At 71.6% G+C, this 57,671-nt stretch carries 47 protein-coding genes, 2 tRNA genes and 1 other RNA gene (1 of these 50 running past the window's edge); 39 read left to right on the top strand and 11 right to left on the bottom strand.

Annotation, left to right across the window (positions count from 1 at the left end; translation table 11 throughout):
• Window positions 1-72: 72 nt before the first annotated feature.
• The 6 genes from DEI92_RS11150 to DEI92_RS11125 all read left to right on the top strand — a co-directional run bounded on the left by DEI92_RS11150 (window position 73) and on the right by DEI92_RS11125 (window position 6,455).
• Window positions 73-819 carry a sugar phosphate isomerase/epimerase gene (locus DEI92_RS11150; RefSeq protein WP_111013530.1) on the top strand — a complete coding sequence of 249 codons (747 nt, stop codon included), beginning with the start codon at window positions 73-75 and terminating at the stop codon, window positions 817-819.
• Window positions 816-1,931, top strand: a complete 1,116-nt coding sequence (locus DEI92_RS11145) for a Gfo/Idh/MocA family protein (RefSeq protein ID WP_111009448.1) — start codon at window positions 816-818, stop codon at window positions 1,929-1,931. The genes DEI92_RS11150 and DEI92_RS11145 overlap by 4 nt, the downstream gene beginning before the upstream one ends.
• Before the next feature lie 111 nt (window positions 1,932-2,042).
• Window positions 2,043-3,359 carry an ABC transporter substrate-binding protein gene (locus DEI92_RS11140; protein ID WP_111009449.1) on the top strand — a complete coding sequence of 439 codons (1,317 nt, stop codon included), beginning with the start codon at window positions 2,043-2,045 and terminating at the stop codon, window positions 3,357-3,359.
• An 82-nt stretch (window positions 3,360-3,441) separates the two neighbouring features.
• Window positions 3,442-4,437, top strand: coding sequence for a carbohydrate ABC transporter permease (locus tag DEI92_RS11135; RefSeq protein WP_111009450.1), 996 nt, complete (start codon window positions 3,442-3,444; stop codon window positions 4,435-4,437).
• Entirely contained in the window at window positions 4,430-5,269 is an 840-nt protein-coding gene (locus DEI92_RS11130; RefSeq protein ID WP_111013529.1) for a carbohydrate ABC transporter permease, read from the top strand. Before DEI92_RS11135 ends, DEI92_RS11130 begins: the two co-directional genes overlap by 8 nt.
• A 172-nt stretch (window positions 5,270-5,441) precedes the next feature.
• On the top strand, window positions 5,442-6,455 hold the full coding sequence (locus tag DEI92_RS11125) for a biopolymer transporter Tol (RefSeq protein WP_111013595.1): 1,014 nt from the start codon (window positions 5,442-5,444) through the stop codon (window positions 6,453-6,455).
• Window positions 6,456-6,546: 91 nt separating this feature from the next.
• Here the strand turns inward: DEI92_RS11125 and DEI92_RS11120 are convergent, their stop codons facing one another.
• The 3 genes from DEI92_RS11120 to DEI92_RS11110 all read right to left on the bottom strand — a co-directional run bounded on the left by DEI92_RS11120 (window position 6,547) and on the right by DEI92_RS11110 (window position 10,603).
• Window positions 6,547-7,221: an ABC transporter ATP-binding protein gene (locus DEI92_RS11120; protein ID WP_111013594.1), complete on the bottom strand. Its 675-nt coding sequence runs from the start codon at window positions 7,219-7,221 to the stop codon at window positions 6,547-6,549.
• A 131-nt stretch (window positions 7,222-7,352) separates the two neighbouring features.
• Window positions 7,353-8,912, bottom strand: a complete 1,560-nt coding sequence (locus DEI92_RS11115) for an ABC transporter permease (RefSeq protein ID WP_111013528.1) — start codon at window positions 8,910-8,912, stop codon at window positions 7,353-7,355.
• 143 nt (window positions 8,913-9,055) lie between these two features.
• Window positions 9,056-10,603, bottom strand: coding sequence for a bifunctional PIG-L family deacetylase/class I SAM-dependent methyltransferase (locus DEI92_RS11110; protein WP_181434847.1), 1,548 nt, complete (start codon window positions 10,601-10,603; stop codon window positions 9,056-9,058).
• 199 nt (window positions 10,604-10,802) lie between these two features.
• On the opposite strand from DEI92_RS11110, the gene DEI92_RS11105 reads away from it, so the two are divergent.
• The 10 genes from DEI92_RS11105 (at window position 10,803) to DEI92_RS11055 (ending at window position 23,559) form a co-directional block, all read left to right on the top strand.
• Window positions 10,803-11,543: a response regulator transcription factor gene (locus DEI92_RS11105; RefSeq protein ID WP_111009454.1), complete on the top strand. Its 741-nt coding sequence runs from the start codon at window positions 10,803-10,805 to the stop codon at window positions 11,541-11,543.
• 48 nt (window positions 11,544-11,591) lie between these two features.
• Window positions 11,592-13,067, top strand: coding sequence for a cell wall metabolism sensor histidine kinase WalK (locus tag DEI92_RS11100; RefSeq protein ID WP_111013526.1), 1,476 nt, complete (start codon window positions 11,592-11,594; stop codon window positions 13,065-13,067).
• Window positions 13,068-13,322: 255 nt separating this feature from the next.
• Entirely contained in the window at window positions 13,323-13,838 is a 516-nt protein-coding gene (gene rplJ, locus DEI92_RS11095) for a 50S ribosomal protein L10 (RefSeq protein WP_111009456.1), read from the top strand.
• 45 nt (window positions 13,839-13,883) lie between these two features.
• A complete protein-coding gene (gene rplL, locus DEI92_RS11090; protein WP_111009457.1) occupies window positions 13,884-14,270 on the top strand; it encodes a 50S ribosomal protein L7/L12 in 387 nt (128 codons plus the stop codon).
• 193 nt (window positions 14,271-14,463) lie between these two features.
• Window positions 14,464-16,374 carry an ABC transporter ATP-binding protein gene (locus DEI92_RS11085; protein WP_181434864.1) on the top strand — a complete coding sequence of 637 codons (1,911 nt, stop codon included), beginning with the start codon at window positions 14,464-14,466 and terminating at the stop codon, window positions 16,372-16,374.
• A gap of 115 nt (window positions 16,375-16,489) precedes the next feature.
• Window positions 16,490-17,854: a cystathionine beta-synthase gene (locus tag DEI92_RS11080; protein ID WP_111013593.1), complete on the top strand. Its 1,365-nt coding sequence runs from the start codon at window positions 16,490-16,492 to the stop codon at window positions 17,852-17,854.
• 79 nt (window positions 17,855-17,933) lie between these two features.
• Window positions 17,934-19,085, top strand: a complete 1,152-nt coding sequence (locus DEI92_RS11075; RefSeq protein WP_111013525.1) for a cystathionine gamma-synthase — start codon at window positions 17,934-17,936, stop codon at window positions 19,083-19,085.
• Window positions 19,082-20,473 carry an MFS transporter gene (locus DEI92_RS11070; RefSeq protein ID WP_111013524.1) on the top strand — a complete coding sequence of 464 codons (1,392 nt, stop codon included), beginning with the start codon at window positions 19,082-19,084 and terminating at the stop codon, window positions 20,471-20,473. The genes DEI92_RS11075 and DEI92_RS11070 overlap by 4 nt, the downstream gene beginning before the upstream one ends.
• Before the next feature lie 75 nt (window positions 20,474-20,548).
• Window positions 20,549-21,190 carry a hypothetical protein gene (locus DEI92_RS11065; RefSeq protein WP_181434846.1) on the top strand — a complete coding sequence of 214 codons (642 nt, stop codon included), beginning with the start codon at window positions 20,549-20,551 and terminating at the stop codon, window positions 21,188-21,190.
• Between the two features lie 377 nt (window positions 21,191-21,567).
• Window positions 21,568-23,559, top strand: coding sequence for a protease pro-enzyme activation domain-containing protein (locus tag DEI92_RS11055; protein ID WP_258370172.1), 1,992 nt, complete (start codon window positions 21,568-21,570; stop codon window positions 23,557-23,559).
• A gap of 125 nt (window positions 23,560-23,684) precedes the next feature.
• On the opposite strand, the gene DEI92_RS11050 is transcribed toward DEI92_RS11055, so the two are convergent.
• Window positions 23,685-24,254 carry a TetR/AcrR family transcriptional regulator gene (locus DEI92_RS11050; protein ID WP_111009461.1) on the bottom strand — a complete coding sequence of 190 codons (570 nt, stop codon included), beginning with the start codon at window positions 24,252-24,254 and terminating at the stop codon, window positions 23,685-23,687.
• Between the two features lie 188 nt (window positions 24,255-24,442).
• Here DEI92_RS11050 and DEI92_RS11045 point away from each other — a divergent pair, with 188 nt between their 5' ends.
• Complete coding sequence (locus DEI92_RS11045; protein ID WP_111009462.1) at window positions 24,443-25,693, top strand: multidrug effflux MFS transporter; 1,251 nt, start codon at window positions 24,443-24,445, stop codon at window positions 25,691-25,693.
• A gap of 36 nt (window positions 25,694-25,729) precedes the next feature.
• Here the strand turns inward: DEI92_RS11045 and DEI92_RS11040 are convergent, their stop codons facing one another.
• Together DEI92_RS11040 and DEI92_RS11035 are read right to left on the bottom strand one after the other, a co-directional pair.
• Window positions 25,730-26,368, bottom strand: coding sequence for a hypothetical protein (locus tag DEI92_RS11040; RefSeq protein ID WP_111013522.1), 639 nt, complete (start codon window positions 26,366-26,368; stop codon window positions 25,730-25,732).
• A 295-nt stretch (window positions 26,369-26,663) separates the two neighbouring features.
• Window positions 26,664-26,751, bottom strand: a tRNA-Ser gene (locus DEI92_RS11035).
• A gap of 110 nt (window positions 26,752-26,861) precedes the next feature.
• On the opposite strand from DEI92_RS11035, the gene pta reads away from it, so the two are divergent.
• Both pta and DEI92_RS11025 read left to right on the top strand, forming a co-directional pair.
• Window positions 26,862-28,982 carry a phosphate acetyltransferase gene (gene pta, locus DEI92_RS11030; RefSeq protein WP_111013521.1) on the top strand — a complete coding sequence of 707 codons (2,121 nt, stop codon included), beginning with the start codon at window positions 26,862-26,864 and terminating at the stop codon, window positions 28,980-28,982.
• Window positions 28,979-30,178: an acetate/propionate family kinase gene (locus DEI92_RS11025; protein WP_111013520.1), complete on the top strand. Its 1,200-nt coding sequence runs from the start codon at window positions 28,979-28,981 to the stop codon at window positions 30,176-30,178. The genes pta and DEI92_RS11025 overlap by 4 nt, the downstream gene beginning before the upstream one ends.
• Window positions 30,179-30,330: 152 nt before the next feature.
• Here the strand turns inward: DEI92_RS11025 and DEI92_RS11020 are convergent, their stop codons facing one another.
• Window positions 30,331-31,002 carry an SDR family oxidoreductase gene (locus DEI92_RS11020; protein WP_111013519.1) on the bottom strand — a complete coding sequence of 224 codons (672 nt, stop codon included), beginning with the start codon at window positions 31,000-31,002 and terminating at the stop codon, window positions 30,331-30,333.
• A 66-nt stretch (window positions 31,003-31,068) separates the two neighbouring features.
• On the opposite strand from DEI92_RS11020, the gene ffs reads away from it, so the two are divergent.
• From ffs to DEI92_RS10960, 12 genes are all read left to right on the top strand, one after another.
• An RNA gene (gene ffs / locus DEI92_RS11015) (signal recognition particle sRNA small type) lies at window positions 31,069-31,165 on the top strand.
• A gap of 643 nt (window positions 31,166-31,808) precedes the next feature.
• Window positions 31,809-34,487: a DNA polymerase III subunit gamma and tau gene (locus DEI92_RS11010; protein WP_111013518.1), complete on the top strand. Its 2,679-nt coding sequence runs from the start codon at window positions 31,809-31,811 to the stop codon at window positions 34,485-34,487.
• 2 nt (window positions 34,488-34,489) lie between these two features.
• Window positions 34,490-35,089, top strand: a complete 600-nt coding sequence (gene recR, locus DEI92_RS11005; RefSeq protein WP_111013517.1) for a recombination mediator RecR — start codon at window positions 34,490-34,492, stop codon at window positions 35,087-35,089.
• A gap of 135 nt (window positions 35,090-35,224) precedes the next feature.
• Window positions 35,225-36,490 carry an aspartate kinase gene (locus DEI92_RS11000; protein WP_111013516.1) on the top strand — a complete coding sequence of 422 codons (1,266 nt, stop codon included), beginning with the start codon at window positions 35,225-35,227 and terminating at the stop codon, window positions 36,488-36,490.
• Window positions 36,491-36,502: 12 nt separating this feature from the next.
• Window positions 36,503-37,555: an aspartate-semialdehyde dehydrogenase gene (locus tag DEI92_RS10995; protein WP_111009470.1), complete on the top strand. Its 1,053-nt coding sequence runs from the start codon at window positions 36,503-36,505 to the stop codon at window positions 37,553-37,555.
• Between the two features lie 63 nt (window positions 37,556-37,618).
• A complete protein-coding gene (locus tag DEI92_RS10990) occupies window positions 37,619-39,103 on the top strand; it encodes a malate:quinone oxidoreductase (protein WP_111013515.1) in 1,485 nt (494 codons plus the stop codon).
• A gap of 45 nt (window positions 39,104-39,148) precedes the next feature.
• On the top strand, window positions 39,149-40,369 hold the full coding sequence (locus tag DEI92_RS10985) for an Rv2578c family radical SAM protein (protein WP_111013514.1): 1,221 nt from the start codon (window positions 39,149-39,151) through the stop codon (window positions 40,367-40,369).
• A gap of 226 nt (window positions 40,370-40,595) precedes the next feature.
• Window positions 40,596-41,885, top strand: coding sequence for a sensor histidine kinase (locus DEI92_RS10980; RefSeq protein ID WP_111013513.1), 1,290 nt, complete (start codon window positions 40,596-40,598; stop codon window positions 41,883-41,885).
• Window positions 41,882-43,027: a hypothetical protein gene (locus DEI92_RS10975; RefSeq protein WP_111013512.1), complete on the top strand. Its 1,146-nt coding sequence runs from the start codon at window positions 41,882-41,884 to the stop codon at window positions 43,025-43,027. Before DEI92_RS10980 ends, DEI92_RS10975 begins: the two co-directional genes overlap by 4 nt.
• A complete protein-coding gene (locus DEI92_RS10970) occupies window positions 43,014-43,808 on the top strand; it encodes a response regulator (RefSeq protein ID WP_258370171.1) in 795 nt (264 codons plus the stop codon). The genes DEI92_RS10975 and DEI92_RS10970 overlap by 14 nt, the downstream gene beginning before the upstream one ends.
• Complete coding sequence (locus tag DEI92_RS10965; RefSeq protein ID WP_111009475.1) at window positions 43,808-44,434, top strand: thymidine kinase; 627 nt, start codon at window positions 43,808-43,810, stop codon at window positions 44,432-44,434. Before DEI92_RS10970 ends, DEI92_RS10965 begins: the two co-directional genes overlap by 1 nt.
• Before the next feature lie 189 nt (window positions 44,435-44,623).
• The gene (locus DEI92_RS10960) at window positions 44,624-45,673 is read left to right on the top strand and encodes an LLM class flavin-dependent oxidoreductase (protein ID WP_111013511.1); all 1,050 of its coding nucleotides are present in this window, start codon (window positions 44,624-44,626) and stop codon (window positions 45,671-45,673) included.
• 123 nt (window positions 45,674-45,796) lie between these two features.
• On the opposite strand, the gene DEI92_RS10955 is transcribed toward DEI92_RS10960, so the two are convergent.
• The 3 genes from DEI92_RS10955 to DEI92_RS10945 all read right to left on the bottom strand — a co-directional run bounded on the left by DEI92_RS10955 (window position 45,797) and on the right by DEI92_RS10945 (window position 49,460).
• A tRNA-Pro gene (locus DEI92_RS10955) sits at window positions 45,797-45,873 on the bottom strand.
• Window positions 45,874-45,951: 78 nt separating this feature from the next.
• Window positions 45,952-46,914 carry a metallophosphoesterase gene (locus DEI92_RS10950; protein ID WP_111013510.1) on the bottom strand — a complete coding sequence of 321 codons (963 nt, stop codon included), beginning with the start codon at window positions 46,912-46,914 and terminating at the stop codon, window positions 45,952-45,954.
• On the bottom strand, window positions 46,911-49,460 hold the full coding sequence (locus tag DEI92_RS10945) for a transglycosylase domain-containing protein (protein ID WP_111013509.1): 2,550 nt from the start codon (window positions 49,458-49,460) through the stop codon (window positions 46,911-46,913). Before DEI92_RS10945 ends, DEI92_RS10950 begins: the two co-directional genes overlap by 4 nt.
• 50 nt (window positions 49,461-49,510) lie before the next feature.
• Between DEI92_RS10945 and DEI92_RS16880 the strand changes: the two genes are divergently transcribed.
• Both DEI92_RS16880 and DEI92_RS16875 read left to right on the top strand, forming a co-directional pair.
• Entirely contained in the window at window positions 49,511-49,669 is a 159-nt protein-coding gene (locus DEI92_RS16880) for a DUF4177 domain-containing protein (protein ID WP_258370170.1), read from the top strand.
• Window positions 49,666-50,127, top strand: coding sequence for a RidA family protein (locus DEI92_RS16875; RefSeq protein ID WP_258370169.1), 462 nt, complete (start codon window positions 49,666-49,668; stop codon window positions 50,125-50,127). Before DEI92_RS16880 ends, DEI92_RS16875 begins: the two co-directional genes overlap by 4 nt.
• A gap of 236 nt (window positions 50,128-50,363) precedes the next feature.
• On the opposite strand, the gene acs is transcribed toward DEI92_RS16875, so the two are convergent.
• Window positions 50,364-52,310 (bottom strand): acetate--CoA ligase, encoded by a 1,947-nt coding sequence (gene acs / locus DEI92_RS10935; RefSeq protein ID WP_111013508.1) that lies wholly within the window; start codon window positions 52,308-52,310, stop codon window positions 50,364-50,366.
• 629 nt (window positions 52,311-52,939) lie between these two features.
• Between acs and DEI92_RS10930 the strand changes: the two genes are divergently transcribed.
• The 6 genes from DEI92_RS10930 to topA all read left to right on the top strand — a co-directional run.
• Complete coding sequence (locus DEI92_RS10930; protein ID WP_111013507.1) at window positions 52,940-54,001, top strand: CpaF family protein; 1,062 nt, start codon at window positions 52,940-52,942, stop codon at window positions 53,999-54,001.
• The gene (locus DEI92_RS10925; protein WP_111013506.1) at window positions 53,998-54,957 is read left to right on the top strand and encodes a type II secretion system F family protein; all 960 of its coding nucleotides are present in this window, start codon (window positions 53,998-54,000) and stop codon (window positions 54,955-54,957) included. Before DEI92_RS10930 ends, DEI92_RS10925 begins: the two co-directional genes overlap by 4 nt.
• Before the next feature lie 156 nt (window positions 54,958-55,113).
• Complete coding sequence (locus DEI92_RS10920; RefSeq protein WP_111013505.1) at window positions 55,114-55,350, top strand: DUF4244 domain-containing protein; 237 nt, start codon at window positions 55,114-55,116, stop codon at window positions 55,348-55,350.
• Window positions 55,347-55,688 (top strand): TadE family type IV pilus minor pilin, encoded by a 342-nt coding sequence (locus DEI92_RS10915; protein ID WP_111013504.1) that lies wholly within the window; start codon window positions 55,347-55,349, stop codon window positions 55,686-55,688. Before DEI92_RS10920 ends, DEI92_RS10915 begins: the two co-directional genes overlap by 4 nt.
• Before the next feature lie 56 nt (window positions 55,689-55,744).
• On the top strand, window positions 55,745-56,260 hold the full coding sequence (locus DEI92_RS10910) for a hypothetical protein (protein ID WP_146249145.1): 516 nt from the start codon (window positions 55,745-55,747) through the stop codon (window positions 56,258-56,260).
• A protein-coding gene (gene topA, locus DEI92_RS10905; RefSeq protein ID WP_111013502.1) for a type I DNA topoisomerase crosses the window boundary here: on the top strand, window positions 56,236-57,671 show its 5' portion. Its footprint extends 1,318 nt past the window's final position; the window shows 1,436 of its 2,754 coding nt (coding positions 1-1,436); it begins with the start codon at window positions 56,236-56,238; the stop codon falls past the right edge of the window. The genes DEI92_RS10910 and topA overlap by 25 nt, the downstream gene beginning before the upstream one ends.

Genomic DNA, 57,671 nt, shown 5'->3' with positions numbered 1-57,671 from the left:
GCCAGCGCCGGCGCCCCTCGCGGAGGAGGACCGACACCGGCCGGTACCGCACCACTCGACGAGGAGAACCAGGTGACCCCACCGCTTTCGGTCCAGCTCTACACCGTCCGGGACGCCATCGCGACCGATCTACCCGGAACCCTGCGGCGCATCGCCGACATCGGGTTCACGAACGTCGAGCTCGCCGGCTACGTCGACCGCGCGGACGAGTACGCCGAGGCGCTGCAGGCCACGGGCCTCACCGCGCCGAGCGGTCACGCTCGCCTCCTCGGCGACGCCGGCCTCGACCTCGATCGCATCCTCAGCGCGAGCGTCACCGTCGGCCTCACCACGCTCATCGACCCGCACATCCACGAGGCGCGCTGGACCACCCGCGAGGACGTCGAGGCGATCGCCCGCGAGCTCGGAGCCGTCGCCGCACGGGCAGCGGACCACGGGATGGCCCTCGGGTACCACAACCACGCGTTCGAGTTCGAGCACCGCATCGACGGCGTCTCCGCCTACGAGGTGTTCGCGAACGCCCTGCACGACGACGTCGTGCTCGAGCTCGACACGTACTGGTGCCAGGTCGGGGGTGACTCCGCGGTCGAGATCCTCGGCAAGCTCGGTGACAAGGTCCGGTTCCTGCACGTCAAGGACGGTGACGGGACGAAGAACGACAAGGCCCAGGTCGCGGTCGGCAACGGCATCATGCCCGTCCGCGAGATCATCGCCGCGGCGCCGCAGGCCCAGCAGGTCATCGAACTCGACGACCACGAGGGCGACGTGTTCCAGGCCGTCGCCGACAGCCACGCCTTCCTCACGGGGGTCCAGGCATGAGCGCCGCACGCACCGGCCGAGTCGGCGTCGGCGTCATCGGCGCCGGCGTGATCAGCGACCAGTACCTCTCCAACCTCACCGTCTTCCCCGACCTCGAGGTCCTGTTCATCGCGGACATCGACCTGCCGCGTGCGGCGGCACAGGCCGAGAAGTGGAACGTCCCCGGCTCCGGCACGGTCGATGAACTCCTCGCCATCGACGACATCGAGATCGTCGTGAACCTGACCATCCCCGCCGCCCACGTCGAGGTCGCCACCAAGGCACTCGAGGCCGGCAAGCACGTCTGGGGCGAGAAGCCGTACGCCCTCGACCGCGAGAGCGGCCGCGCCCTCGTCGAGGCGGCCCACGCCGCGGGCAAGCGCGTGTGCGTCGCGCCGGACACGTTCCTCGGCGCCGGGCTCCAGACGTCCCTCCGCACCATCGCCGGTGGCGCGATCGGCACGCCCCTCAACGCGTTGACGATCATGCAGAGCCCTGGCCCCGAGTCCTGGCACCCGAGCCCCGAGTTCCTGTTCGCGTTCGGCGGTGGCCCGCTGTTCGACATCGGCCCGTACTACCTCACGACGCTCGTCCAGGTGTTCGGCCCGGTCGCGCAGGTGAGCGCAACCGCGTCGAAGGCCCGCGCCACCCGTGTGATCGGGTCCGGGCCGAAGGCCGGCACGGAGTTCCCGGTCGAGGTCCCGACGCACTACTCGGCGCTCATCGAGTTCGAGAACGGTGGCAGCGCGCAGAGCATCTTCAGCTTCGAGTCGGCCCAGCCGCGTGCCGGGTTCGTCGAGGTCTCGGGCGAGACGGGCACCGTGGTGTTCCCCGACCCGAACATGTTCGACGGGGACACGAAGCTCTGGACCGCCGGCTCCGAGGAGCCCGAGGTCATCCCGGCCACGGGGTCGACCTACACGCGGGGGACCGGCGTCGTCGAGCTCGCTCGCGCGATCCGCGCCGACGTGCCGGAACGCGTCCCCGGTGCGCTGGCGTTCCACGTGCTCGACGTCATGGTCTCGATCGCCGAGGCCGCCGAGCAGCACGGCCCCGTCCGCGTCGAGAGCACGGTGTCCTCGAGTCCCGTCCTCCCCGAGGACTTCGACCCGGCGGCGTCGACGCTCGCCTGACCCCGACCCGCGCGGCCGACACCGACGGCCGCGCGGGTCCCCGAACTTCCGTTTCCCTTCTTTTCCCTTCCCGAAAGCACCTCCCACTCAACGACGAGAAAGCAGAGAGTCATGCGCACCACATTCCGCGCACTGGCCGTCGCCGCCGCAGGCGCACTGATGGTCACGGGCCTCGCGGCCTGTTCCTCCTCCGGTTCATCCGGATCCTCCAGCAGCGACGGCAAGACGCTCACCTACTGGGCGAGCAACCAGGGCACGAGCCTCCAGAACGACAAGGAGGTGCTCACGCCGGAGCTGGCCAAGTTCACCAAGCAGACCGGGATCAAGGTGAACCTCCAGGTCATCGGGTGGAACGACCTGCAGAACAAGATCCAGACCGCGGTCACGAGTGGCCAGGGCCCGGACGTGGTCAACATCGGCAACACCTGGGCGACCTCGCTCCAGGCCACCGGCGCGTTCATGCCGTTCGACAGCTCGGCGATGAAGGCGATCGGCGGCTCGGACAAGTTCGGCAAGGTGCCGCTGTCCACCGGTGGTGCCCCCGGCAAGACCGTGACGAGCGTCCCGCTCTACGGCCTCGCCTACGGCCTCTTCTACAACAAGGCCATGTTCGCCGCCGCCGGTCTCAAGCCGCCGACGACGTGGGAGGAACTGACGAGCGACGCGCAGAAGCTCACCGACCCGGCCAAGGGTCAGTACGGGTTCTCCCTCGCCGCGGGTTCCTACACCGAGAACGCGCACTTCGCGTTCATCAACTCGGCGCAGAACGGTGGCCAGTGGTTCAACAGCAAGGGTGACCCGACGTTCACCTCGACCGCGAACGTCAACGGCATCAAGCGGTACCTCGACCTGATGCAGACCCAGAAGGCCGTGAACACCTCGAACGCCCAGTACGACAACGCGACGCAGTCGACGTCGGACTTCGCCAAGGGCAAGGCGGCGATGATCCTCAACCAGAACAACGCCGACGCCACCATCCAGTCGAACGGCATGTCCGCCGACAAGTACGGTGTGGTGCCCTTCCCGGCGCCGACGGGTGCGAAGCAGATCGCGAGCTTCCCGGCCGGTATCAACCTGTCCATCTTCAAGAACACGAAGAACAAGGACGGCGCGCTCAAGTTCGTCAAGTTCATGACGAGCGAGAGCACCCAGGCGACCCTCGACAAGCCGTACGCGGCCCTGCCGGTGCTCAAGAGCGCCGCGAACGCGACGGACCTGTCCGCCGAGACGAAGACGTTCCTCAACATCTACAACACGATGGCGAAGCCGCTGCCGCTGGTGCCGGCCGAGGACCAGTTCGAGTCCACCGTGGGCAAGTCGATGAACGACATGTTCGCCAAGATCGCCACCGGCAGCACGGTGTCGACGAGCCAGATCAAGTCGGCGCTGCAGACCGCGCAGGACCAGGTGTCCCAGGCCAACGGCTGATCCCGACGGCGCCCCGGGCGATGGTGCCATCGCCCGGGGCGCCGCCCCTTCCCATCCCTGCACCCGCCGGAAGGTGATCCACATGTCAACGACGGTCCTCCCCGAGTCGTCCCGAGCTGCGGAGCTGACGACCGACTCACGGTCCACGCTCGCGAACAAGCCGCCCAAGCGGCGCCGTCACGGGCAGTGGCTGCCGTACGTGCTCCTGGCTCCCGCGATCCTGTTCGAGCTGCTCATCCACATCGTCCCGATGCTCACGGGCATCTGGATCAGCCTCGTCCAGCTCACCAAGTACTTCATCGCCAACTGGTCGAGCGCACCGTGGGCGGGCCTGCACAACTACAGCGTCGCGCTCGACTTCAACCAGGCGATCGGCAAGAGCCTGCTCAACTCGTTCCTGGTCACGTGCGGGTTCACCGTCCTGGTGGTCGGGTTCGCGTGGGTCCTCGGCATGGCCGCGGCGGTCGCCCTGCAGCGCGAGTTCCGCGGACGCTCCCTGTTCCGCACGCTGTTCCTGGTGCCCTACGCGCTGCCCCTCTACGCCGGCATCATCGCCTGGAAGTTCATGTTCCAGCGCGACACCGGCGCGATCAACCACATCCTCGTCGACCAGCTGCACCTCATGGCGCACGGTCCGTTCTGGCTCATCGGCAACAACGCGTTCGTCGCGATCGTGATCGTCGCCATCTGGCGGCTGTGGCCGTTCGCGTTCCTCATGCTCATGGCAGGCCTGCAGTCGATCCCGCAGGACGTCTACGAGGCGAGCTCGGTGGACGGCGCCAAGCCGTTCCGGCAGTGGCGCAGCATCACCCTGCCGATGGTGCGGTCGGTCAACGTCACCCTGGTCCTCGTGATGTTCCTCTGGACGTTCAACGACTTCAACACGCCCTACGTGCTGTTCGGCTCGACCGCGCAGCCGCCGGCCGCGGACCTCATCTCGTTCCACATCTACAACGCCTCGTTCATCACGTGGAACTTCGGCTCCGGTGCCGCGATGAGCGTGCTGCTGTTGCTGTTCCTGCTCATCGTCACGAGCGCCTACCTGCTCTTCACCAACCGGAGGTCCCAGCGTGCGTGAGACAACTGGCTCCAAGACGTTCCGCGTCATCGTCATCGTCCTGCTGTCGATCTTCACGATCGTGCCCCTGTACGTCATGATCACCTCGGCCCTCAAGCCGCTCGGTGACGTGCAGGGCGCGTTCACGTGGATCCCGACACACCTCACCTTCCAGCCGTTCATCGACATCTGGACCACGGTGCCGCTGGCGACCTACTTCGTGAACAGCCTGGTCGTCTGCTCGATCGCGACGCTGTTCTCGCTCGCCATCGCGATCTTCGCCGCCTACGCGGTGTCGCGGTGGACGTTCCGCGGTCGCAGCACGTTCACCACCTCGATCCTGGCGACCCAGATGTTCCCCGGCGTGCTGTTCCTGCTGCCGCTGTACCTCATCTTCGTCAACCTGGACCAGCTGCTCGGCATCCAGCTCGTCGGCACCCAGCTCGGCCTGATCATCACCTACCTGACGTTCGTGCTGCCGTTCTCGATCTGGATGCTCGCCGGCTACTTCGAGACCATCCCGCGCGATCTCGACGAGGCCGCCATGGTGGACGGGTCGGGTCCGCTCGGGGCGTTGTTCCGGGTGATCCTGCCGGCCGCGCGACCGGGCATCGTGGCCGTCGCGATCTACTCGTTCATGACGAGCTGGGGTGAGGTGCTGTTCGCGTCCGTCCTGACGAACGGGAACTCGCAGACCCTCGCCGTGGGCCTGCAGCAGTACTCGACCCAGACGAACGTGTACTGGAACCAGATCATGGCCGCCTCGCTCGTGGTCAGCATCCCGGTCGTCGTCGCGTTCCTCATCGTCCAGCGGCAGTTCGTCGCCGGTCTGACCGCAGGCGCCGTCAAGTAGGGACGAGCCACTCGCGGAGGGACGGTGCGGGTCGGACCCGCACCGTCCCTCCCGGCACGGTCGCCCCGTCGCTGGCGCGACGGTCCGGAGCCGGCGGGACAGGCCGACCTGTCTCCGCACGGCGCGTCCGAGCGACCGGCGGACGGCGGCGGACCAGGAGAGGATGGAGACCATGAGCGACGACAGCACGAGTGAGCCGCGCGGGCGGCAGCTGCGGCCCGGACAGACGAGCCGGGTGCACGTGGTCGACGTGACGACCGGCGAGGACCGCGTCGTGTTCGTGAGTGACCGCGTGCTCGTCGAGGCGCCGAACGTGTGGATCGACCGGGCGGGGACCTCGGACGAACGGCTCGTGCTCAACGGCGACGGCGACCTCTTCACGCTCCCCGTGCCGCGGACCGGCGTGGTCCTCGACGAGAACGACCTGGCGCGGGTCCCGATGGACGGTGTCCCGGAGATCAACAACGACCACGTGCTCGATCCGTCCGGCACCTCGATCGTGGTCTCCGCCCGCGACGGCGACCTCTACCGCGTCGCACTGCCCGAGGGCACCGCGGCCGAGCCTGCCGAGCGCATCACCGACGCCGCCGCCGCGCCGGTCCGCCGCAAGTTCTACCTGCACGGCATCGCGCCCGACGGGTCCTCGCTCGCGGCGATCGTCGGCGAGCTGTCGGACGACGGCGTGTGGTCGACGGACGTCGCGCTCGTGGACCCGGCGACCGGCGAGCCGACGTTCGTGACGCGCGACGAGCACGCCGACGACGGCGTGGTGTTCGCCCCGGACGGGTCCGCCCTGCTCTGGAACTCCGAACGATGGGAGCCCGAGCCCGGGCACGCGCAGCTGACACGGTTGCGACTCGACGGGGTGCCGGACAGCACCGCGGAGCACCCCGCGCTGACGGAACGAGCGGAGCAACTGACGCACGACGAGCGCGTGAACTGGTTCCCCCACCCGTCCCCGGACGGCCGGCACCTGCTGTACCTGGCGTACCCGACGGGTACCCAGGGGCACCCGGCCGACCGCGACGTCGAACTCCGGATGCTCCCCGGTGACGCCGTGCTCGGGACCACGACCGAGGCTCCGCGGACCGTCGCGGTGATGCAGGGTGGCCAGGGAACGGTGAACGTGCCGCCGTGGGCGCCGAGCTCGACGTGGTTCGCCTACTGCGACTACCCAGTCGACTGACCCGCGTCGAGATCGCACGACACGCCGCCTCCCGTCATGGGGAAGCGGCGTGTCGTGCGATTTCGACGCAGATGCCGTGCGTGCGGGACGGTCAGATGTCGCGCACCTGGCCGTTCTTGATGTGCAGACGGCGCTCGGCGCGGCGGGCGACCCACGAGTCGTGCGTCACGATGACGACGGTCAGGCCGCGGTCCTTCCACTGACCCTCGATGATCGACATGATCTCGTCACGGGTGCCCTCGTCGAGTGCCCCCGTCGGTTCGTCCGCCAGGAGCACCTTCGGGTTCTTGACCAGCGCCCGGGCGATCGCGACACGCTGCTGCTGGCCGCCGGACAGCTCGGCGGGCAGGTGCTCGAGGCGCTCGCCCAGTCCGACCGACTCGAGCGCCGCGGTCGCGCTCCGGGTGATCTCGTCACGTGACGACCGGGCGAGCGACCCCGCGAACGCCGTCTCGACGTTCTCGCGAGCGGTCAGCGTCGGGATGAGGTTGAAGGACTGGAACACGAACCCGATCTCGGATGCCCGGATCTCGGTGAGGGCGCCGTCGCCGAGCTTGGCGATGTCCCGGTCGCCGAGCACGACGGACCCGGACGTGGGTCGGTCGAGCGCGCCGAGCATCTGCAGCAGCGTCGACTTGCCGCCGCCGGTCGGACCCTGGATCGCGACGAGCTGGCCGGTCGGGATCTCGAGGTCGACCCCGGCCAGGGCGGTGACCTTCTTGTTCTTCTGGGCGTAGGTCTTGCCGACGCCACTCAGCTGGTACATCGGGCGGTTCCCGCTGGCCGGTGCTGCGGCGGGTGCGATGGTCGAGACGCGGTCCGTGGTGGACATCGGTGCTCCTGACTGGTCGGTGGCGCTCGGGATCCGAGAGGGGTTCGAGGACGTGTCGGTGGGCATCAGGCGACGCTCCGGAGTGCTTCTGCCGGGCGGAGCCGGGAGGCCCGCCAGCCGCCGAGGACACCGGCGAGCAGCCCGCCGAGGATCGCCAGACCGATCGCGACGAGGATGATCTCGACGGTGACGGGGGCGTGCAGCACGACGTCGGTGGTCGAGGCCGTCTGTCCGCCGCCGAAGCCCCCCGCCCCGCCGAACCCACCCGAGGTCGCACCGGATCCGCTCGTGCCGGCGTTCGGCGCGCCGGTTGCGGCGGCCCCGGGGAACCCGCCGCCGCTGCCGGGGGCGCCACGGGCCCCGTTCGTGCCGGTGCTGGAGGCGCTGGCGGAGATGGTGGGTGCGATGACGTTGATGACGAGGATGCCGACCAGGCCCGCGATGGCTCCGACGACGCCGCCGATGATGCCCTGGACGAACGACTCCCCGGCGACCTGCCGGGTGATGCGGCCGTTGGACCAGCCGATGGCCTTCAGGGTGCCGAACTCGCGGGTGCGGCGGCTCACGCCGGAGATCGTGAACAGGATGGCGATGAGGAACGCGGCGGCGAGGACCACGATCGACAGCCAGGTGCCGAGGTTCGACACGAGGCTCGACGCGGTCGAGAGGGACCCGGACACGCTCGATGCGAGGTCGGCCTCGGTGGAGACGGTCGCCTTGGTGAGCTTCTTCTCGAGCGCGGTCTTGATGCTGCTGACGTTCGAGGACGAGGCCGCGGAGACGTAGATCGTGGTGACCTTGCCGGTCTCGCTCGAGAGCTTCTGTGCGGTGTCGAGCGGGATGTACGAATCCGACGCGGTCGCGGAGTCGGACGACGTGGACGCCACGATGCCGACCACGGTGAACGTCGTGTCGCCGATCGAGATGGTGTCGCCGACGGTCTTCGACTGGCTCTTGGCGTACGTCTTGTCGAGCACGACGACGTCCTTGCCCGCGTCCGAGGACCGGAGCGCCCGCCCCTTCGTGAGCTTCGCGCTCGTCAGCGGGCCGACCGTGCTGCTGCTCGTCGGCATGCCCGTGACCGTGAACTCGTCGATGCTGAAGTTCCCGCCGCCGAACCCGCCGCCCTGACCGCCCGTCGGCGCCTGACGCGTGCCGGACGAGCCGGACGAGCCCGACGTGCCGGAGGACGAGTCCTGTCGCTGGGCGATGGAACCCGAGAACGTGCTGTTCGTGAGGTTCAGCACCCCGGACGCGGCGGACACGCCGGCCGTGGAGGTGACCGTCGTCACGGTGCTGTCCGACATGGCGGTGGTGCCGCGGGTGACCGACAGCCGCGACTTCGACAGCTTCGTGGTGCCGTCGCTGCCGGTGGCACCGCCGCTCTGGCCGAAGCCGAAGCTCGGGCGGCCGCCGTCCGTGGTGGCGCTCGCGGTCTGGGTGACCGTGATGTCGGTGCCGACGCCGTACACGGACTGCAACACAGTGGACTGCGCTGCCTTCACGCCGCTCGAGATCGACGACACGATGATCACGAGCGCGATGGCCAACGCCATCCCGATCGCGATGATCACGGTCTGCTTCTTGCGGTTCGTGAGCTCGCGCCTGAGGTAGGTCAGGAACATGGTTCTCCTCGCAGGGGCCGGCGGGGAACACCGTCATGCTGTCGCAGGACGGGGCCGACGAGGAGACCGTAGGGAGGGGTGCTGTGCGCGGAGTTGCCCGCTCCTATGGGATTCCCCAGTGCGGTCGACCTCGGCTCAGCACCTCACCGGACGAGACCGGACGCCTGCGCGACCGAGGGGACGGCCGGGCCGGGGAACACGTCGAGGACGAAGTCGTCCTCCTCGTGGTGCACGAGCGGTGACCGGGGCCAGCGCGCGCGGAGGCGGGCGTGCACGGCGTCGCCGTCGAGCGCAGCGTCGCCGATCGGGTGGCGCCAGTGGCATGCGACGAGGACCCCGTCTGGGTCGAGGGACCGGAACACCCGCTCGACCGTCGTTCCGAGGTCGGCGGCGCTCAGGTCGTGGCCGACCTCGGACAGCACGACGAGGTCGAAGCGCCCGTCCGGCCACTCCTGGGGGACGGTCATGCGGAGGAACGTCGCGCGCGGTGCCGTGCGGCGGGCCTGCTCGAGGGGTGCCCGGGCCATGTCGACGCCGAGCACCGCGTCCGTCCGCTCCGTGAGCTCACGGGTGAGGAACCCCGTCGCGCAGCCGATCTCGAGCGCGGACCGCCAGCGCTCGCGCGGGAGCGCCGCCACCGTGACGGCCCGCTTCCGGCGCTCGTACCAGTCGTGCTCGAAGTCCCGGCCGTCCAGTCGGCGCGCGGAGTGCGCCTCGGAGGACGCGCGGGTCCGCGAGCCGGACCCGTCCGGCGACGGCTGGTCCGCCGGTCCGGCCTCGCCCCCGCCCGGTGCGGGGGTCGTCCTGGGGTCCTCCTCGACCGGTGCTGCCGTCGTTCCGGGCTCCTCCTCGGCGGGTGCTGCCGTGGTTCCGGGCTCCTCCTCGGCGGGTGCTGCCGTCGTTCCGGGCTCCTCGATGCTCGGCCGCTCGGTGGCGGCGATGCGGAAGAAGACCTCCTCCGCGCGCGTGAAGTGCTCGAGGTGACGGAGGTCGACGATCGCCTCGTCGCCCGGGGCGTCCGAGAGCGCGCCGACCTGCGACGCGTACATCGTGAGCGCGATGAACTTCCGCTCACGCAGCGCGGGCGGGACCGGGAGGGCCGTGACACGGTCCCACGGACCGCTCGCCGACGCGGGGTCGTCCCAGTGCCACATCCAGATCGGGTACTCGACGAGCGTCACGCCGTCGTGGGCGGCGGCGGCCTCCTCGGCCACCTCGCCCGCGGCGCGGTGGTCGCGGTCACCGTCACCCGTCCACGGCGCCGCGAGGAGGGTTGGGGTCGGCATGCCCGCGAGGACGTGGTCGAGCGCGTCACGCAACGTCGAGCGGTGCTCGCGGAGCTCGCCGTCCGGCAGGCGGACGCGGGTGGCGCGGATGTCCGGCTGGAGCACCTGGAGCGCCGTCGCGAACTCGGACTCGCGGAGCGCGGCGAGCCGCTCGGGCGTGGTCGTCGGGGAGTCCGGGTGCGACCGCTCGCCGCGCGTGGCGAGCAGGACCCGTGCCGGCAACCCGAGTTCGGCGGCCGTCGCCAGCAGCCCCCCGGCGGCGAGGGTCTCGTCGTCCGGGTGGGGTGCGAGCACCACGACCGACGCGATCCCGTCGAGGTCGAGCCGCTCCGTCGTCCGCTCCGCGAGGAACGTCGTCCACGACGCGGGGTCGGTGCCGGGCTCCCGGTGGTCGAAGCTCACCATGTCAGTCCTCCTCGGTCGTGTCGGACGGGTGGTGCGCGGACGGCGCGGCGGTCGGGTGGAGCACCCTGCCACCGTACGCACGGAGGAGCGGCTGCGCCGCCGCCCGACAAATGTCGGGGATGCCGACGCCATCGCATCCACAGGCGGTCCTCCGGTCCTCCTCAGACCGCTCATAGGCGAGTCCAGATACTCGGAAGACGTGACCATCTCCCAGCCCTCAGCCGCTCCCCGTCTCACCCGTGCCGACGGCTCGCCGTTGCGCATCCTCGTCGTCGACGACGAGTCCAGCCTGACCGACCTGCTCTCCATGGCCCTGCGGTACGAGGGATGGGACGTCACGAGCGCGAACGGCGGTCAGGACGCCCTGGCCAAGGCCCGCGAGTTCCGGCCGGACGCGATGGTGCTCGACGTGATGATGCCGGACCTCGACGGCCTCCAGGTCCTCAACCGACTCCGGCAGAACAACGACGACACCCCCGTCCTCTTCCTCACCGCGAAGGACAGCGTCGAGGACCGGGTGAGCGGGCTCACGGCGGGCGGCGACGACTACGTCACGAAGCCGTTCAGCCTGGAGGAGGTCGTGGCGCGGCTCCGCGGACTGATCCGACGGTCGCAGATCAGCATCGCCGAGGCCGGTGACTCCACGATCACCGTCGGCGACCTCGTGCTCGACGAGGAGTCGTACGAGGTGCACCGTGCCGGTCGGTCGATCGAACTCACCGCCACCGAGTTCGAGCTCCTCCGCTTCCTCATGCGGAACCCGCGACGCGTGCTCTCGAAGGCACAGATCCTCGACCGCGTCTGGAGCTACGACTTCGGTGGCAAGTCGAGCGTGGTCGAGATCTACATCTCGTACCTGCGCAAGAAGATCGACGCGGGCGAGACGCCGATGATCCACACGGTCCGCGGCGTCGGCTACGTCATCAAGCCGACGTCCTGATCGACGGGTGACCACGCCCGGACCGCCCCGACGAAGGCACCTCCACCCATGACGCTCCGTCGACGCCTCGTGCTCAGCATCGTCGCCCTCGTCGTCGCCGTGAGCGCGGTGATCGGCGCGGGCAGCATCATCGCGCTCGCGACCATCCAGACGACGAGCATCGACTCGCAGATCGAACACGCGACGGACCGGGCGCAGAGCCACCTGAACCAGGGCGGCGGCGGATTCGGAGGCGCGCCTCCCGACGACCTCGCCCGACCGGCGGGTCAAGCGGCCGGCACGCTCACGGCCGTGTACCTCAACGGGAACCGTGTCTTCAGCACGATCATCCAGGAGAGCGGCTCCATCAAGCAGCTCACCGCGGGCCAGGCGCAGACGCTCGCGCAGGCGACCGTCGGGAACGGGGCGCAGACCGTGCACCTCGGGGGCAGCGTCGGTGACTACCGGGTCGCCGCGGTCGCGACCACGAACGGCGTGCTCGTCGTCGGCCTGCCGATGGCCCCGGTCTACGCGAGCATCTGGAACCTCATCTGGGTGGTCGTCGTCGTGATGGTCGTCGCGCTCGTCGCCGCGAGCCTCGTCGCCACGTACGCCGTCCGCCGTTCCCTGCGCCCGCTCGAACGCGTCGCCGAGACCGCGACGACGGTCGCGCGCCTGCCCCTCGTCCGAGGCGACCAGCTCGCCGACGTGCGGGTGCCGCAGCAGGACACCGACCCGCGGACCGAGGTCGGGCGCGTCGGCACCGCCTTCAACCGCATGCTCGGCCACATCGGCGACGCCATGCGTGCCCGTGAGGCCAGCGAGGACAAGGTCCGGCAGTTCGTCGCCGACGCGTCGCACGAGCTCCGGACCCCGTTGGCCTCCATCCGCGGGTACGCCGAACTGACGCGGCGCATGTCCGTCGACCTGCCCGACGACGTCGTGTACGCCATGAGTCGCGTGGAGGCCGAGTCCGTCCGGATGACCGGGATGGTCGAGGACCTGCTGCTGCTCGCCCGACTCGACGAGGGGCGCGAGATCCAGTTCGACGACGTCGACCTGACCGGGCTCGTCCTCGACGCCGTGAACGACGCGCACGCCGCCAGTCCCGGCCATCTCATCGACGTGGACGTGCCGGACGAGCCCGTCGTGGTGCTCGGCGACGCCGCACGGTTGCACCAGGTGGTCGTCAACCTCGTCACGAACGCCCGCACGCACACCCCGGACGGCACCCGGATCACGGTCGGGATCGCGACCGGTCCGGAGGGGGTGGACCTGACCGTCCGCGACACCGGACAGGGAATCGACCCCGCGTTCCTGCCGAAGATGTTCGAGCGGTTCGCGCGTGCCGACAGCTCGCGGAGCCGGACCGCCGGATCGACCGGCCTCGGGCTCGCGATCGTCGACGCGGTCGTCCAGGCCCACGGCGGCGTCGTGTCCGTCCGGAGTGTCCCGGGCGACACGGTGTTCACGGTCCGTCTGCCGGCGGTGCCGTCGCGCCCGGACGACCTGCGCCGATCGGGAGTCGCCGCGTCGGGCGCGTGAGCGGTCGTCCGCCGGTTGTGGCCCTGCGGCGGGACTGGTACGCTTTCGGAAGCCAAAGACCGCCGGTTGCCGCCGTGCCTGCACAGTTCCCACTGTCGCTGGTGTGGTGGCCGAAGGTCCTCGTCCGACGAGGCAGCCCGCGCAGGTGTTCCGAACCGCTCACACGCCTCGCGTGGGTCCAGCTCCGAGCCTCTGCGCCGGAGCTTTTTTCGTGTTCGGGACCGGGGGCTGCCGGCACAGACCCTAAGGAGAGCCATGGCGAACAAGGAAGCTGCGGTCGCCGAGCTGTCGGATCACTTCCGCAACTCGAACGCCGTCCTGCTGACCGAGTACCGCGGTCTCACGGTTGCCCAGCTCAAGCAGCTGCGGACTGACATCCGCGAGCACGCCACGTACGCCGTGGTGAAGAACACGCTCACGAAGATCGCTGCCAACGAGGCGGGCATCTCGTCGTTCGACGACGAGCTGGCCGGTCCGTCCGCGATCGCCTTCGTGCACGGTGACACCGTCGCCGTCGCGAAGTCGCTGCGTGCATTCGCCAAGGCGAACCCTCAGCTCGTGGTCAAGGGGGGGTACTTCGACGGTAACCCCCTGACCGCTTCTGAGGTGGACAAGCTCGCCGACCTCGAGTCGCGGGAGGTGCTGCTCGGCAAGCTGGCCGGCGCCTTCAAGGCATCGCTGTTCGGCGCCGCGTACCTGTTCAACGCGCCCCTCTCGCAGGCCGTCCGCACCGTCGAGGCACTGCGCGAGAAGCAGGAGTCCGCAGCCTGATCGGGCCTGCGGTAGACAACCACACCACGTAGCAAGGAGAGAACAATGGCCAAGCTGTCCCAGGACGAGCTCATCGACGCCTTCAAGGAGCTCACGCTCATCGAGCTCTCGGACTTCGTCAAGAAGTTCGAGGAGGTCTTCGAGGTCACCGCCGCCGCTCCCGTCGCCGTCGCCGCCGCTGGTGGCGCGGGCGCCGCCCCGGCCGAGGAGGTCGAGGAGAAGACGGAGTTCGACGTCGTGCTCGAGTCCGCCGGCGACAAGAAGATCCAGGTCATCAAGGAGGTGCGCGCCCTCACGAGCCTGGGCCTCGGCGAGGCGAAGGCGCTCGTCGACGGTGCCCCCGCGAACGTCCTCGAGGGCGTCAACAAGGAGACCGCCGACAAGGCCGCCGACCAGCTCAAGGGCGCCGGCGCGACCGTCACGGTCAAGTAAGACCCGTCGGTACCGCTCGCACGGAGGCCGTCGTCCCCTCGGGGACGGCGGCCTCCGTCGTTCCGGGGCGACGCACGCCCGTCGTCGCCGGGCGCCACGACGCGCACGCTCACCGACGGTGCGACGGCGCCCGTCCGCGTCGGCGCGCGCGACTACCCTGGACCCTCATGACGAGGATCGCGCCGTGAGCCGGATGGACGCCGTCGCCGGCGGCGGTGGCATGCGGGGCGGCGGCGGGGGCGGACCCATGCGCGGCAACCGGATCTCGAGCGGCGACCCGGACGCCCAGCGGGCCATGAACGCCGCAGCGCCGAAGATCCCCGACCTGCTCGGTCGCATCGCGGGGCTGTTCCGGCCGCATCGGACGGCGATCATCGGGACCGTCGTGCTCGTGCTCCTCGGGGCGGCGCTCAGCGTGATCCCGCCGCTGCTCACCCAGAAGGCGTTCGACCTCGGGCTCTTCCCCCGGTCCGGACATCCCGACCTGCCCGTGCTCGGATGGCTCGTCGCGGGCATGGTCGCGCTGTGGATCGCGTCGGCGGGGCTCGGCGTCTGGCAGACCTACCTGACCGCGACCGTCGGCAACCGGGTGATGGGTGCCATGCGCACGCAGCTGTTCGGTCACCTGCAGCGCATGGAACTCGCGTTCTTCACGCGCACGAAGACCGGTGTCATCCAGTCGCGCCTCCAGAACGACGTCGGTGGGGTCGCGAGCGTCCTCAACAACACCATCTCGTCCGTCCTCGGCAACACCGTGACCGTGATCGCCGCCGTCGTCGCGATGGTGCTGCTCAGTTGGCAGATGACGATCGTCGCGGTCGTGCTCCTGCCGCTGCTGGTGATCGCGCAGCGTCGCGTCGGGCGGGTCCGCGCCCGCATCGCCGCCGAGACGCAGGAGTCCCTGTCGGACATGACGGCGATCACGCAGGAGGCCCTGAGCGTGTCGGGCATCCTGCTCGCCAAGAGCTTCAACCGCCAGGGCGCCGAGATCGACCGGTACGAGGCCGAGAACCGCAACCAGATCCGCCTGCAGGTACGTCAGCAGATGTCCGGGCAGTGGTTCTTCGCGATCGTGCAGATCTTCCTGTCCGTGATCCCGGCGATCATCTACCTCGTCGCGGCCTGGCTCATCGTCGGTGGTGTGCCCGTCACCGCCGGGACGATCGTCGCGTTCACCACCGTGCAGTCGCGGCTCTTGTTCCCGACGGTCGGGTTGCTCCGCGTCGTGCTCGACCTGCAGACGTCCGGGGCGCTGTTCGCGCGCATCTTCGAGTACCTCGACCTGCGGCCGGCCATCACCGACCCGGCGGATCCCGTCCCCGTGGACGAGTCGCGGATCGGCGCGCTCGCGTTCGAGGACGTCACGTTCGTCTACCCGGACGGCGACCCGGACGAGCCGACGCTCCGTGGGCTGTCGTTCGACCTCGAGCCCGGACGTTTCGCCGCGTTCGTCGGACCGTCGGGCGCCGGCAAGACCACGATCTCGTACCTCGTGCCCCGGTTGTACGACGCGACGACGGGCACGGTCCGGTTCGCTGGCACCGACGTCCGCGCGATCGCGCAGGACGACCTGGTGCGGCACGTCGGCGTCGTCAGCCAGGAGACCTACCTGTTCCACGCGACGATCGCCGACAACCTCCGCTACGCCAAGCCGGACGCGACCGACGACGAGCTCCGCGCGGCCGCCCGTGCCGCCAACATCGACGCGACGATCCAGTCGTTCCCCGACGGCTACGCGACCGTCGTGGGGGAGCGCGGCTACCGACTCTCCGGCGGCGAGAAGCAGCGCATCGCGATCGCGCGCGTCCTGCTCAAGGACCCGCCGGTGCTCGTGCTCGACGAGGCGACGAGCGCGCTCGACTCCATCTCGGAGCGGGTGGTGCAGGACGCCCTGGACGCGGCCGCCCGCGGTCGGACGACGATCGCGATCGCGCACCGGTTGTCCACCGTGCGGGACGCCGACGTCATCTTCGTCGTCGACCACGGCCGGATCGTCGAGCGCGGCGACCACGAGGAGCTCCTGGCACTCGGCGGTGTCTACGCGGCGCTGCACCGTCAGCAGAACGAGCCGGTGGTCGCCGCTGCCCAGGGCGTCGAGGCCTGAACGCAGGGCCTCGGGAGGCGCGGCGCCGCGGGAGACCCGTGCGACGTCCGCTGCCGGGGGGCGTTCGCCGACCTGCCAGGTCATGCGGCAGGGGCACGACGTACACTCGATGACCGTGCGCTACGCCAACTCCGTCATCGACCTGGTCGGGAACACCCCGCTCGTCCGCCTCAACTCGGTGACGGCGGGGGTCGCCGCGACCGTCCTCGTCAAGGTCGAGTACTTCAACCCGGGTGGCTCGGCCAAGGACCGCATCGCCACCCGGATCATGGACGACGCCGAGGCGAAGGGGCAGCTCGGACCGGGCGGCACGATCGTCGAGCCCACGAGCGGCAACACCGGCGTCGGTCTGGCGCTCGTCGCCCAGCAGCGTGGGTACCGGTGCGTCTTCGTCCTCCCCGACAAGGTCGGCGAGGACAAGCGCAACGTCCTCACCGCCTACGGTGCCGAGATCGTCATCACCCCGACCGCCGTGCCGCCGGAGCACCCCGAGTCCTACTACTCGGTCTCCGACCGCCTGGTGCAGGAGATCCCCGGCGCGTTCAAACCGAACCAGTACGCCAACCCGAACGGGCCGCGCAGCCACTACGAGACGACCGGCCCCGAGATCTGGCGGGACACCGACGGGACGATCACGCACTTCGTCGCGGGCGTCGGAACCGGCGGCACGATCAGCGGGACGGGACGGTACCTCAAGGAGGTCTCGGAGGGCGGCGTGCGCATCGTCGGTGCGGACCCCGAGGGCAGCGTCTACTCCGGCGGCACCGGACGCCCGTACCTCGTCGAGGGTGTCGGTGAGGACTTCTGGCCGCCCGCCTACGACGGCAGCGTCGTCGACGAGGTCATCGCGGTCTCGGACGCGGAGTCGTTCGCGATGACCCGCCGCCTCGCCCGCGAGGAGGGCCTGCTCGTCGGTGGCTCCAGCGGCATGGCCGTCGTGGCCGCCCTCCGTGCCGCGCGCGACCTCGGACCGGACGACGTCGTCGTCGTGCTCCTGCCGGACGGGGGCCGTGGCTACCTCGGCAAGATCTTCAACGAGCGCTGGATGCGCTCGTACGGATTCGTCGAGACCGAGGACGAGCGCACGGTCGGCGCACTCCTGCAGGCCAAGACCGGCGCCCTGCCGGACCTCGTGCACGCCCACCCGTCGGACACCGTGCGCGACGTCATCGACATCATGAAGACGTACGGGGTCTCGCAGATGCCGGTGCTCTCGGCCGAGCCGCCCGTCGTCATCGGCGAGGTCGTCGGCGCGATCGAGGAGCAGGAGCTGCTCGAGGCCGTGTTCACGGGCGCGGCCCGCATGACCGACTCGCTGTCGGCCTCGGTCGGCGACCCGCTGCCGATCATCGGCATCGGTGAGTCCGTCACGGCTGCCCGCCGTGCGCTCGAGGACACGAACGCCCTGCTCGTCGTCGAGGACGGGAAGCCCGTCTCGGTCGTCACCCGTCACGACCTGCTCGCGTTCCTGTCCGCGTAGCCGTTCCCGGCCCCGCTGGGCAGCCCCGCCGTGGAGCCGTCCGACCATCCACCCCGCCGTCATCACCAGGAGTCACCCCATGGCCGAGTTCTCCACCCGCGCGATCCACTCCGGGCAGGAGCCCGACGAGCGCACCGGTGCGGTGGTCCCGCCCGTGTTCCTCACCTCGACGTTCGTGCAGGACGGCATCGGGCGGATGCGCAACGGGTACGAGTACTCACGGTCCGGCAACCCCACACGTGACTCCCTGCAGGAGCAACTCGCCGACCTCGACGGCGGGGTCCGGGCGTTGTCGTTCTCGTCCGGCCTCGCCGCCGAGGACGCCCTGCTCCGCGCCGTCCTCGCGCCGGGCGCCCACGTCGTGATGGGCAACGACGTCTACGGCGGCACCCACCGCCTCGTGAACCGCCTGCACGTGCCGTGGGGGGTCGAGCTCACCACCGTCGAGATGAGCGACCTCGACGCGGTGCGCGCCGTCCTCCAGGCAGGGGAGCCCGGCCGCACGGTGGTGCTCTGGGTCGAGACGCCGACGAACCCCCTGATGAAGATCGTCGACATCGCCGCGCTCGCCGCGATCGGGCACGAGGTCGGCGCACTCGTCGTCGTCGACAACACGTTCGCGTCCCCGTACCTCCAGCAGCCACTCGCGCTCGGTGCCGACGTCGTCGCGTACTCCACCACGAAGTACCTCGGTGGCCACTCGGACGTGGTGGGCGGTGCGATCGTGCTGCGCGACGAGGAGCTCGCCGAGCGCGTCGGCTTCGTGCAGTTCGCCGCGGGAGCGATCTCCGGGCCGATGGACGCCTGGCTGACGACCCGGGGCATCAAGACGCTGGCGGTCCGGATGGAACGGCACTCGGCGAACGCGCAGGCCGTCGCCGAGGCGCTCGTCGGGCACCCGGCGGTCGAGCGGGTGTTCTACCCGGGCCTCGAGTCCCACCCGGGTCACGCGATCGCGGCGAAGCAGATGCGCGGGTTCGGCGGCATGCTGTCGGTCGCGCTGACGGGTGGTCCGGAGGCCGCACGCCGGTTCGCCGAGTCCACCGAGGTGTTCCAGCTCGCGGAGTCGCTCGGTGGTGTCGAGTCGCTCATCGGATACCCGAGCGAGATGACCCACGCGTCGGTCAAGGGCACGGAGCTCGCGGTGCCCGAGCACGTGGTCCGCCTGTCGGTCGGCATCGAGGACGTCGCCGACCTCGTGGCCGACGTCGAGCAGGCCCTGACGCGGTGACCATCCCGCCCGGGCGCGCGGCGAGGCCGGGGCGCGCGGGCATCCTGGGACGCGGATACGTCCTGCCGACCGTCGGCATGGTCGCGATCGTCGCCGTCAGCGCGTTCCAGAACCTGGCGATGGCCACGATCATGCCGGTGATCAGCCGCGACCTCGACGGCGAGGCGCTGTACTCGCTGGCCTTCGCCGCGCCGCTCGCCGCAGGGGTGCCGGGCATGGTGGTGGCCGGCACCTGGGCGGACCGGTCGGGGGCACGCGTGGTCACGATCGTCTCCGCGCTGCTCTTCGCGCTCGGCACGGCGATCGTGGCCCTGGCGGGGTCGATGCCGGTGTTCCTCGGCGGACGCCTCGTCGAGGGCTTCGGCGCGGGGGCCCTCACGGTCGTGCTGTACGTCATCGTGTCGCGGATCTACCCCGAGCACCTGCACGGACGGATCTTCGCGGGCTTCGCCGGCGCGTGGGTCGTGCCGGGCCTCGTCGGTCCGGCGGCCGCCGGTGTCGTGACGGACACGTGGGGCTGGCACTGGGTGTTCGTCGGCGCGCTCGTCATCGCCGTCGGTTCGTTCGTCCTCCTGCTGCCGAGCCTCCGGCGTCTCCCGGTCCCCGACGTCGCGGACCGACCAGCGTGGCCGGGCCCGCGCATCGCCTGGTCCGCCGTCGCGGCCGTCGCGGTGCTCGGGCTCAACACCGCCCCGGACCTCGCCGGCGCACTCGGGCCCCTCGTGCTCGCCGTCGGACTCGTGGTCGCGGTGGTCGGGCTGCGCCCCCTGCTGCCGGTGGGGACGTTCCGGGTCGCACCGGGCCTCCCGGCCGTCGTCGTGATGCGCGCCGTCGCCGGCGCCGCCTACATGGGCAGCGAGGTGTACCTGCCGTACCTGCTCCAGGCGCACCACGGGTTCAGCCCGTCGGCGGCCGGTGTCACCCTGACCCTGGCGGCGATCAGCTGGGCCGCCGCGAGCTGGGCCCACGGCCGGATCCCGGAACGGGTGCTCACCGCGCGCCGCGCCTTCAGCATCGGACTGACGCTCGTGGCGCTCGGGCTGCTCGCCGCGTTCGTCGTCGCCGTCACCGGTGTCCTGCCGGTCGTGATGATCGCCGGGTGGTTCGTGGCGGGTGCCGGCATGGGGATCGTCTACCCGCGGACCTCGATGCTCACACTCCGGCTCAGTGACCGCGCGGACCAGGGATCCGCGAGTTCCGCCCTGGCGATCGGGGACGCCACCGGCGCGGTCGTGGGGCTCGCGATCACGGGCGTCGCCTTCACGGCGTTCGGGGGTCGGGCGGCCACCGTGTCGTTCGCGGTGGTGTTCGGCGCGATGACGCTCGTGGCGCTCGCCGGCCTGGCCCTCGTCCGCCGCGTCGGGCCCGTGCCCGCCCCGCGCGGGTGACGGAGCGGGCGACGCGGCGGTGCCGGCCGTCCCGCCGTGTGTAGCGTGGGGCGCCGGGCGACCAGGGAGGACGTGATGCGGCGGGGCAGGACGGTGGCCGTGGTGACCCGGTGCGTCATCCTCGCCGCGGTGGTCGCGGTCGGGCCGGCCGCCTGCGCGGCGGAGGACGGCACGACCCCGACGCCGGTGCGGAGCACGGACCTCACGGGGGCCGACGGCGGGTTCGACGAGCACGCGCGCATCGCCGTCGTGGTGCCGGCGGGCGCATCGGCCGGCGGCACGCGCGGAGCCAAGGCCGACGCGACCGCCGACGCGACACCCGGCGCGACGCAGCCCGGCGCGACCGCCACACCCACGCCCGGACTCGACGGGGCCTTCCGATCCGCGCTCACTGCATCCGGCTACGTGCCGGACGTGCGCATCGCCTCCCGTCCGGACGCGCAGTCCGCGGCGATCGTCGCCGCGGCGATGGCCGGGGCGAAGGTGGTCGTGGTCGAAGCGGTCGACCCGACGGCGTTGGCCGCGGCGGTCCAGCGCGCACAGGACGCGGGCGCGCTGGTGGTCGCGATCGGGGAACCCCTGCGGAAGGGGGGCGCGTCACGGCCGGTCGTCTCGGACTTCCGGCTCCCGGTGGGGAGCAGCGATGCCGACCTCGTCCGCCGAGTGGTCCGGCTCACCGACCGGCTCCAGGAGGGACGCCGCCCGTCCGGGGAGTGAGCGCCGTCGGACGTCGTCCGGCGACGGGCATCCGTGGCACGCTCCGGCTGGTGGCTGGTGGCTGGTGGCTGGTGGCTGGTGGCTGGTGGCTGGCGGCTGGCGGCTGGCGGCTGGCGGCTGGCGGCAGCTGGCGGCAGCTGGCAGGGGCCCGGATCGCTCTGGGCGTCGTCCCAGCCGTGCTGCCCACCGATCGCATCGTCGCCTGCCTCCGCGCGGCGCGGCGCTGTGCGTCCGCTCAGGGTCCGGACCACGCCCGGGGCACGGCGACCGTCCCGCGATGTGCTGACTGTCCTGCCGGGGACCCCCCAGATTAGGGTCAGCACACGAATCTCCTGGAGCTCCCTGGGTCTCCTGGACAACGGTCAGAGAGGACAGTAGTGCCAACTCCCAAACTCACCCCTCATCGACGAGTCCTCGTCGGTGTCATCGCCGCGGCGTGCGTCGCCGGCACCTCGCTCCTCGCCGCGGCCCCCGCCAACGCGGCCACCCGTGCGCCGCTGGGCAACTCCGTCCCGTCGTGGGCGACCCACGCGAACGACAGCGGGACCGTCGCCGCCGACACGAGCGTGGAGGGCGAGGTCTACCTGCCGCTCCGCGACCTGGCCGGGGCGACCGCCCTCGCCACGGCGGTGTCGACGCCCGGCAACCCGCAGTACCGCACGCCGCTGTCGCCGGCCGCGTGGATCGCGAAGTACGCGCCCACCAAGGCCGACGTCGACCAGGTGACGAGCTACCTGCGCGCGCAGGGCCTGACGATCTCGGGCGTCCCCGCGAGCCACCAGTACGTGGTCTTCCGCGGTCCCGCTGCCACGGTCCAGAGCGTCATGGGCACGACGCTCCACGAGTACCGCCACGACGGTCGCTCGCTCGTCGCGCCGTCCTCCACGCCGTCCCTGCCGACCGCGATCGCGGCGAAGGTCTCCGGTGTCAGCGTCGACCAGGGCCGGTTCACCACGCGTCCCGAGATCGTCGGCCAGGGGCAGACGCCCGCCGCCACCACACCGTCGCACGTGTTCGCTCAGTCGACCACGGCGCCGGCCGCGGTGAACGCGCAGTGCTCGGCCTACACCGGGCAGCACACCGCGACCGTCCCGGCCGCGTACGGCACGACCACCGTCGACACCTTCAACTGCGGCTACATCCCGTCGCAGCTGCGGTCCGCCTACGGTGTCTCGGCGCTCGAGGCACGGGGCGTCCAGGGCCAGGGGCAGACCGTCGCGATCATCGACGCGTACGCGTCGCCGACGATCATCCACGACACGAACACCTACTCGGCCAGCCACGGTGAGCCCCAGCTGACGAGCAGCACGTTCTCGCAGAAGATCCCGTCGGTGTCGCAGTTCACCGACCAGGAGGCCTGCGCGGAGCCGAGCGGCTGGCAGGGCGAGGAGACGCTCGACGTCGAGTCCGTGCACGCGGTCGCGCCCGCGGCGTCGATCCTGTACGTCGGTGGCACGAACTGCGGCGGGGGCCTGGACATCGCGATGTCCCGGATCCTCGACGGCGGCCTGGCCGACATCGTCAGCAACAGCTACGGCAACACCGGCGAGGACGTCCCGCTGTCGACCCTGCAGGGCGAGGAGAACATCCAGCTGCAGGCCGCTGGCGAGGGCATCGGCCTGTACTTCTCGAGCGGTGACAACGGCGACGAGACGGCGGCCCTCGGGCAGCCCGAGCCGGACTTCCCGGCCTCGTCCCCGTGGGTCACGGCGGTCGGCGGGACGAGCCTCGGCATCGACGCGGCGGGTCGCAAGGCCTACGAGACCGGCTGGGGGGACACGCTCGACAAGATCGTGTCGACGAACGGCACGGACTCCTACGCGGCACCGCTGCCCGGCAACCTGTTCGGTGGCGGCGCGGGTGGCGGTGCGAGCACGTACTTCGCGCAGCCGAGCTACCAGAAGGGCATCGTCCCCGCCGGTCTCGGGAACGGCAAGCGCGTCTCGCCGGACCTCGGGGCGCTGGCCGACCCGTACACCGGGTTCTCGATCGGCATCCGCCCGATCAAGGACGACAGCACGCTCGCCGCGGCGGCCTACGAGACCGAGACCTACGGTGGGACCTCGCTCGCGTCGCCGGTCACGGCGGCCCTGATGGCGCTCGTCCAGCAGACGACCCACTCGCGGATCGGGTTCGCGAACCCGACGCTCTACGCGGTCGACCGCGTGGCCCCGTCGCTGTTCAACGACGTGACCCCGCCAGCCTCGCCGATCGCGCTGGCGTACACGAGTGCCACGAGCGGGAACAGCTACCTGGTCACGCTCAACACGGACACGTCGCTCACGACCGCGCGCGGCTACGACGACGTCACCGGCCTCGGCTCGGTGTCGTTCGACCTGCTCACCGCGCTCGCGAAGGCGAAGGTCTAGTCGACCGGTCCGACGCACCGCCGCGGGTGCACGAGACGCCGGGTCCCCACGAGGGGCCCGGCGTCTCGCCGTTCCGGCCGGGAGGCCCGGAGCGCCCCGTCAGGCGACCCGCGGGCCTGGCGGGGTCAGCGCCACCAGGCGGGGAGGGACGCGGTGATCGTGTCGACGAGCGCCTTGCGTGACCGCCGCGGACCGGCGACCCAGACGGTGATCGCGCCGACGAACCCCTGTGCGACGAACCCCGCGGCGACGTCGTGGAGGACCTCGGGCCGGTCCTCGGGCGCCATGCCGGCGATGTGCGCGACGCACGACACCCGGAAGTGCTCGGCGAGCAGCCGATGCAGCGAGGCGTCGTTCGGGTCGGGGAGTGCCCACCGGTAGATCTCGCGGTGCGCGACGATGTGCTCGACGACGGCGCTGATGCCCCTGCGGGTGATCGTGCTCGGGTCGGCGCCCGGGACCTCGCGGAGCGCGGCGTCCTCGTCGCGGATGCTGTCGAGCTCGGGCGTCAGGACGTCGGCGAGGAGCGAGCCGGGGGAGACCGCGTGGGAGTAGAAGGTCGCGCGGTTGATGCCAGCGGCGCGCGTGACGTCCGCGACGGTGATGGCCGACACCGGCCGGTCGGCTGCGAGCCCGAGGATGGCCCCACGCAGCGCCGCCGTGGTGTGCAGGATCCGCGCGTCGACCATGGTCATCACCCCTCTGTGGACGCCCCGACGCTACCAGGAGGGCGGGTCGCGGGGCCGGTTCGCGCACGGGCGGCGCCGATGCACGCAGAAGCGCGGCCCGCCGTGCGCGGGCCGATGCGGACCCGTAGCATTGGTCCCGGACCCGAATCGATTCGACCGGCGACCACCCCTCACCCCGGAAGGCCCTCCTCCCCGTGACCGCCCCTGCCACCGGCGCCCTGACCGTCGTCCACCCCGGCGACGCTCTGCGTCGCTCCCAGCGCCTCGTCTACGTGGTCGTCCTCGGCGCGCTCACGGCGCTCGGGCCGTTCACGATCGACCTCTACCTGCCCGCGTTCCCGTCGCTCGAGCGTGCCTTCGACATCAGCGCCGGAGCGGTGCAGCTCACGCTCACCGCCACGACGGTCGGCTTCGCCGTCGGCCAGCTCCTCGTCGGGCCGTGGAGCGACCGCGTCGGGCGGCGGCTCCCGCTCATCCTCGCCACGTCCCTCCACATCGTGGCCTCGGTGGCCGCGTCCCTCGCGCCGAACCTCGAGACGTTGGCCGTGCTCCGGTTCCTCCAGGGGATGGGCGCCGCGGCGGGCGTCGTCGTGGCCATGGCCATGGTGCGCGACCTCTTCGGGGGCATCCCGCTCGTGCGCATGCTGTCCCGGTTGGCGATGGTGAACGGGCTCGCCCCGATCCTGGCCCCGCTCATCGGCTCGCAGATGCTGCGCGTCGTCGACTGGCGTGGGGTGTTCGTGTTCCTGGCCTGCTACGGGGCGGTGGTGATCATCGCGATGATCAGCCTCATCGTCGAGACGCTCCCGCGCGAGCGCCGCCACGACGTCGGACACGCGTCGGTACGGGACCGGTACCGCGCACTGTTCTCGGACCGGGTGTTCGTCGGCGTCGCGCTCATCGGAGCGATGGTGTTCAGCGGCCTGTTCTCGTACCTGTCCGCGTCGCCGTTTCTGTTCCAGCAGGTGTACGGCCTCAGCACCCAGCAGTACGGCGTCCTGTTCGCGGTCAACTCGTTGGGCGTCGTGATCGGCGTGCAGGTGTCGTCGCGCCTCGCACGGCGCGTCGGCCCGCAGTGGATCCTCGCCTGCTCCACCGCCGTCCTGCTCGTCAGCGCGGTCGCCATCGCCGTGTTCGACTCCGTCGGGGTGGGGCGCGCGGGCGTGTTCGTGCCCCTGTGGTTCTTCATCTGTGCGTGTGGGTTCTCGTTCCCGCAGATCCAGGTGCTCGGGCTCGCAGCCCACGGCAAGGAGGCCGCGACGGCGGCGTCACTGCTCGGCGCGATGAACTTCGGCGTGGCCGGCATCATCTCGCCGGTCGTCGGCCTGCTCGGCATCGGCTCCGCCGTGCCCATGGCCGAGGTCATGGCCGCCACCGCCGTCGTGGCCGTGTTCGTGCTCTGGTTCGTGGTCCGGCCGCGCACGGTGCCGGCGCTGTCGCACTGACCCCCGGATCCGCACCGCCGAGGGTGCGGCCCGACGTCAGTGAGCGATGCGTCCCGCGGTCTCCGCGACGAGCGCCAGGACGACGAGCGACCCGACCCCGACCGCGATCGCCAGGATCGCCATCGGCCGCTCGTACCAAGCGCGACTCTGCGGGTACAGGCGGTGGAACTCGCGCAGCGGCATGGGCTTGGTGAGCTCCGTGACCCGTGCGTCCAGTGCCTCGGCGAGGTGCCCGAGCGCCGTGTCGTCCCACAGCACGCCCCGCATCCGGAAGAGCGGATGCCCGGACTCGGTCAGCGCGACGAGCTGGCGGGTCGTGCGGTCCACGGACGGACCGAACGTCGTCGCGAGCACGACCCGGTGCACGTGCGCACGGTCGAGCACGACGCGTGGTCCGAGCAGCCCGCGCATCTCGACGTGGTGCGAGCCGACGCCGGCGTACACCGTGCGGAACCGGACCACGAGCAGCGAGGTCAGCACCGCCGCGACGACCGCGACGGTCCCCACCGGCGCGACGAACCCGAGCGGGAACGACACCCACACGAGCGCGACCGCGAGTGGCACCGCGGAGAACAGGATGCTCAATGCGGTGCTCCGCAGGAACGCCCCGCTCGGCCGCACCACGAGGTGCGCCCTCCCCGGCGTCGCCCTGACGCGTGCCGTCGTCTCCCCCACGGATGCTCCTCGCCCCTCACGGTCCGGCGGCCACCGGGAGCCGTCCCGGTGGTCCGACGCGACGCCCCTGCCGCTGCCGGATCTCGGCCGTCACCGGTGACGGAGCGGCCTGCGAGCGTCAGCCTAGGGCCTGACCCCCGCGCCGTCCCAGCGTTGTGGGGGTGATCTGCGGATCCCCGCGACGTGGGGTTCGACCGGGTCCGGCAGGTGGGGGACCGGAGCTCCGGTGCGGGCGGTGACGGGCCTCCCGGGCGCGCCACGCGAGGGGCGACGGACGGGAATCGACGGTCGATCGTGGCGGAGGATGGGGGATTCGAACCCCCGAGGGCTTGCACCCAACACGCTTTCCAAGCGTGCGCCATAGGCCACTAGGCGAATCCTCCGGGCGTCGCCCTGTGGCGACGACACCCCATGGTACAGGTCCGGAGGCGGGCCGACGACCGCGGCACCGCGCCCTGGGGCGGCACCCGGCCCCCGGTCCTATCCTGGGGAGGTGTCGACCCGCATCTACATCACGTCAGCAGAAGGGCACACCGGCAAGAGCACCGTGGCCCTCGGGGTGCTCGAGACCCTCGCGCGGACCGTCGGCCGGGTCGGCGTCTTCCGGCCCGTGGCGCGGTCGACCGCCGAGCGGGATTACGTCCTCGAGCTGCTGCTCCAGCACACATCGGCGGGCATCGACTACGACGACGCCGTGGGGGTGACCTACGAGGACGTCCACGTGGACCCCGACGGGGCGCTCGCCACGATCGTGAACCGGTTCGCGCTCGTCGAGCGGCAGTGCGACGCGGTCGTCGTCGTCGGTTCCGACTACACCGACGTCGGCAGCCCGACCGAGCTGTCGTACAACGCGCGCATCGCGGCGAACCTCGGCGCACCGGTCCTCCTCGTGCTCGGAGGGCGGAGCAGCTCCGAGCGCGGCGCCCGGACCGGCGACGACGTCCGACAGATCGCGGAGTTGACCACGAGCGAACTCCGCGCCGCCCACGCGTCGTTGCTCGGGGTCGTCGCGAACCGCACCGCGCCGGAGCGCATCGACGAGGTCGTCGCCGGCATCCGCAGTGCGATCGCGACAGAGCACCCGGGCACGCCGGTCTGGGCGATCCCCGAGGACGCCGTGCTCGTCGCCCCGACGGTGCGTGCCGTGCTCGCCGCGACGGACGCCACCCTGGTCAGCGGTGACGAGGCCCTGCTCGATCGCGAGGCCCTCGGCACGGTGGTCGCCGCCATGAGCATGGAGAACGTCCTGCCCCGGCTCATCGAGGGCGGGATCGTCGTCGTCCCGGGCGACCGCACCGACGTCCTCATCGCGACGCTGCTCGCGAACGACTCGGAGACGTTCCCCTCGCTCGCCGGGGTCGTCCTCAACGGCGGGTTCGAGACGTCGCCGCAGATCCAGCGCCTCCTCGAGGGTCTGTCGAGCACCCTGCCCATCGCCCGCAACGGGCTCGGCACCTACGACACGGCGCTGCGGATCACGCAGACCCGGGGGCGCCTCGCGGCGGACTCGCCGCGCAAGACCGACCTCGCCCTGTCGCTGTTCGAGCGGCACGTCGACGCGGACGAACTCCTCGCCCGGCTCGAGGTCGGACCGTCGTCCGTCGTGACGCCGCTCATGTTCGAGCACGGTCTGATCGACCGCGCTCGGGAGCTCCGGAAGCGCATCGTCCTGCCCGAGGGGGACGACGACCGGATCCTCCGGGCCGCGTCGACGCTCCTGCAGCGCGACGTCTGCGACCTCACGATCCTCGGGGACCCGACGGCGGTCCGCACCCGCGCGGCCGAGCTCGGGCTCGACCTCGACGCCGCCGACGTGGTCGACCCCTCCGCCGAACCGCTCCGTGAACGGTTCGCCGAGGAGTACGCCCGTGTCCGCGCACACAAGGGCATGACCGTCGAGCTGGCGCGCGACCGGGTGACGGACGTGTCCTACTTCGGCACGCTCATGGTGCACCTCGGCCTCGCCGACGGCATGGTGTCCGGAGCCCGGCACACCACCGCGCACACGATCCGCCCCGCGTTCGAGATCATCAAGACCCGGCCCGACGTGTCGATCGTGTCGAGCGTGTTCCTCATGGCGCTCGCCGACCGCGTCCTCGTGTACGGCGACTGCGCCGTGGTGCCGGACCCGACCAGCGAACAGCTCGCGGACATCGCGACGTCCAGCGCGGCAACCGCCGCGCAGTTCGGCATCGAACCGCGCGTCGCCATGCTCAGCTACTCGACCGGGGACAGCGGATCCGGGGCGGACGTCGACAAGGTGCGGGCCGCCACCGCGTTCGTCCGCGAACGGCACCCCGAGCTGCTCGTCGAGGGCCCGATCCAGTACGACGCCGCCGCCGACCCCACCGTCGCCCACGCCAAGATGCCGGACTCGCCGGTCGCCGGCCGCGCGACGGTGTTCATCTTCCCGGACCTCAACACCGGCAACAACACGTACAAGGCCGTGCAGCGGTCCGCCGGCGCGGTCGCGATCGGGCCCGTCCTGCAGGGGCTGCGCAAGCCGATCAACGACCTGTCGCGCGGCGCACTCGTCGGGGACATCGTCAACACCGTCGCGATCACCGCCATCCAGGCCGGGACCAGCGCCGAACCCAGGAAGCAGGCATCGTGACCACAGCACTCGTCGTCAACTCCGGATCGAGCTCCTTCAAGTACCAGCTCATCGAGCTCGAGGGGGAGCGCATGCTCGCGTCCGGGCTCGTCGAGCGCATCGGGGAGTCCTCCGGCGCCACCAAGCACACGAACGCCCTGACCGGCAAGTCCACCTCGAACGACGACGCCCACGTGCCGGACCACGCCGCCGGGTTCCGCGCGATGCTCGACGCCTTCGCCGCCGTCGGGCCCTCGTTCGACGACGAGCCGCCCGCCGTCGTCGGCCACCGGGTCGTCCACGGCGGCACCGACTTCGACCGCGCCACCGTCATCACGCCCGAGGTCGAAGCGCGGATCGACGCCCTGTCCGCCCTCGCACCGCTGCACAACCCGGCCAACCTCGAGGGGATCCGGGCCGCACAGCACGTGTTCGCGGACGTGCCGCAGGTCGCCGTCTTCGACACCGCGTTCCACCAGACCATGCCGCCGGAGGCCTACACGTACGCGATCCCGGCGGACCTCGCGCAGCGCTACGCGATCCGGCGGTACGGCGCGCACGGGACGAGCCACAAGTACGTGTCCGAGCAGACCGCGGTGTTCCTCGGCCGCCCGCTCGAGCAGCTCAAGACGATCGTCCTGCACCTCGGCAACGGGGCGTCCGCCGCCGCGATCGACGGAGGGCGCAGCATCGAGACGTCGATGGGCCTGACGCCGCTCGAGGGGCTCGTCATGGGGACCCGCTCGGGTGACCTCGACCCCGCGATCCTCATCCACCTGCACCGCGAGGCAGGCATGTCCTTCGAGGACCTCGACACCATGCTCAACAAGCAGTCGGGCCTGCTCGGACTCACCGGGAACGGGGACATGCGGGACGTCCAGAGCGACGCGTCCGAGGGCGACGACCGGGCGGAGGCGGCGCTCGCCGTCTACCGGCACCGGATCCGCCGGTACGTCGGCGCGTACACCGCCCAGCTCGGCGGCCTCGACGCCGTCGTGTTCACGGCGGGTGTGGGCGAGAACAACGCGCTCCTGCGGCGCCGGGTCCTGGCCGGGCTCGAGCACCTGGGGATCGAGGTCGACCACGACCGCAACGACCTGCACTCCAGCCGTGCGCGGCGGATCTCGACCGACCGCTCCCGGGTCGCGGTGCTCGTGATCCCGACGAACGAGGGGCTGGAGATCGCACGGCAGTCCGCCGCTGTGGCACTGCACTGATCTGCCGGACTCGCCGGCTCGCCCAGCGTCCGCGTCGGCGTCGTGGCGCCGCTGGCGCGTCCCTCTGATCTCCAGCGCACGCCGCTGCTCCGCCCGGGCTGATGCGGGCCGTGACCCGCCGCCTCAGATGCGGGCCGTGGCGCGCCGCCGCCTCAGAGCGCCGCGAGCGCTTCGTGGATCGGCACGTCGCCCGACGTGAGCTCGAACTGGCGACCGATCGCAGCACCCGCGAGCAGGGCCTCCAGGACGACCGCCGCGACGTCGGCCCGCGAGACGGAACCACGGGGCACCTCGGTGCCGGCGCGGACGGTGCCCTGGCCCGGGGTGTCGAGGAGACCTCCGGGACGCACGATCGTCCACTGGAACCCGCGTGCGCGGATGTTCGCGTCCGCCTCCGCCTTCGCTCGCAGGTAGACCTGGAACACCGCGCGGTCGTCCGCGGCCGGCAGGACCGCCGTGGCCGGGTCGTACGAGTCGGCGCCCATGGCCGAGATGAGCACGTACCGCGGCACCGAGACCCGCGAGGCGGCGTCGGCGAGCAGGATCGCGGCGTCGCGGTCGACCGCGAACTTGCGTTCGGCACCGCTGTTCGGTCCGGCGCCCGCCGCGAACACGACGGCGTCGGCCTGCTCGAGGTCCACCGCGAGGTCGTCCTCGTCCATCTGCTCGAGATCCCGGACGATCGCGCTCGCGCCGGTGGCCTCGACGTCGGCGACATGCGCCGGGTTGCGGACGATCCCGACCGCGTCGTGTCCCGCCTGCGTGATGAGTCGTTCGAGCAGCAGGGCTATCTTGCCGTGTCCTCCGGCGATGACGATCTTCATGCCTCCACTGAACCGCCCGCGGCTGAGTGCGCGTCGATGAACGGGCGAGGCGTCCGCTAGACTGTCGGCGGCTCCTCACGTGACGCCATCCAGGCCAACTCCCCCAGGGCGGAAACGCAGCAAGGGCAACCGGGCTCTGGCGGGTACGTGGGGAGTCTTCTCGTTCCGCCGCCGCCCGCTGGAACCGGTCGATCACGGTTGCTCGGAGACCGCTGCAGGGGACCGGTGGCGCTGTCCGGCGTCCGGCGCGGCCGCCACGGCCGGCGCCGACCCCCGTTCCCCGGGTCCGGTCCGCGGTGCGCGTCCGTGGGATCAGCTGCGGCCGCTGGGCAGCGGCGCGGACGCGGCCCTGACACGCATGAGGGAGCGGCGGACGAGGATGACCCGAACATCGTCGTCCGCCGCTCCGAGGGGCCGGGGCGGCGATGACCCGAACACCGACGCGCCCCGGCTTCCGGGGGCCGAGGCTCCCGGAGCCCGCGATCAGGCGCTCGTCGTGGTGCCGTTCCGAGCCCGGCCAGCCGTCCGCGCCACGGCGGTCCGGACGATCGTCCGGCGCAGCGTGTACGGCAGCGTCAACCGCTCGTTCATGAGCTCGACTCCTGATCCTGATCCGCCACGGATGGTCCTGCGATGGTCGGTCGCTCCGTGGCCGTACGTGGACGATACCGCTCCACGGACTGATCGGTACGCCCTTTCTGGGTCGACGTCCAGGTTCGCCAGCGAGCGCCGGGACCACGAGCTGACATCGCCGGGGTCTGTGGAGAACGACCCCCGGTGTCGGCGGCGCCGATTACCCTGGTGGCGTGGTCACCGCCTTGTATCGCCGTTACCGGCCCGAGAACTTCGCCGAACTCATCGGCCAGTCGCAGGTGACCGATCCGCTGCGGACAGCACTCCGGGCAGACCGCGTCAACCACGCCTACCTCTTCAGCGGACCGAGGGGTTGTGGCAAGACCACGTCGGCACGGATCCTCGCGCGGTGTCTCAACTGCGCTCAGGGCCCGACGGACACGCCATGCGGAGTGTGCCCGAGCTGTGTGGAGCTGGCACGGGACGGCGGCGGGTCGCTCGACGTCATCGAGATCGACGCAGCCAGCCACAACGGCGTGGACGACGCACGCGACCTCCGCGACCGCGCCGTGTTCGCCCCGGCACGCGACCGCTACAAGATCTTCATCCTCGACGAGGCCCACATGGTCACGCCGCAGGGGTTCAACGCACTCCTCAAGTTGGTGGAGGAACCACCGGAGCACGTCAAGTTCATCTTCGCGACGACCGAGCCCGAGAAGGTCATCGGGACCATCCGCTCGCGGACCCACCACTACCCGTTCCGGCTCGTGCCGCCCGCGTCCATGCTCGAGTACGTCGAGCAGCTGTGCGCGCAGGAGTCCGTGTCGGTGGCGCCCGGTGTCCTGCCGCTCGTGGTCCGGGCCGGCGGGGGATCGGTACGGGACACCCTGTCGCTCCTCGACCAGCTGATGGCCGGGAGCGAGGACCGCACGATCGCCTACGACCGCGCGGTCGCACTCCTCGGGTACACCGATGCCGCCCTGCTCGACGACGTCGTGGACGCGCTCGCCGTGGCGGATCCGGCCTCGGCGTTCTCGGCCGTCGACCGCGTCGTGCAGACAGGTCAGGATCCGCGTCGCTTCGTCGAGGACCTGCTCGAACGGCTCCGCGACCTCATCGTCGTCGCCGCCACCAACGAGGGCGCTGCGGCCGTGTTGCGCGGAGTCTCGCCCGAGGAACTCGAGACGATGACGCGGCAGGCGGCCGTCTTCGGCGCGGTCGGGCTCTCGCGCGCGGCCGACATCGCGAACCGTGCGCTCACCGAGATGACCGGCGCGACGTCGCCCCGCCTGCACCTCGAACTCATGGTGGCGCGGATGCTCGTGCCGGAGAGCGATGACAGCCAGCGGGGCGCCCTGGCGCGCGTCGAGCGCCTCGAGCGTCGCGTCGGCGTCGGTGACGCCGGGGGCACGACCGGTTCTGCGCCCGTCGCTGTCGTCACGTCAAGCGCACCGGCTGCCGCACCCGCGCCGGCGCCGGCGCAGGCCGCGCCGACGACGGCCGCGCCGACCCCGGCTTCGACCCGTGCCACCGCTGCTGCTGCCCCGGCCAGCGCGTCCGGGACCGAACGGGCCGACGATGACGAGCAGCGCGCGGTCCCCGGCGCGGTCGAGGTCGTCCCCACGACCGGCAGCGCGCCCTCGGGTGCGGGCTCGCCCTCGTCGACCGGTGTCGGCGCGGCGCTCGCGGCCTCGCCGGCGGTCCGGGCCGTCGGCGAGCTGGGCGTGCAACAGGTGCGGGACAGCTGGCCGCAGGTCGTCGAGCACGTGCAGCGCGCTCGACGGTCCGCCTGGATGGTCGTCGTGACCGCGCAGGTGACCGCCTTCACGGACGACGTCCTCACACTGACGTTCCCGAGTCAGCAGGACGTCGCGTCGTTCAAGCAGATGACCGACCCGAAGGACAGCGTCAGCGAGTACCTCCGGGCCGCCATCCTCGATGTCCTCGGCGTCCGTGTGAAGTTCGTCGCTCGCGGACCGGCACCCGCTGGGTCGAACCCGGACGCGGGACGGCCCGCACCCGAGCGTCAGGCGGTGCCGGAGCGTCAGGCGACACCCGAGCGCCAGTCGGCGCCGGAGCGTCAGGCGGTGCCGGAGCGCCAGTCGGCGCGCGAGCGCCAGTCGGCGCCCGAGCGCCAGTCGGCGCGCGAGCGCCAGTCGGCGCCCGAGCGTCAGCCGACACCCGAGCGCCAGTCGGCGCCCGAGTCCGCACCGGCGGCGCCGACGCGTGACGGCGCTCGCGGATCCTCCGAGCAGAGCAGCGCACAGGTGCCGGCCTCAGCCGGGGGATCGGCGCCAGCAGCCGCGCCTGCTCCGTCCCGAGCATCCGCAGCCGCGCCGGCCCCCGCGCCCACCGGCCCGGTCACCGACTGGGTGGTCGCGACGATCCCGGCGTCCGATCCCACTGCAGATGCCGTCCCGGACGACGTCGAGCCGTCGTGGGCCGCGCCCTTCGGGGTGGCGTCGAGCCCGGACGGCACGGCACCGGCCGCCGTCGCGCCGGCCGGACGGACGGGTGGTGCGCCCGCGGATGCCCCGACGAGCGCGCCCGCTGCCGGTGCCGTCCGTGGTCCGGCCAGCACCCCGGCCGTCGCAGGCGGACCGAGCGACGTGCCGGTCGACGACTACCCCCTCGACGACGAGCCCTACGACGACGGAGCGCCGTTCCCGGACCCGGGCCCGTCGGGTCGATCCGCCGCGGGGCCCGTACCCACCGGAGGACGAGCACCGTCGGCGTCCGCACCCCGCGGGGGCGGCATCCCAGCTCCCGCCCGGACGGCCCCGTCGGCGCCCGAGCGGCCCGCCCGTGTGCCGGTCCCCGGACGCTACGGCGAGGCGGTCGTCCGTGAGATCCTCGGGGCCCAGTTCATCGAGGAGACCACGCTCGACAGCAGCGGGTCCGGAGGCTTCTGACCATGTACGACGGCATCGTCCAGGACATCATCGACGAGTTCGGCCGTCTGCCGGGGATCGGTCCGAAGTCCGCGCAGCGGATCGCGTTCCACATCCTGCAGACCGAGTCGTTCGACCCGACGCGCCTCGCGGAACTCCTCATGACGGTCAAGGAGAAGGTCCGCTTCTGCGAGGTCTGCGGGAACGTGACCGAGACGGAACGCTGCAGCATCTGCCGCGATCCCCGCCGCTCGCCCGCGGTCATCTGCGTGGTCGAGGAGGCCAAGGACGTCGCCGCGATCGAGCGGACCCGTGAGTTCCGCGGGCTGTACCACGTGCTCGGCGGCGCGATCAGCCCGATCGACGGCGTCGGCCCCGACGACCTCCGCATCCAGGGTCTGCTGACGCGGCTCGCGGACGGCACCGTGGACGAGGTCATCATCGCGACCGATCCGAACCTCGAGGGCGAGGCGACGGCCACCTACCTCAGCCGGCTCCTCGTGCCGATGGGGGTCCGGACGACGCGCCTCGCTTCCGGACTCCCGGTCGGTGGGGATCTCGAGTACGCCGACGAGGTCACGCTCGGACGCGCGTTCGAGGGGCGCCGGCTCGTGGGCGGTTGACCCGGGCCTCCCGGTCGACGGGAGCCGGCCGGCGACCGCCCGGGGTCGTCGCGTGCGGCGTGCACGCGACGCAACAGTCCGAGGACACTCGGTAGAATCGGCGGACCGCGTCCGTGGGAGTCCAGGAGTTCGTCAGTGGCATTGATCGTGCAGAAGTTCGGTGGCTCGTCCGTCGCGGACGCCGAGAGCATCAAGCGCGTGGCCAAGCGGATCGTCCAGACGAAGAAGGCCGGCAACGACGTCGTCGTGGCCGTCTCCGCGATGGGCGACACGACGGACGAGCTCCTCGACCTCGCGAACCAGGTCACCCCGTTGCCGTCCGGTCGCGAGCTGGACATGCTCCTCACCGCGGGCGAGCGGATCTCGATGGCGCTGCTCGCGATGGCGATCAAGAGCCTCGGGGTCGAAGCCAGCTCGTACACCGGCAGCCAGGCGGGCATGCTGACCGACGCCCAGCACGGCCGTGCCCGGATCGTCGACGTCACCCCGAAGCGCGTCCGTGAGGCCCTCGACGCCGGGCACGTGGCGATCGTCGCGGGGTTCCAGGGCTTCAACCGCACGACGGGCGAGATCACCACCCTCGGCCGCGGTGGCTCCGACACGACCGCCGTCGCCCTGGCCGCTGCCCTCGGTGCCGACGTGTGCGAGATCTACACCGACGTCGACGGCATCTTCAGCGCCGACCCGCGGGTCGTCCCGAAGGCGCGCAAGATCGACCGCATCACGAGCGAGGAGATGCTGGAGCTCGCGGCCGCGGGCGCCAAGGTCCTCTACATCCGCGCCGTCGAGTACGCCCGGCGGCACGGCGTCACCCTGCACGTCCGGTCCTCGTTCAACAACACCGAGGGCACCATCGTCTACAACCCTGCCGAGGGGGAGTCCGTGGAAGAACCGATCATCACCGGCATCGCCGGCGACCTCTCCGAGGGCAAGATCACGGTGGTCGGCGTGCCCGACCAGCCGGGCAAGGCGGCCGAGATCTTCACGACCGTCGCCCGGGCCGGCGCGAACATCGACATGATCGTGCAGAACGTCTCCGCCGCGGCGACCGGCCGCACCGACATCTCGTTCACGCTGCCGAAGTCGCAGGGCTCCGGGGTCCTCACCGCGCTCGAGGCCTCGAAGGCGAGCATCGGCTACGAGACCGTGCAGTACGACGACCAGATCGGCAAGCTCGCCCTGGTCGGTGCCGGCATGCGGACGAACGCCGGAGTGTCGGCGCAGCTGTTCCGTGCGCTCCACGAGGCCTCGATCAACATCGAGATGATCTCGACGAGCGAGATCCGGATCTCGGTCGTCACGCGGGCCGACACCCTGAACGAGGCGATGCGCGTCGTCCACTCGGCGTTCGGTCTCGACGCCGACGTCGAAGCCGTCGTCTACGCCGGCACCGGCCGGTAGACAGGAGACACCATGAGCGAGCTCACCGTCGCCGTCGTCGGCGCCACCGGGCAGGTCGGCACCGTCATGCGCCGTCTGCTGGAGGACCGTGCCTTCCCCGCCACGACGGTCCGGTTCTTCGCCACCGCCCGCTCCGCAGGCACGACGTTGCCGTTCCGGGGCGAGGACATCGTCGTCGAGGACTCGGCGACCGCGGACCCGACGGGCATCGACATCGCCCTGTTCTCCGCCGGGGCATCGGGATCCCGGACCCTGGCACCGCGCTTCGCCGCCGCGGGGGCGCTCGTCATCGACAACTCGAGCGCCTGGCGGATGGACCCGGATGTCCCGCTCGTCGTGAGCGAGGTCAACCCGCATGCGATCGACGAGGCACGCAAGGGCATCATCGCGAACCCGAACTGCACGACCATGGCGATCATGCCGGTCCTCAAGGTGCTCGATGCCGAGGCCGGTCTGCGCCGGCTCGTCGCGACGACGTACCAGGCCGTCTCCGGCAGCGGCCTCGCCGGCGTGGAGGAACTGCTCGGGCAGGCCCGGGCGGCGCTCGAGCAGGACGCCGCGGCCCTCACGCACGACGGCTCCGCCGTGACCTTCCCGGAGCCCACGAAGTACGTCGCGCCGATCGCCTTCGACGTCATCCCCCTCGCGGGCAGCATCGTCGACGACGGCTGGGGCGAGACGGACGAGGAGCAGAAGCTCCGGAACGAGAGCCGCAAGATCCTCGAGCTGCCCGACCTGCTCGTCGCGGGGACCTGCGTCCGGGTCCCGGTGTTCACGGGGCACTCGATCTCGGTGAACGCGGAGTTCGCGCGCCCCCTGACGCCGGAGCGAGCGTCGGAGGTCCTCGCCGCCGCACCGGGCGTGCAGTTGTCCGAGGTCCCGACGCCCCTGCAGGCCGCCGGCGCCGACCCGAGCTTCGTCGGGCGGATCCGGACGGACCGTTCGGCACCCGAGGGGCACGGGCTCGCCCTCTTCGTCAGCAACGACAACCTCCGGAAGGGTGCCGCGCTCAACGCGGTCCAGATCGCGGAGGCGGTGCTCGCCCGCCGCGCGGTCGTCGCCTGACCCAGGCCGTGCCTCCCGGCCCCGGCGCAGCCGGTGTCGGACCGCCGCCGGTAGGATCATCGGGTGCCAGAGAAGCCAGTGCAGCCGTTGGACGTCGTCCTGATCGGCGGTGGCATCATGAGCGCGACGCTGGGCGCGCTCATCCACCGTCTCGAGCCGGACTGGTCCATCCGGATCTACGAGCGCCTCGCCGACGTCGCCGAGGAGTCCTCCAACCCCTGGAACAACGCGGGAACCGGGCACTCGGCACTCTGTGAGCTGAACTACACGCCGGAGCTGCCCGACGGTTCCGTGGACATCAGCAAGGCCATCGGCGTCAACGAGCAGTTCCAGGTCTCGCGGCAGTTCTGGGCGCACCTCGTCGAGACCGGCGCGCTCGCCGCTCCCGAGACCTTCATCAACCCGACTCCGCACATCAGCTTCGTCTGGGGCGAGGACAACGTGTCCTACATGCGCACACGGTACGAGGCGATGAAGGACCACCCGCTCTTCGCCGGCCTCGAGTACAGCGACGACGCACGCCAGATTCGCCGGTGGGCGCCCGCGCTCATCCCCGGCCGGAAGCGGTCGCAGCCCATCGCGGCGACGTACTCGCCCGCCGGGTCCGACGTCGACTTCGGTTCCTTGACCCGTCAGCTCGTCGACGGACTGCGCCGGGACGGCGTCCAGTTCGAGTCGAACCACGTCGTGAAGAACGTGTCGCGCCGGAAGGACGGCACCTGGGAACTCCTCGTCAAGAACGAGGTGGGGCAGACGAGGTCCCGCATCGCGGCGAAGTTCGTCTTCGTGGGTGCCGGCGGTGGCGCGCTCCAGCTCCTCCAGCGCTCCGGCATCCCGGAGATCCGCGGTTACGGCGGGTTCCCCGTGAGCGGTGAGTTCCTCCGCTCCGACGACCCGGCGGTCGTGGTCAAGCACGCCGCCAAGGTCTACGGCAAGGCGTCGGTCGGTGCGCCGCCCATGTCGGTGCCGCACCTGGACACCCGGATCGTCGACGGTCAGGCGAGTCTGATGTTCGGGCCGTACGCCGGGTTCAGCCCGAAGTTCCTCAAGCAGGGCTCCTGGTCGGATCTCTTCCGGTCGATCCGGCTCCACAACCTGCGGCCGATGCTGTCGGTCGCGTTCTCGAACATGGACCTGGTCCGCTACCTGGTCGGGCAGCTGCTCGCGAGCCGGTCCCGCAAGTTCGCCGCGCTCCGGGACTTCATGCCGTCCGCACAGCCGGGGGACTGGCACCGGATCACGGCGGGACAGCGCGTCCAGGTCATCAAGCCCGACCGCGAGCGAGGCGGTGTCCTGCAGTTCGGCACCGAGGTCATCACCTCGGCGGACGGCAGCATCGCCGGGCTGCTCGGCGCCTCGCCCGGGGCGTCGACCGCGGTGCCGATCATGCTCGGGCTGCTCGAGCGCTGCTTCCCCGACCGCCGGGACCGCTGGGCGGATGCCATCCGGGGGATGGTGCCGACGTACGGCAAGCGGTTGTCGGACGACCCGGCGCTCGCTGACGAGACGCTCACCCGGACCGCGGCGACGTTGCACCTCCACCGCTGACCGCTGCCGCTTGACCTCCGTTCGAACACGTGTTCGAATGGGGACATGCGGTGGGACGGCCAGACGATCGGTGCCTCGGACGACGCGATGCTCCCCGGGCTCGCGTCGAACCGCGGGTTCGTCCGGAGCGTGACGACGCCGGAGTTCGCCGGGGTCACGTTCCACGAGGTCCTGGCCAAGTCGGCGCTCAACCGGGTCGGCGGCCACGACGGCGGCGTGTGGGGGTGGACGATCAACCCCTATCGGGGCTGCAGTCATGCCTGCGTGTACTGCTTCGCCCGCCCCACCCACGCCTACCTCGAGTTCGACGCCGGAGCGGACTTCGACCGGCAGATCGTGGTCAAGACGAACGTGTCCGAGGTCCTCACGCGTGAGCTGGCGCGACCCTCGTGGGATCGTCATCCCGTCGCGCTGGGCACGAACACGGACCCGTACCAGCGTGCCGAGGGGCGGTACCGGCTCATGCCCGGGATCATCCGCGCGCTCGCCGACTCGGGCACGCCGTTCAGCATCTTGACGAAGGGCACCTTGCTGCGTCGCGACATCCCGATCCTCGTCGAGGCCGCGGAGCGCGTCCCGGTGGACCTCGCCATGTCCATCGCCGTGTACGACGACGACCTCCAGCAGTCGGTGGAACCAGGGACGCCCTCGACGGCCGCGCGCTTGGCGACCGTGCGCGCGGTGCGCGACGCCGGACTCGACTGTTCCGTGTTCCTCATGCCGATCCTCCCGTACGTCACGGACACCAAGGCACACCTGACGGATGCGGTGGGCCGTGCGGCGGCAGCCGGGGCGACGAGCGTGGTGTTCTCCGCCCTGCACCTCAAGCCGGGCGTCAAGCCGTGGTTCATGGACTGGCTCGGACGACGCCACCCGGACCTCGTCGAGCGCTACCGGCGGATGTACCTCGATGCCGCGTACGCACCGCGGGACTACCGACGGTGGCTCTCGGAGCGGATGCGGCCGATCCTCGCCGACCACGGCCTGCCCATGGGGCGAGTGGACCCGGCGACGGGCTCCATGGGATTCCACGACGGTTCGCCACTCAAACGGGCCGCGGCGTCCTTCGGTGACGAGGTCGGCGAGGCACAGGGCGCTGCGGCTGATGCGGCGACCCCGGTGGCCCTGGTGGCCCCGGCAGCAGCGGCCCGGATCCTCCCGGCAGCTGGAGCCCCGGCGGTGCCGAACGCCGTGTCCCCGACCACGGCAGGCCGCGTACGAGGGGGCCTCGACGTCGCCGCAGGGTCGGCCGTCACCCTGTTCTGACGTCGTCCTCCACGCCCGGCGAGCATGGTCGCGCGGGCGCTGCCTCCGCCGACGTCGGGGGCCGGCTCTCGGGGTTGGGTCCGGGCATTCGGGGGACACACCATGGTCGCGACGGCCCGCTACAATCGGGTCAACCCGAGCCAACTCCACTGTTCGGGGTACACGACGCGCGCTGTGGTGGTTGAATCGGCCGCGGCGCACCAGGGCGGCGGAAGGGACGGCACCGATGCTCGGGATCCCAACGCACCTCGCGCCGCGCGTGAACGCATGGTCGCTGGTGCGGGCGTTCCACGCTGCCGCCCTCGCAGCACTGGTCGCACTCGTCGCGGTCCTCGGGCTGTACGGCGCGGTCACGGGGTCACCGCGCGTCGGACTCGCGGTGCTCGCGCTCGTCCCGACGACCGTGATGATCGCCGTCCACGCACGCATCGGTACGTGGCGCTCTGCGGCGGCGTTCCTGTTCGTGGGGGGCGCGTGCTCGTACTGGTTCACGATCGTCGTGGCGAGCGGCCTCGGCGCGCCCACCTGGATCGAGTCCTACCTCTTGTCGCTCGCCGTCATCCCGCTCGTGCTCGTGGGTGGGGCGAGCACGTCGACGGGACGGGTGATCGCGTGGTCGATCCTCGGGTTCTCGGTCGGTCACCTCGCGACGTTGATCGGTACGGCCCAGGTGATCGGCCAGGTGGTGGCGACCCTGCTCGCATGGGTGACCATGGGGCTCGTCGTCGGGATCGTGGGCGTCGCCACGGGGCTGACCGCGCGGTTGCAGCGCGTCCAACCCGAGCTGCTGCGGTCGGCGCGCGAGGAGCACGTGTCGACGTACCGGCAGGGCATCGAGCTCGAGGCCGCGGCGATCCTCCACGACACGGTCCTCAACCACCTCAACGCGATCGCCCTCGCCCCCGCGGGCCCCATGGACGCCACCCTCGCCCGGACCGTCGACGAGGACTTCGCGATGCTCACCGGACACGAGTGGTTGGCGGCGCCGGACGCGGGCCGGGACGCCGATGCGCAGGGACGAGCCGTGACGGACGACGACGTGGTCCACCGGACGGTGGAGGAGTGCCGGTCCGCGGGCCTCCAGGTCGACCTGACCGGCGACCCGGGCGTCACCGCCCGGCTGGACCAGCCGGTCGCGGCCGCGCTCGCGCGTGCGCTCGCGCAGTGCCTGACGAACGTCCAGAAACACGCCGGTACCGATCGCGCCGAAGTCAGCGTGTTCGACGACGGCCTCATGTGCACCGTGATGGTCGTCGACGACGGCCGGGGCTTCGACGAGCGGACGACCGGCGCCGACCGCCTCGGTCTCCGCAACTCCGTGCGGCAGCGGATCGATCGCGTCGGTGGTGAGGTGCAGGTGTGGTCCTCGCCCGGCAGCGGGACCAGCGTCATGATGTCCGTGCCCTTCCGTCCGGGCCGACGCGGTGCCGCCGAGGGTGACGCGCGGCGCGCCGGCGCGGTCTCGGCACCCTCGTTCCCCGCCGGAGACGACGGCCGGCTCAGGTCGGCCTCGTGAGCCGCGAGCCCGCTCGGACCCCGCAGCAGTACGACCCGCTCGGCGCACTCGGGTCCCGCCCGCTCGCCCTCGTGACCGGGGCCGCCTCGGTCGTCTGGGCGCTCGTGGCCTCCATCGTCGCCCGGGACGTACCGGGGAGTCCCACGCTCTCCGCGCTCACCGTGCTGCTCGTCGCGGCGGCCGCCGGTGTCTCGGCGTTCGCGACGAGTCCGTTCCGTGCGCCGTTCGCGCGCGGGGCGTTCGTCGCCTACACCGCGCTCCTCGCGGCGGCGTCGATCGCGAGCGTCGCGGCGCAGTGGGGCCCGGACCGGGACGCCGCGAACGACTTCATGCCGCTCGTCACGGGCGTCGGCATCCTCGTGATGGCGCCCTACCGGCCCTGGCGCGACGTCCTCGTCGGCGGGGTGGTCCTGGCGGTCGTCGACGCCGTGGCGTTCGGGGCCGTGGCCGGCGCGTTCCCGTCCAGCGTGCCGGTCGCGGTGTCGGCCGTGCTCGCCGCCGTCCCCACCGTCGTGCTCACGACCGCGGCCGTGGCGTTCGCGTGGACGTTCGTCGGTCTCGCCGAACGGGTGCAGATCCGCGCGGCCTCGTACTCGGTCGAGCGTGCGGAGCGGGACGGCATCGCCCGCAGCGTCCAGCAGGACCGGGTGACCATCCTCGCCCGCGACGTCATCCCGTTCTTCGAACAGCTCCGGAGGCGCGAGGCGATCACCGACGCCGACCGTGCCCGCGCGCGCTCCATCGCCGACGGCATCCGCCGCGTCATGGTCGCCGAGGCCGATCGCACGTGGCTCGAGCAGGCGCTCATGGCGGACGGCGCCGAGGCCGCGCACGTCGATGATTCGGGTGCCCTCATCCGCAGCATGGACGTCGACCAGCGGACGGTCGTCCGCACGGCGGTCCGCGCGGTGCTCCGGGCGTCCACCGTCGACCCGGCGGGCGTCCGGATCCGGATCGAGCCGGACCCGCACCACGACGGCCGCGTCCGCTTCACGCTCGAGGCCGCGGTCGCAGCCACGGACCTCGCCATCCACCGCGCCTTCGATCCGTACCTCGCCGTCCTCCGCGTGACGTTCCCGGACCTCGACGTCGAGGTCCGTCCTTCCGCCCTCGCACTAAGGTTCTCTTATGACCAGCACTGACCCGAACAGGCTGACCAACGGGCAGTCGGCGCGGTTCCCTGCCGCCGACGCCCGGCCCGCCGGAGCGACGTCCGTGCCGGCCACCGCGCGCGACGCCCGCGCCGCTCAGGGGGCACCGGGTCAAGGAGCAGGGCAGAGCGCACGGCGCGTCCGGCTCGCGATCCTCGACGACCACGAGGTCCTCCTCGACAGCCTGTCGAGCTGGATCTCGGTGAACGCCTACGACTTCGATCTCGCGCTCACCGCGCACAGCTGGCTCGAGATGGTGCACAGCGACAGCTTCCCGACCGACCTCGTGTTCCTCGACTTCCAGCTCAAGGAACCCGTCTCGATCGAGGCCCGGGTCCGGACCTGCCGTGCTGCCGGCGCGAAGGTCGTGGTGTTGTCGAGCGTCGACACGCGGGAGTCCCGCGACCGTGCACTGCAGGCCGGAGCCGCGGCGTTCCTGTCGAAGTCGCTGCCGATGCGCGAGGTCATGGACATCGCCCGCGACATCATGGGCGTCGCTCGTGAGGCCGCTCCGCAGCGCGACTGGCGTCCCCTGCCGACCGGTGCGAACGCGCACCAGCGGCCGAAGCTGAGCCACGGTGAGGAAGAAGCGCTCCGGTTGTACGTGTCGGGGTTCTCGACGAACGAGGTCGCCGCGCAGATGAACGTGCAGTACGAGACCGCCAAGACGTACCTGCGTCGCGTGCGGGAGAAGTACGGCAAGGTCGGTCGGCCGGCATCGAAGAAGTCCGATCTCATCCGGCGCGCGGCGGAGGACGGGTTCCTCCAGTAGTGGCGAAGCTGTACTTCCGCTACGGCGCCATGAACAGCGGCAAGAGCACCGCGCTGCTCCAGGCGGCGTTCAACTACGAGGAGCGGGGCCAGCGGGTGCTCCTCGCGAAGCCCTCGGTGGACACGAAGGGCGACCGGCACATCGTCTCGCGCCTCGGCGTGACCCGTCCCGTCGACCTCGTCGTCGGTGGGTCGGACGACGTGCGCGCCGCGGTGGCCACGGCGAGCGGGACCGACCCGATGTCGTCGTCCCTCGACGGCATGGTGCGGCCGGTGAGCTGCGTCCTCGTCGACGAGGCCCAGTTCCTCACGCCCCGGCAGGTCGACGACCTGCTCCGCATCGCCGTCCTCGACGAGGTCCCGGTGCTCGCCTACGGCATCCGCACCGACTTCCGGACCGAGGCGTTCCCGGGCAGCCGCCGTCTCCTCGAGGTCGCCCACTCCCTCGAGGAGCTGAAGACCATCTGCCGATGCGGCCGGAAGGCCGTGTTCAACGCGCGCAAGGTCGACGGCGTGTTCGTCTTCGCCGGGTCGCAGGTGGCGATCGACGGCGCCGACGTGACGTACGAGTCGCTCTGCGCCACCTGCTACCTCACCGAGTCCGGCGGCGTCCTCGACGGCGACTGACGTCGGTCGGGAGGCGCGGTGCCGGTCCGACCGCACCGTGCCGCCCGGGATCCAGCCGCGGTGGCGGCCCGCCGCGGGTCCGGCCCGAGCCGTGCCTCCCGGGATCCAGCCGTGGTGCCGGCCCGCTGCGGGTGGGCCTGGGCCGTGCCTCCCGGGAATCCGGCGGCGCCACGAGGCGTTGCAGTGGGCATGACCGACACCAGCGTGCACCTGTCCGTCCTCGACCTGGCGACGCGGGAGTACGGGCAGTCGAACGGTGACGCGCTCCGGGGGAGCGTGGAGACCGCGACCGTCGCGGAGCGGCTCGGGTACGAGCGGTTCTGGGTCGCGGAGCACCACGGCATGCCCGGCATCACCTCGTCCGCACCGGCGGTGCTGCTCTCCGCCGTGGGCGCGGCCACGTCCACGATCCGTATCGGCAGCGGCGGTGTCATGCTGCCGAACCACGCCCCACTCGTCGTCGCCGAGCAGTTCGGTACGCTCCGTGCCCTCTACGGCGACCGCGTCGACCTCGGGCTCGGACGCGCTCCGGGTACCGACGGGGCGACGGCGATGGCCCTCCGTCGGACCGACCGGCTCGACGTCGACGACTTCCCCGACCGCCTCGCCGACCTCATCGGGTTCTTCACGGGCATGGAGCCCACGAACCCCCTCGCGCGCATCCAGGCGGTCCCGGGATACGGCGACGTGCCGGAGTTCTGGCTGCTCGGGTCGTCCGGCTACAGCGCTCAGGTCGCCGGCGTGCTCGGCGTCTCGTTCGCGTTCGCGCACCACTTCGCCGCGGACAACACCGAAGCGGCGCTGGAGCTCTACCGGTCCTCGTTCCGTCCGTCGCGGTTCCTGTCCGAACCGCGGTCGATGATCGGCGTCCAGGTCGTCACCGACGAGGACCCCCGAGTTGTCGACGAGCAGTCCGCGCCGGGCATGATCTCGTTCATCCGCATGCGTCAGGGTGCGAAGCCGCAGCCCGTGAGCATGGACGAGGCCCGGGCCCATCAGTTCGACGAGCTCGAGCGCCGGTTCATCGCCGCGCGGATCGCCCGCCAGGCGTACGGCTCGGCCGACGAGGTCGCCGACAAGCTGTCGTCCCTGCTCGACTCGACGGGTGCCGACGGCCTGATCATCGCGCCGGGTGCCGCGCAGGCCCCGTACCGGCACCAGGCGCTCGAGACCGTCATGCGGCTGCACCGGGAGGGCCGGATCACCCGGACCGCCTCGGCTGCTGCTCCCGCCCTCTGACGCGTCCGCCACGCGGACGCGCATCCGCGAGCGGCCGACGGACTGGGGCTGGCCGCTCGCGAGCGGCGGTCCTGCCTGCGGAAGGACGAAGGGCCCGGCTCACATGAGCCGGGCCCTTCGTGGTGGTCGGGGTGACAGGATTTGAACCTGCGACCTCCTCGTCCCGAACGAGGCGCGCTACCAAGCTGCGCCACACCCCGCGGTGCGGTTGTCCGAATCGGAGCAACCCCAGAAGTCTACCGGATGATCGGGGGTGTTCGAGACCACGCGTCGGATGGTCAGACCGTGCGCGCCGTGAGCGTGACGACGACCGCCTCGGGTCGGACTGCGAACCGCACGGGCGCGTAGATCGACGTCCCGATCCCCGCCGAGACCTCGAGCCAGGACCAGTGCGTCCGGTTCTCCCACCGGTGCAGACCGCTCGCGTAGCGCCGGGGGAGGTCCGAGTTCGTGACGAGCGCGCCGTACCCGGGGACCGCGACCTGGCCGCCGTGCGTGTGTCCCGCGAACACGATGTCCGCGCCCTGGGCGACGAACGCGTCGAGCACGCGGCGGTAGGGCGCGTGCGTCACGCCGATCGACACGGGCTCCGGTCCCGGCTCGTCCGTCCACGGGACGTTCTCGCGGAGCTCGTCGACGGTGTTCGGCAGGAGATCGAGGCGGTCCCAACCGCGGTGCGCGTCGCCGGTCCCGAACAGTTCGAGGCGTGAGCCGCGGAGTTCGACGGCATGTGCCCGGTTGTTCAGGTCGAGCCAGCCCAGGGACTCGAAGAACGCGTGCTGGCGCGTGACGTCGAGGCGCACCGGTTCGACGTCCTTGCGGAGCTGGCTGGGGCCGCCGAAGTACTTGAGCGGGTTGCGCGGGCTCGGCCCGAAGTGGTCGTTCGAGCCGTCGACGAAGGCGCCGGGCACGCCGCGGAACGGTTCGAGTGCGTACTCCACCGCGGCGTTCGCCATCGGGTGGCTCACGTTGTCGCCCGTGTTCACGATGAAGTCCGGCTCGACGAGGCTCAGGTCACGGAGCCACTGCTGCTTGTCGGACTGCCACGGCGCCATGTGGATGTCGGACAGGTGCAGCACGGTCAGGTCCCGTGATCCCGGCGGCAGGACCGGGACGGTCTCCCACCGGATCGAGAACCGCCGACGCTCCACGAGCGTGCCCCACGCGGCACTCCCGACGCCGACGGCCGCGGCGACCGCGAGGACGCCGAGCGCGGCCGAGCCGCCGCGACCGCGCGTCACTTGCAGTTCCCCGGGTCCTTGCCGTCCGGCGTCCCGTACAGCGTGAGCGTCACCTGGGCCGACTTCGTCGCGGCGGTCCCGGCGGCCGGGTCCGTCGACGCGACCTTGCAGGCCTGGCCGTTCGTGCCCTTCTGGAAGGTGCCGCTCACGGTCACGGACGTGAAGCCCTGATCGCCGAGGGTCGCCTTGGCGTCCGACGACGTCCTGCCCTTGACGTCGGGGACCTTCGCCTGGGACCCGTCGCTGGTGAACACCGTGACGCTCGATCCCTTCGAGAGCATCGTGCCCGCGGTGGGCGAGGTCGAGGACACCGTGCCCGCGGCGGCGGACCCCGCCTGTGTGCCACCGTCGACGAACGTGAAGCCGTCCGCGGCGAGCGTCGTCTGGGCGTCGGCCGTCGTCTTCCCGCTGAGGTCCGGCACGCTCACGGACGACCCGTTGATCGCGGACGACGTGGGGTCCGTGAACACGCCCGGTGCGTACTGCTGGTTGACCGGCGTCTGCGCCTGTCGCCAGACGGACGCGCGCTGCGACGCGAGGGTGGTCCCGCTCGCGGGCGAGTACACGTGCCGGAGGCTGATCCGCTTGCCGTCCGTGTTGCCCTGCCAGTAGGCCGTGACGACCTTGGTGCTCCCGCCGACGAGCCAGATCTGGTCGGCGTTGTCGGTGGTCCCCGTCTTGCCGAAGAGCTGGGCTCCGTCGTACGTCTGCGCGCCCACCGCGGTGCCGCTCGAGATCGTGCGCTTCATCGCGTAGACCGCGGCCTGCGCCACGCTCGGGTCGATGACCTGCTTGCACTGCTTCGTCTGGCCGCCGAGCGACGTGCCGTTCGCGTCCGTGATGCCGTCGATCGCGATCGGAGCGCAGTACACGCCGTTGTTCGCGACGGTGGCGTACGCCGACGCCATCGTGAGGGGCGCGATGTTGTTCACACCGAGCACGGACGAGGGCACGGTCTTCAGCGCCTTGCCGTCGGCGTCGTGCACGCCGAGCTTCTGCGCCACGTCACGGATGTCGCAGAGGTCGAGCTTGGCCGCCATGGACTCGAAGGCCGCGTTGACCGACTCGGCGGTGGCGTTGACGACCGAGTAGTACCCGCGTTCGCCGAGCGAGTCGTTCTTCGGGTTCCAGGGGGTGTACAGCGTGCTCCCGCAGTGCTGCCATGCGCTCACCGTGTGGGGCGTCCCGTTGACGCTCTCGTACAAGCCGTGCCCGTTCTCGAGCCAGTCGAGGAGCGTGAACAGCTTGTACGTCGACCCGGTCTGGAACCCGATCGAGTTGCCGTACTTGTGGTCGACGCTGTAGTTGATGCTCGTGGACGACGGGGGCGAGGTCGGGGACTGGTCGTAGTCCTTGTTCTGCGCCATCGTCAGGATCCGCCCCGTGGACGTCTCGACGGAGTCGAAGGTCGACCCGAGCGAGAGCGCTGTCGAGCCCTTGTCGTCGTACGTGTCGAGCAAGGTCTTCTGCTGCCCGTTGAGGTCGAGGTCGAGCGTGGTCTGGATCTTGTACCCGCCGGTCCGCCACGCGGCGTCGCGTTCCTCCTGGGTCCCGCCGAGCTGGTCCATCTCCTTGACGACCTTGACGGCGTAGTCGCAGAAGAACTGGGCGCCGGTTCCACCGGCCGCCTGGCACCCCTGCGTGGCCGGGGTCAGGTGGACGTAGTCCGCGGGCTTCGTCGCGAGGGCGCTGTCGAGGTCCGCCTTCGAGATGTCGTGCTCGGCGAACATCGCCTTGAGGATGACGTCGCGGCGGGCCTGGTTGGCGTCGTAGTACTTCGGGTCCGAGAGGTTCCGCGTGTTCGGCGACTGCACGATCGCCAGGATCGACGCGGCCTCGACCGGCGAGAGGTTCGTGGCGCTCTTGTTGAAGTAGTGCTGCGCTGCCGCCTGCACCCCGTACGTGTTGTCGCCGAAGTACGCGATGTTGAGGTACGCGGTGAGGATCTGCTTCTTCGTGTACTTCTTCGCCAGACCGATGGCGAGTTTCATCTCCTCGAGCTTGCGCGGGATCGTCTGTTCGACGGCCTGGTTGTAGGCCTTCAGCTGCTCGGCCTTGGTCGGCTTCTCGAGCGCCTGCTGCATCTTGATGTTCCGGACGAGCTGCATCGTCAGCGTCGACGCCCCACCGGAGTCACCGAGGCTGCCACCGGCGATGCTGCCCACACCCGCGCGGACCAACGACGCGACGTCGACGCCGCCGTGGCTCCAGAAGCGGCGGTCCTCGCCGTCGACCGCGGCGTCCTTGAGCATCGGGGAGATCTGGTCGTACGTCAGTTCCTCGCGGTTCTGGTCGTACACGGTCGCGAACTGCACGGACTTGCCGCCCTGGTACGCGTAGAGTTCATTCCGCTGAGGCAGCGCACCGATCTCGATGTACTCCGGCAGCGACTCGAAGACGCCGATCGTGGACGTCGTCGTGACGCCCGCGACGGCGATGGCGGGGGTCACCCCGATCGTCACGAGCAGTCCGGCGAGCACGCTGAAGCCGACGAAACCGACCAGGGCGCCGACGGCGGAGACGGGCTTCGTCCTCTGGGCAGACATAGGATGCAGCCTAGATGATGCCCCCGACCGTCCAGCTGACAAGGAGCCGCATGCCCCGCTGGGAGTACCTCACCACCCCGTTGATCATCCACAACACGACGGCGATCCTGAACAACTTCGGCCAGGACGGCTGGGAGCTGGTGCAGGTGGTGCAGGGTCCCGAGGGCGGGCTCGTGGCGTACCTCAAGCGTCCGCTGGCGTCGGCGTGAACGTCGACGCGCGACTGGCCGAACTCGGCATCACCCTGCCGGAGGTCGCCGCCCCGGTCGCGTCCTACGTCCCCGCCGTCGTGGCCCAGGGCTTCGTGTACACCTCCGGGCAGCTGCCGTTCGTCGACGGAGCGCTCCCGGTCAGCGGCAAGGTCGGCGCGCAGGTCACCGCGGACGTCGCCCGGGACCAGGCACGCCAGTGCGCCCTCAACGCCCTCGCCGCGGCGCGTGCCGCGATCGGGTCGCTCGACCGCGTGGCTCGCGTGCTCAAGGTGACGGGGTTCGTCGCCTCCGACCCGTCCTTCACCGGGCAGCCCGGCGTCGTCAACGGCGCGTCGGACCTCCTCGGCGCGGTGTTCGGCGACGTCGGCGTGCACGCGCGCAGCGCCGTCGGGGTGGCGGTGCTGCCGCTCGACGCGCCCGTCGAGATCGAGCTCGTCCTCGAGCTCACGGCCTGACACCGCCCGGGACGCCGCGAACCGACGCCGGGTACGCCGTGACCGGTCGGTGTGTTGGGGGAGACCGGCCACGGCGCCGCGCATCGCCGCAGGTGCGGTGACCGCCCGTCAGAGCGTCGTCCGCGCGGGCGCCGCGCCGTCACCATCCGGTCGTTGATCGGACAACGCGTGCGCTTCGCGGTCCCGCCGCAGCAGGGAGGCCCGTGCCCGTTCCGCGGGCCGGCTCGACCGGTCCGTCAGAGCAACTCCGTGATCCGTCGCATCACGTCGGCGTCCGCCAGCGTCGTCGTGTCCCCGACGCCCCGTCCTTCCGCGAGGTCGCGGAGCAGCCGCCGCATGATCTTGCCCGACCGGGTCTTCGGCAGTTCCGGCACGACGACGACCTGACGCGGGCGGGCGATCGCACCGATCCGCGTGGCGACGAAGGTGCGGAGTTCCGCGGCCACGGCCTCCCGGTCGACATCGTCGGCGGACGCCCGCAGGATGACGAAGGCGACGATCGCCTGTCCGGTTGTCGGGTCGGCGGCGCCGACCACGGCCGCCTCGGCGACCGCCTGGTGCTCGACGAGCGCCGACTCGATCTCGGCGGTGGAGAGGCGATGCCCCGACACGTTCATGACGTCGTCCACCCGGCCCAGCAGCCAGAGGTCGCCCTCGCCGTCGAGCCGTGCGCCGTCACCGGCGAAGTAGCGGCCGGGGAACCGCGACCAGTAGGTCTCGACGAACCGCTCCGGGTCGTTCCAGATGCCCCGCGCCATCGACGGCCAGGGCTCCGTGATCGTGAGGTAGCCGCTCCCGCCTCGCGGCACGACCGCTCCGTCCTCGTCGACGACCTCGGCGCTGATCCCGGGGATCGGCGTCTGCGCGGCTCCGGGCTTCAACCGCGTCACGCCGGGGAGGGCGGACACCATGATCGCGCCCGTCTCCGTCTGCCACCAGGTGTCGACGACCGGCGTGCGGTCGTGCCCGATGACCTGCCGGAACCAGTGCCAGGCCTCCGGGTTGATGGGTTCGCCGACCGAGCCGAGGAGCCGCAACGAGCCGAGATCGCGCTCGTCGGGGATCGCACGCCCGGCCTTCATCGCCGCGCGGACGGCGGTCGGTGCCGTGTAGAGGACGGTGACCCCGTACCGGTCGACGACGTCCCACCAGCGCCCCGGACGCGGTTCGTCCGGGGTGCCTTCGTACAGCACCTGGGTGACGCCGTTCGCCAGGGGGCCGTACACGACGTAGCTGTGGCCGGTGATCCAGCCGATGTCCGCCGTGCACCAGTAGACGTCGCGGTCAGCGTGGATGTCGAACACGTTCCGGTGCGTCCAGGCCGCCTGGGTCAGGTAGCCCCCCGACGTGTGGACGATCCCCTTCGGGCGCCCCGTGGTGCCCGACGTGTACAGGATGAACAGCGGCTGCTCCGCCGGGAACGCCCGGGCCTCGTGCTCCAGGGAGGCGCCCGGTACGAGGTCGTGCCACCACACGTCGCGATCGTCCTGCCACCCGACCGCGTTCCCGCCGCGGCGGACCACGACGACGTGCTCGACCGATCCGGTCCCCGCCCCGGCGAGGGCTTCGTCGACCGCGGGCTTGAGCGGGGCGACCGCGCCCTTCCGCCAGCCGCCGTCGGCCGTCACGACGACCTTCGCGCCGGCGTCCTCGATCCGGGCGCGGAGGCTCTCGGCGCTGAAGCCGCCGAACACCACCGAGTGCATGGCGCCGATCCTGGCGACCGCGAGCATCGTCACCACGGCCTCGGGGACGAGCGGCATGTACACGACGACCCGGTCGCCGACCCCGACGCCGAGGGACTCGAGGGCGTTCGCGGCGCGGCGGACCTCGTCGGTCAGTTCCGCGTAGGTGATGTCCCGTCGGTCGCCCGGCTCGCCCTCGAAGTGGATCGCGACCCGCTCGCCGTGCCCGTCCCGTACGTGCCGGTCGAGGCAGTTCTCGGCGACGTTGAGCGTGCCGTCCTCGAACCAGCGGACGAACGGTGCGTCCGAGGTGTCGACGGTCCGCGCGAACGGAGTCCGCCAGGTGAGGAGCTCGTGTGCCTGTCGGGCCCAGAACGCCGCCGGGTCCTCTCGTGCTGCGTCGTACACGTCGGGCTGCGCGATCGCGGTCGAGGAGAACTCCGGTGACGGGGGGAACCCGTCGTGGGGCGTGACCGGGGACTCGGCGGGAGTGGGCATCGGCGTCCTTTCGCATCGTCGCGACGGGTTGTGGCTGTTCGGGACACTACCGCGGACGACGACCGTCACGCGTCCGATCCTGTCGGTGCGGACAGACTGCCCTCGGAACGGTCGCGGTGCGCCCACGACGGTGTTGTCGTGGGGTACACTGGTGGTACCGGACTCGTTTCCGGGGGCAGCGGTCGGGATTCCCCCCAATCCTCCGTTGTCTGGCGGCACCCGTTCCCCCCAACTGGTGCCGCCCCTTTCTCTTCCTGGTGAGGGTCGACGCGGTCGAGGGCGACCGTGGGCCCTCGGGACGCCTCCCGATCGCCGCGCTGTACACAGAACGGTCGGTCTGGGGGCTCGGCGGACGTCGCCGCAGCGGTCCATCCCCGTCCGAGCCGAGCGGCTGACCCTCGCACCGACAGCGGTCGTCGACGCTGCTCGTCGTGCCTCGCGGCACCGTACGCCCGACCCGGGCCGCGACGACCGCGGGCGCGGACCGCACCCGCACAACGGGGTACAGATCGCGTCCCGTCGGTGCGCTCGTCACATACCTCCTCCACAGGTCGCGCCGCCTCGAAGTCATCCACCGCGGGTGCTGTCGAGCGATCGGCGCCCTCGGCGCCTGCGTACCGTTCCGCGGCATGCACGACACCGAGACGCCGCGTCCGCCCGGGGTGGCCTGGACGCAGGACGTGACACCGTTCGTTCCGTCCACGACGAGCGACGGACCGCCGCTGCTCGACTCCCGGCCCCGTCCGGACCGGCTCGTCGACTTCGACGAGCTCTACCCGCTCGTCGCCGATCCGCACATCACCGACGTGCTGGTGATCGGTGGCCGCGGAGTCTGGGTCGACGACGGGATCCGGCTCCGATCCGTGGTGGGGATGGTGCTCCCGGAGGCCCGCACGCGGGAACTCGCCGTCCGCTTGGTGGCGCTGGGCGGTCGCCACGTCGACGAGTCCACGCCCTGCGCGGACGTCCACCACGTCGGCGGCATCCGCGTGCACGTCGTGCTCCGTCCGGTCGCCCACCACGGGACCGCGATCAGCATCCGGCTGCCGAGCACCGAGCAGCTCGGGCTGTCGGACCTCGAAGCGGCCGGGTTCTTCGCCAGCGTCGCCCGGACCGAGGTCGAGGACGCCGTGCGCGCGCGCCGGAACGTGCTCGTCAGCGGAGCGACCGGCAGCGGCAAGACCACCCTGCTCGGCGCGATGCTCGCACTCGTCCCGCACCACGAACGCATCCTCACGGTCGAGGACGTCGCCGAACTCCGCGTCGCTCACCCACACGTCGTCGCGCTGCAGGCCCGGCAGGCGAACGCGGAGGGTGCGGGCGCGATCGGGCTCGACCGGTTGATCCGCGAGGCCCTGCGGATGCGGCCGGACCGGATCGTCGTCGGCGAGTGTCGCGGAGCCGAGGTCCGGGAACTCATGAGCGCCCTCAACACCGGACACGACGGCGGCGCGGGCACGCTGCACGCGAACGGTGTGGCGGACGTCCCCGCGCGGCTCGAGGCCCTCGGCGCGCTCGCCGGGCTCGGATCGGACGCGCTCGCGCGGCAGGCCGTCAGCGCGTTCGAGCGTGTGTTCCACGTCGGACGGACCGCCGGGACCCGGCGGCTCCAGGCGGTCGCGTCCCTGGCGCTCGACGGAAGCGGCCGACTGGTCGTCCGTCAGACGGCACCGACGGCGGCGGCGCCGTGACCGGCCCGCACGACGCGACGACGACCTCCGGTGTCGCCGCCTCGCGTCTGGCCCGGGAGGCCCGTCCGCCCGACCGTCCCGCGGAGGTCGCCACCGCCACGGCGCGCGTGCTCGAACGGGTCGCGGCGTTGGTGGGCGGCGGGCTCGCACCGCGCCGTGCCTGGCGCATCGTGGCGGCGCGGGAACCCGCGATCGCACCGCTCGTCGTCGCGTGCGACGCCGGCGAGGACCTCGTCGCGGCGATCGCCAGGCTGCCCGGTCCTGCCTGGGCGCAGGTGGCCGCGATGTGGCGGGTCGCCGAGCGCATCGGCGCGCCCGCCGGTCCGGCGCTCGCCGCGGCCGCCGCGGCGTTCCGCGACGTCGCCGAGGGCGAACGTGCCGTGGAGGTGGCGCTCGCGGGTCCACGCGCGAGTGCTCGTGTCGTCCTCGCGCTGCCGCTGGTGGGCGTGCTCTTCGGGCTCCTCTCGGGTGCGGATGCGTTGCGCTTCCTCCTCCTGACACCGCTCGGTTGGGCGTCGATCGTCGTCGCCGTCGGGCTGGTGGCGCTCGCGAGGGCCTGGACTGCCGCCCTCGTCCGTCGGGCCCGGCCGGACGGGCCCGTGCCGGGGCTCGTCCTCGAGACCTGGGCGATCGCGGTCTCGGGCGGTGCGGCGTGGTCGACCGCCGAACGGGTGGTCGCCGAGTCGGTCGTGCCGCCTCCGGACGCCGAGGCCCGCGCGGCCGCCGAGACCCTGGCCGTCGCTGCGGAGGCGGGCGTGCCCGCGGCGGCACTGCTCCGCACGAGCGCACTGGATGTCCGACGTCGCGTGGTCGCCGACCGTCTGGCTGCGGCGGAGCGGTTGAACGCCCAGCTCGTCGTGCCGCTGGGGCTGTGTGTCCTGCCGGCGTTCGTCCTCGTCGGCGTCGTCCCGGTCGTCGTCGGCATCGCGTCGTCCACCATCGCCGCCGTCGCGTGATCGTCCACAAGCCGGGCGACGGCGACGTGGGCGACGACGCTGGGCCGCGATGATCAGAGCCGACACCGCGGGCGGGGGCCCGCGGTCGACCCGGGCGGACGACACGGCCGCCCGGGTGCCGGATGACCGATGTGTGCATGACAGAGAGGAACGACGATGGTGGTCGACGGGGGACGGACACGGCGGGACGCACGGCGGGTTCGGGCCCGGCGGACGACGCGGTGGGGGCGGTGGTGGTCTCGGGCGGCCGGGGAGCGAGGCTCTGCCACGGCGGAGTACGCGGTGGTGGTGCTGGCGGCGGTGGCGTTCGCAGGGGTGCTCGTGGCAGTGGTGCGGTCGGGGGCCGTCCAGTCCCTCCTCAGTGGCATCATCAGCGACGCGCTCTCGCTGTGACGTCCCCGCCCGGTGGGGAGCGCGGATCGGTGACGGTCGAGTTCGCCGTCGCGCTCCCCGTCGTCACGGTCGTGCTGGGGCTCGTGCTCGGCGGCGTGGTGCTGGCCGGCGAGCAGGCCCGGATGCAGGTCGCCGCGGCCGTGGCGGCGCGCGCCGCGGCTCGTGGGGACGGTGCGGCGGCTGCAGGCGCGGCCGGTGCCCTCGCTCCAGGCGCCGCGGTCCGGTTCGAGTTCCCGTCCGGACTCGTGTGCGCGGTGCTCCGAGCGGATCGTCGGATGGGACCGATGCCCGCGGTGTCGGTGTCGGCGCGCGGGTGTGCCGCGGCGGGCGGGCGATGACCGGGCCACCCCGGGCGCGAGCGGCGCATCCCGACGCCCGGGACGACCGCGGCGCGGTGACGATCGTGCTGGTCGCCACGGTGCTCGCCACGGTCCTCCTGTCGACCGCGGTGCTCGCCGGGATCCGGCGCGGCGTGGACGCCCTCCACGTCGCGACCGCGGCGGACTCGGCGGCGGTCGCCGGCGCGGCCGCCGCCGTCGGACTCGTCCCGGGACCGCCCTGCGACGCGGTGTCGCACGTCGCCCGCGCCGAGGGCACGGACGTCGAACGGTGCGACGTCGACGGCTCGACGGTGACGGTCCGCCTCCGGGCCGTCGGACCGCTCGTCCCGACGGCGGCGACGGCGCGTGCGGGTCCCGCCGCCGTCGCCCGGACGATGCCCGGGCAGCACCCCGGCCTCACCACACAGCGGCGCACGCGAGCGGCGGAAGCCGCCGGTCGTGTGTGTATGGTGTGCCTGTCGGTCCGCCACCCACCGACACCCACGGTCCTTCGAGCGCCGCTCGTCGCGCGACGACCGCCCGCAGCATTCGATCAAGGAGTCACGTGCCAGGCACGAAGAAGCTCGTGATCGTCGAGAGCCCCGCGAAGGCGAAGACGATCGCCCAGTACCTCGGCGACGGGTACGAGGTCCAGGCATCCGTCGGTCACATCCGTGACCTCGTGGAGCCCAAGAACCTCCCGGCCGACAAGAAGAAGGGCTCGCTCGGCAAGTTCTCCGTCGACGTCGAGAACGGGTTCGAGCCCTACTACGTCGTCTCCGACGCGAAGAAGAAGACGGTCACCGAGCTCAAGCGCGCGTTGAAGGACGCCGACGAGCTCTACCTCGCCACTGATGAGGACCGCGAGGGTGAAGCGATCGCCTGGCACCTGCTCGAGGTCCTCAAGCCGAAGGTCCCCGTCAAGCGCATGGTGTTCCACGAGATCACGAAGGAGGCCATCCAGCGCGCGAAGGAGGCCACCCGAGACCTCGACACCGCGCTCGTCGACGCGCAGGAGACCCGCCGGATCCTGGACCGCCTGTACGGGTACGAGGTCTCCCCGGTCCTGTGGCGCAAGGTCGGCCCGGGCCTGTCCGCCGGCCGCGTGCAGTCGGCGGCCACCCGACTCGTGGTCGATCGCGAGCGCGAACGGCTCGCCTTCGTGTCGGTGAACTACTGGGATCTCACCGCGCGGTTCGCGAAGGACGCGTCGGTCTTCCCGGCCCGCCTCGCGCGGCTCAACGGCACCCGCGTCGCCGCTGGCCGTGACTTCGACGACCGCGGCAACGCCACCTCGGACGCCGTCCGGCTCGACGAGGCATCGGCGAACGGCCTCGCGTCGGTGCTCCAGCAGGCCGGCGATGCGGTCGTCCGCAGCGTCGAGTCCAAGCCGTACACACGTCGTCCCGCGGCGCCCTTCACGACGTCGACCCTGCAGCAAGAGGCAGCCCGCAAGCTGCGGTTCAGCGCGCGGCAGACCATGAGCGTCGCGCAGTCGCTGTACGAGAACGGGCACATCACCTACATGCGGACCGACTCCGCGTCGCTCTCGCAGCAGGCCGTCACCGCCGCGCGCAAGCAGGCGGCCGAGCTCTACGGTTCGGACACCGTCCCGGACAAGCCACGCACGTACGCGGGCAAGAGCAAGAACGCCCAAGAGGCCCACGAGGCCATCCGGCCGGCGGGCGACACGTTCCGGACGCCCAGCCAGATGGAGGGCGTGCTCCGCGGCAACGACTGGAAGCTCTACGACCTCATCTGGAAGCGGACGGTCGCATCGCAGATGGCCGACGCCAAGGGCTCCACGGCCTCCGTGGTGATCGGGATCGCCGCACCCGAGGCCGTCGAGGGGCTGGCGGTCACGCAGGGCGGGACGGACGCCGAGTTCACCGCGTCGGGCACGGTCATCACCTTCCGCGGGTTCCTCAACGCCTACGAGGAGGGTCGTGACGAGGACCGGCACGACGCGAGCGACGCGGCCGACACGTCGCTCCCGCAGGT

The organism is Curtobacterium sp. MCBD17_034, from assembly GCF_003234515.1.
Taxonomy (GTDB): Bacteria; Actinomycetota; Actinomycetes; order Actinomycetales; family Microbacteriaceae; genus Curtobacterium.
The sequence above is the reverse complement of the archived record's forward strand: the minus strand, read 5'-3'. Positions and strand labels throughout refer to the sequence as shown.

What these genes read in the sequence shown, in the direction of transcription:
- DEI92_RS11145 (WP_111009448.1), top strand. Translation starts at nt 816, where the DNA reads ATGAGCGCCGCACGCACCGGCCGAGTCGGCGTCGGCGTCATCGGCGCC.
- DEI92_RS11140 (WP_111009449.1), top strand. Translation starts at nt 2,043, where the DNA reads ATGCGCACCACATTCCGCGCACTGGCCGTCGCCGCCGCAGGCGCACTG.
- DEI92_RS11135 (WP_111009450.1), top strand. Translation starts at nt 3,442, where the DNA reads ATGTCAACGACGGTCCTCCCCGAGTCGTCCCGAGCTGCGGAGCTGACG.
- DEI92_RS11125 (WP_111013595.1), top strand. Translation starts at nt 5,442, where the DNA reads ATGAGCGACGACAGCACGAGTGAGCCGCGCGGGCGGCAGCTGCGGCCC.
- DEI92_RS11120 (WP_111013594.1), bottom strand. Translation starts at nt 7,221, where the DNA reads ATGTACCAGCTGAGTGGCGTCGGCAAGACCTACGCCCAGAAGAACAAG.
- DEI92_RS11115 (WP_111013528.1), bottom strand. Translation starts at nt 8,912, where the DNA reads ATGTTCCTGACCTACCTCAGGCGCGAGCTCACGAACCGCAAGAAGCAG.
- DEI92_RS11110 (WP_181434847.1), bottom strand. Translation starts at nt 10,603, where the DNA reads ATGGTGAGCTTCGACCACCGGGAGCCCGGCACCGACCCCGCGTCGTGG.
- DEI92_RS11100 (WP_111013526.1), top strand. Translation starts at nt 11,592, where the DNA reads ATGACGCTCCGTCGACGCCTCGTGCTCAGCATCGTCGCCCTCGTCGTC.
- rplJ (WP_111009456.1), top strand. Translation starts at nt 13,323, where the DNA reads ATGGCGAACAAGGAAGCTGCGGTCGCCGAGCTGTCGGATCACTTCCGC.
- rplL (WP_111009457.1), top strand. Translation starts at nt 13,884, where the DNA reads ATGGCCAAGCTGTCCCAGGACGAGCTCATCGACGCCTTCAAGGAGCTC.
- DEI92_RS11085 (WP_181434864.1), top strand. Translation starts at nt 14,464, where the DNA reads ATGGACGCCGTCGCCGGCGGCGGTGGCATGCGGGGCGGCGGCGGGGGC.
- DEI92_RS11075 (WP_111013525.1), top strand. Translation starts at nt 17,934, where the DNA reads ATGGCCGAGTTCTCCACCCGCGCGATCCACTCCGGGCAGGAGCCCGAC.
- DEI92_RS11065 (WP_181434846.1), top strand. Translation starts at nt 20,549, where the DNA reads ATGCGGCGGGGCAGGACGGTGGCCGTGGTGACCCGGTGCGTCATCCTC.
- DEI92_RS11050 (WP_111009461.1), bottom strand. Translation starts at nt 24,254, where the DNA reads ATGACCATGGTCGACGCGCGGATCCTGCACACCACGGCGGCGCTGCGT.
- DEI92_RS11020 (WP_111013519.1), bottom strand. Translation starts at nt 31,002, where the DNA reads ATGAAGATCGTCATCGCCGGAGGACACGGCAAGATAGCCCTGCTGCTC.
- recR (WP_111013517.1), top strand. Translation starts at nt 34,490, where the DNA reads ATGTACGACGGCATCGTCCAGGACATCATCGACGAGTTCGGCCGTCTG.
- DEI92_RS10995 (WP_111009470.1), top strand. Translation starts at nt 36,503, where the DNA reads ATGAGCGAGCTCACCGTCGCCGTCGTCGGCGCCACCGGGCAGGTCGGC.
- DEI92_RS10985 (WP_111013514.1), top strand. Translation starts at nt 39,149, where the DNA reads ATGCGGTGGGACGGCCAGACGATCGGTGCCTCGGACGACGCGATGCTC.
- DEI92_RS10980 (WP_111013513.1), top strand. Translation starts at nt 40,596, where the DNA reads ATGCTCGGGATCCCAACGCACCTCGCGCCGCGCGTGAACGCATGGTCG.
- DEI92_RS10970 (WP_258370171.1), top strand. Translation starts at nt 43,014, where the DNA reads ATGACCAGCACTGACCCGAACAGGCTGACCAACGGGCAGTCGGCGCGG.
- DEI92_RS10960 (WP_111013511.1), top strand. Translation starts at nt 44,624, where the DNA reads ATGACCGACACCAGCGTGCACCTGTCCGTCCTCGACCTGGCGACGCGG.
- DEI92_RS10945 (WP_111013509.1), bottom strand. Translation starts at nt 49,460, where the DNA reads ATGTCTGCCCAGAGGACGAAGCCCGTCTCCGCCGTCGGCGCCCTGGTC.
- DEI92_RS16880 (WP_258370170.1), top strand. Translation starts at nt 49,511, where the DNA reads ATGCCCCGCTGGGAGTACCTCACCACCCCGTTGATCATCCACAACACG.
- acs (WP_111013508.1), bottom strand. Translation starts at nt 52,310, where the DNA reads ATGCCCACTCCCGCCGAGTCCCCGGTCACGCCCCACGACGGGTTCCCC.
- DEI92_RS10930 (WP_111013507.1), top strand. Translation starts at nt 52,940, where the DNA reads ATGCACGACACCGAGACGCCGCGTCCGCCCGGGGTGGCCTGGACGCAG.
- DEI92_RS10920 (WP_111013505.1), top strand. Translation starts at nt 55,114, where the DNA reads ATGGTGGTCGACGGGGGACGGACACGGCGGGACGCACGGCGGGTTCGG.